Origin of the sequence: Yimella sp. NH-Cas1 (assembly GCF_022359705.1) — a bacterium.
GTDB lineage: Bacteria > Actinomycetota > Actinomycetes > Actinomycetales > Dermatophilaceae > Yimella > Yimella lutea.
In genome coordinates this window covers 1-57,671 of sequence record NZ_JAKSGG010000001.1, presented here as the reverse complement: position 1 = coordinate 57,671, position 57,671 = coordinate 1, and the positions used below count along the sequence as shown (strand labels likewise).

Annotated in this window: 51 protein-coding genes, 2 pseudogenes and 1 riboswitch; of the genes and pseudogenes, 19 read left to right on the top strand and 34 right to left on the bottom strand. The window is 64.1% G+C overall.

The window, feature by feature from the left end; all coding sequences use genetic code 11:
* Positions 1–86: 86 nt before the first annotated feature.
* Complete coding sequence (locus tag MF407_RS00265) at positions 87–1,169, bottom strand: IS110 family transposase (RefSeq protein ID WP_192912052.1); 1,083 nt, start codon at positions 1,167–1,169, stop codon at positions 87–89.
* Between the two features lie 529 nt (positions 1,170–1,698).
* Here MF407_RS00265 and MF407_RS00260 point away from each other — a divergent pair.
* Positions 1,699–2,439, top strand: a complete 741-nt coding sequence (locus MF407_RS00260) for an FCD domain-containing protein (RefSeq protein ID WP_192912069.1) — start codon at positions 1,699–1,701, stop codon at positions 2,437–2,439.
* Positions 2,440–2,509: 70 nt separating this feature from the next.
* Here the strand turns inward: MF407_RS00260 and MF407_RS00255 are convergent, their stop codons facing one another.
* From MF407_RS00255 to MF407_RS00195, 13 genes are all read right to left on the bottom strand, one after another.
* On the bottom strand, positions 2,510–3,883 hold the full coding sequence (locus MF407_RS00255; RefSeq protein ID WP_192912068.1) for an L-serine ammonia-lyase: 1,374 nt from the start codon (positions 3,881–3,883) through the stop codon (positions 2,510–2,512).
* Complete coding sequence (gene lipA / locus MF407_RS00250) at positions 3,880–4,809, bottom strand: lipoyl synthase (RefSeq protein WP_192912067.1); 930 nt, start codon at positions 4,807–4,809, stop codon at positions 3,880–3,882. The genes MF407_RS00255 and lipA overlap by 4 nt, the downstream gene beginning before the upstream one ends.
* Before the next feature lie 16 nt (positions 4,810–4,825).
* The gene (glyA, locus tag MF407_RS00245; RefSeq protein ID WP_192912066.1) at positions 4,826–6,097 is read right to left on the bottom strand and encodes a serine hydroxymethyltransferase; all 1,272 of its coding nucleotides are present in this window, start codon (positions 6,095–6,097) and stop codon (positions 4,826–4,828) included.
* 1 nt (position 6,098) lies between these two features.
* The gene (gcvH, locus tag MF407_RS00240) at positions 6,099–6,473 is read right to left on the bottom strand and encodes a glycine cleavage system protein GcvH (protein WP_192912065.1); all 375 of its coding nucleotides are present in this window, start codon (positions 6,471–6,473) and stop codon (positions 6,099–6,101) included.
* A 60-nt stretch (positions 6,474–6,533) separates the two neighbouring features.
* Positions 6,534–7,649, bottom strand: a complete 1,116-nt coding sequence (gcvT, locus tag MF407_RS00235; RefSeq protein ID WP_192912064.1) for a glycine cleavage system aminomethyltransferase GcvT — start codon at positions 7,647–7,649, stop codon at positions 6,534–6,536.
* Positions 7,646–10,528: an aminomethyl-transferring glycine dehydrogenase gene (gcvP, locus tag MF407_RS00230; RefSeq protein WP_192912063.1), complete on the bottom strand. Its 2,883-nt coding sequence runs from the start codon at positions 10,526–10,528 to the stop codon at positions 7,646–7,648. The genes gcvT and gcvP overlap by 4 nt, the downstream gene beginning before the upstream one ends.
* Before the next feature lie 148 nt (positions 10,529–10,676).
* Positions 10,677–10,773: riboswitch (glycine riboswitch) on the bottom strand.
* Positions 10,774–10,912: 139 nt separating this feature from the next.
* Positions 10,913–11,716: a GntR family transcriptional regulator gene (locus MF407_RS00225; RefSeq protein WP_239700637.1), complete on the bottom strand. Its 804-nt coding sequence runs from the start codon at positions 11,714–11,716 to the stop codon at positions 10,913–10,915.
* Between the two features lie 219 nt (positions 11,717–11,935).
* Positions 11,936–12,634, bottom strand: coding sequence for a gamma-glutamyl-gamma-aminobutyrate hydrolase family protein (locus MF407_RS00220; protein WP_048702002.1), 699 nt, complete (start codon positions 12,632–12,634; stop codon positions 11,936–11,938).
* A complete protein-coding gene (locus tag MF407_RS00215; protein WP_048702000.1) occupies positions 12,634–13,401 on the bottom strand; it encodes a 3-oxoacyl-ACP reductase in 768 nt (255 codons plus the stop codon). The genes MF407_RS00220 and MF407_RS00215 overlap by 1 nt, the downstream gene beginning before the upstream one ends.
* A 91-nt stretch (positions 13,402–13,492) precedes the next feature.
* A complete protein-coding gene (locus tag MF407_RS00210; protein ID WP_201329313.1) occupies positions 13,493–14,854 on the bottom strand; it encodes an aldehyde dehydrogenase family protein in 1,362 nt (453 codons plus the stop codon).
* 10 nt (positions 14,855–14,864) lie between these two features.
* Positions 14,865–16,271: a glutamine synthetase family protein gene (locus MF407_RS00205; RefSeq protein ID WP_275578133.1), complete on the bottom strand. Its 1,407-nt coding sequence runs from the start codon at positions 16,269–16,271 to the stop codon at positions 14,865–14,867.
* Between the two features lie 511 nt (positions 16,272–16,782).
* Entirely contained in the window at positions 16,783–18,144 is a 1,362-nt protein-coding gene (locus MF407_RS00200; RefSeq protein WP_201329313.1) for an aldehyde dehydrogenase family protein, read from the bottom strand.
* Between the two features lie 10 nt (positions 18,145–18,154).
* The gene (locus tag MF407_RS00195) at positions 18,155–19,561 is read right to left on the bottom strand and encodes a glutamine synthetase family protein (protein WP_275578133.1); all 1,407 of its coding nucleotides are present in this window, start codon (positions 19,559–19,561) and stop codon (positions 18,155–18,157) included.
* A 499-nt stretch (positions 19,562–20,060) separates the two neighbouring features.
* Here MF407_RS00195 and MF407_RS00190 point away from each other — a divergent pair, with 499 nt between their 5' ends.
* Positions 20,061–20,864 carry an amino acid permease gene (locus tag MF407_RS00190; protein ID WP_318843262.1) on the top strand — a complete coding sequence of 268 codons (804 nt, stop codon included), beginning with the start codon at positions 20,061–20,063 and terminating at the stop codon, positions 20,862–20,864.
* A 354-nt stretch (positions 20,865–21,218) separates the two neighbouring features.
* Here the strand turns inward: MF407_RS00190 and MF407_RS00185 are convergent, their stop codons facing one another.
* Positions 21,219–22,637 (bottom strand): IS1380 family transposase, encoded by a 1,419-nt coding sequence (locus MF407_RS00185; protein ID WP_239700650.1) that lies wholly within the window; start codon positions 22,635–22,637, stop codon positions 21,219–21,221.
* Between the two features lie 125 nt (positions 22,638–22,762).
* Here MF407_RS00185 and MF407_RS00180 point away from each other — a divergent pair.
* Positions 22,763–23,095, top strand: a pseudogene (locus MF407_RS00180) (ethanolamine permease); the annotation flags it as partial.
* Positions 23,096–23,485: 390 nt separating this feature from the next.
* On the opposite strand, the gene MF407_RS00175 reads toward MF407_RS00180, so the two are convergent.
* From MF407_RS00175 to MF407_RS00125, 11 genes are all read right to left on the bottom strand, one after another.
* Positions 23,486–24,808: a transaldolase family protein gene (locus MF407_RS00175; RefSeq protein ID WP_053084051.1), complete on the bottom strand. Its 1,323-nt coding sequence runs from the start codon at positions 24,806–24,808 to the stop codon at positions 23,486–23,488.
* A complete protein-coding gene (locus MF407_RS00170; protein WP_192912060.1) occupies positions 24,783–25,778 on the bottom strand; it encodes a phosphotransferase in 996 nt (331 codons plus the stop codon). The genes MF407_RS00175 and MF407_RS00170 overlap by 26 nt, the downstream gene beginning before the upstream one ends.
* Positions 25,775–27,049: an ethanolamine utilization protein EutH gene (gene eutH / locus MF407_RS00165; protein WP_048697000.1), complete on the bottom strand. Its 1,275-nt coding sequence runs from the start codon at positions 27,047–27,049 to the stop codon at positions 25,775–25,777. The genes MF407_RS00170 and eutH overlap by 4 nt, the downstream gene beginning before the upstream one ends.
* Positions 27,040–27,858 (bottom strand): HAD-IA family hydrolase, encoded by an 819-nt coding sequence (locus MF407_RS00160; protein WP_053084050.1) that lies wholly within the window; start codon positions 27,856–27,858, stop codon positions 27,040–27,042. Before MF407_RS00160 ends, eutH begins: the two co-directional genes overlap by 10 nt.
* Positions 27,855–28,709 carry a class II fructose-bisphosphate aldolase gene (locus tag MF407_RS00155; RefSeq protein ID WP_048696998.1) on the bottom strand — a complete coding sequence of 285 codons (855 nt, stop codon included), beginning with the start codon at positions 28,707–28,709 and terminating at the stop codon, positions 27,855–27,857. The genes MF407_RS00160 and MF407_RS00155 overlap by 4 nt, the downstream gene beginning before the upstream one ends.
* Positions 28,706–28,939 carry a hypothetical protein gene (locus tag MF407_RS00150; protein ID WP_048696996.1) on the bottom strand — a complete coding sequence of 78 codons (234 nt, stop codon included), beginning with the start codon at positions 28,937–28,939 and terminating at the stop codon, positions 28,706–28,708. The genes MF407_RS00155 and MF407_RS00150 overlap by 4 nt, the downstream gene beginning before the upstream one ends.
* A gap of 30 nt (positions 28,940–28,969) precedes the next feature.
* Positions 28,970–29,749, bottom strand: a complete 780-nt coding sequence (locus MF407_RS00145; protein ID WP_048696992.1) for an FAD-dependent oxidoreductase — start codon at positions 29,747–29,749, stop codon at positions 28,970–28,972.
* A gap of 1 nt (position 29,750) precedes the next feature.
* On the bottom strand, positions 29,751–31,205 hold the full coding sequence (locus tag MF407_RS00140; protein ID WP_083433649.1) for an NAD(P)/FAD-dependent oxidoreductase: 1,455 nt from the start codon (positions 31,203–31,205) through the stop codon (positions 29,751–29,753).
* A gap of 161 nt (positions 31,206–31,366) precedes the next feature.
* Positions 31,367–32,293: a LysR substrate-binding domain-containing protein gene (locus MF407_RS00135; RefSeq protein WP_048696987.1), complete on the bottom strand. Its 927-nt coding sequence runs from the start codon at positions 32,291–32,293 to the stop codon at positions 31,367–31,369.
* Between the two features lie 128 nt (positions 32,294–32,421).
* On the bottom strand, positions 32,422–32,745 hold the full coding sequence (locus MF407_RS00130) for a TOBE domain-containing protein (RefSeq protein ID WP_239700646.1): 324 nt from the start codon (positions 32,743–32,745) through the stop codon (positions 32,422–32,424).
* A gap of 543 nt (positions 32,746–33,288) precedes the next feature.
* Positions 33,289–34,203, bottom strand: coding sequence for a hypothetical protein (locus tag MF407_RS00125; protein ID WP_239700632.1), 915 nt, complete (start codon positions 34,201–34,203; stop codon positions 33,289–33,291).
* A 521-nt stretch (positions 34,204–34,724) separates the two neighbouring features.
* Here MF407_RS00125 and mobC point away from each other — a divergent pair.
* The 4 genes from mobC (at position 34,725) to MF407_RS00105 (ending at position 39,056) form a co-directional block, all read left to right on the top strand.
* Positions 34,725–35,165 carry a plasmid mobilization relaxosome protein MobC gene (gene mobC / locus MF407_RS15745; protein WP_239700629.1) on the top strand — a complete coding sequence of 147 codons (441 nt, stop codon included), beginning with the start codon at positions 34,725–34,727 and terminating at the stop codon, positions 35,163–35,165.
* Positions 35,166–35,176: 11 nt separating this feature from the next.
* On the top strand, positions 35,177–36,847 hold the full coding sequence (locus tag MF407_RS00115) for a relaxase/mobilization nuclease domain-containing protein (RefSeq protein WP_239700626.1): 1,671 nt from the start codon (positions 35,177–35,179) through the stop codon (positions 36,845–36,847).
* Positions 36,848–37,074: 227 nt separating this feature from the next.
* Positions 37,075–37,575, top strand: coding sequence for a hypothetical protein (locus MF407_RS00110; RefSeq protein WP_115924569.1), 501 nt, complete (start codon positions 37,075–37,077; stop codon positions 37,573–37,575).
* Between the two features lie 314 nt (positions 37,576–37,889).
* Entirely contained in the window at positions 37,890–39,056 is a 1,167-nt protein-coding gene (locus MF407_RS00105) for a DUF4158 domain-containing protein (protein ID WP_239700622.1), read from the top strand.
* Positions 39,057–39,133: 77 nt separating this feature from the next.
* Here MF407_RS00105 and MF407_RS00100 read toward each other — a convergent pair whose 3' ends face one another.
* Both MF407_RS00100 and MF407_RS00095 read right to left on the bottom strand, forming a co-directional pair.
* A complete protein-coding gene (locus tag MF407_RS00100; RefSeq protein ID WP_239700619.1) occupies positions 39,134–39,661 on the bottom strand; it encodes a vitamin K epoxide reductase family protein in 528 nt (175 codons plus the stop codon).
* 73 nt (positions 39,662–39,734) lie between these two features.
* Positions 39,735–40,400 (bottom strand): thioredoxin domain-containing protein, encoded by a 666-nt coding sequence (locus tag MF407_RS00095; RefSeq protein WP_115924561.1) that lies wholly within the window; start codon positions 40,398–40,400, stop codon positions 39,735–39,737.
* Between the two features lie 157 nt (positions 40,401–40,557).
* Between MF407_RS00095 and MF407_RS00090 the strand changes: the two genes are divergently transcribed.
* Genes MF407_RS00090 through MF407_RS00080 form a run of 3 tightly spaced genes read left to right on the top strand, consistent with a single transcriptional unit; the run spans position 40,558 to position 42,553 of the window.
* Entirely contained in the window at positions 40,558–40,896 is a 339-nt protein-coding gene (locus MF407_RS00090) for a metalloregulator ArsR/SmtB family transcription factor (RefSeq protein WP_255407472.1), read from the top strand.
* The gene (locus MF407_RS00085) at positions 40,893–41,645 is read left to right on the top strand and encodes a cation transporter (protein WP_239700616.1); all 753 of its coding nucleotides are present in this window, start codon (positions 40,893–40,895) and stop codon (positions 41,643–41,645) included. Before MF407_RS00090 ends, MF407_RS00085 begins: the two co-directional genes overlap by 4 nt.
* Positions 41,645–42,553 carry a cation diffusion facilitator family transporter gene (locus MF407_RS00080; RefSeq protein WP_129627768.1) on the top strand — a complete coding sequence of 303 codons (909 nt, stop codon included), beginning with the start codon at positions 41,645–41,647 and terminating at the stop codon, positions 42,551–42,553. Before MF407_RS00085 ends, MF407_RS00080 begins: the two co-directional genes overlap by 1 nt.
* Before the next feature lie 1,103 nt (positions 42,554–43,656).
* Here MF407_RS00080 and MF407_RS00075 read toward each other — a convergent pair.
* Entirely contained in the window at positions 43,657–44,997 is a 1,341-nt protein-coding gene (locus MF407_RS00075) for a hypothetical protein (protein WP_239700614.1), read from the bottom strand.
* 776 nt (positions 44,998–45,773) lie between these two features.
* Between MF407_RS00075 and MF407_RS00070 the strand changes: the two genes are divergently transcribed.
* Positions 45,774–47,624, top strand: coding sequence for a hypothetical protein (locus MF407_RS00070; protein WP_239700612.1), 1,851 nt, complete (start codon positions 45,774–45,776; stop codon positions 47,622–47,624).
* 101 nt (positions 47,625–47,725) lie between these two features.
* Here the strand turns inward: MF407_RS00070 and MF407_RS00065 are convergent, their stop codons facing one another.
* The 3 genes from MF407_RS00065 to MF407_RS00055 all read right to left on the bottom strand — a co-directional run bounded on the left by MF407_RS00065 (position 47,726) and on the right by MF407_RS00055 (position 50,487).
* The gene (locus MF407_RS00065; RefSeq protein ID WP_239700610.1) at positions 47,726–48,061 is read right to left on the bottom strand and encodes a hypothetical protein; all 336 of its coding nucleotides are present in this window, start codon (positions 48,059–48,061) and stop codon (positions 47,726–47,728) included.
* Positions 48,062–48,195: 134 nt separating this feature from the next.
* Positions 48,196–48,870 carry a ParA family protein gene (locus tag MF407_RS00060; RefSeq protein WP_239700609.1) on the bottom strand — a complete coding sequence of 225 codons (675 nt, stop codon included), beginning with the start codon at positions 48,868–48,870 and terminating at the stop codon, positions 48,196–48,198.
* Between the two features lie 555 nt (positions 48,871–49,425).
* Entirely contained in the window at positions 49,426–50,487 is a 1,062-nt protein-coding gene (locus MF407_RS00055; RefSeq protein WP_239700607.1) for a site-specific integrase, read from the bottom strand.
* Between the two features lie 171 nt (positions 50,488–50,658).
* Between MF407_RS00055 and MF407_RS00050 the strand changes: the two genes are divergently transcribed.
* The 3 genes from MF407_RS00050 (at position 50,659) to MF407_RS00040 (ending at position 52,643) form a co-directional block, all read left to right on the top strand.
* Positions 50,659–51,174 carry a helix-turn-helix domain-containing protein gene (locus MF407_RS00050; RefSeq protein WP_239700605.1) on the top strand — a complete coding sequence of 172 codons (516 nt, stop codon included), beginning with the start codon at positions 50,659–50,661 and terminating at the stop codon, positions 51,172–51,174.
* Between the two features lie 34 nt (positions 51,175–51,208).
* Positions 51,209–51,808: a PIN domain-containing protein gene (locus tag MF407_RS00045; RefSeq protein WP_239700603.1), complete on the top strand. Its 600-nt coding sequence runs from the start codon at positions 51,209–51,211 to the stop codon at positions 51,806–51,808.
* A gap of 238 nt (positions 51,809–52,046) precedes the next feature.
* Complete coding sequence (locus MF407_RS00040) at positions 52,047–52,643, top strand: hypothetical protein (protein WP_239700601.1); 597 nt, start codon at positions 52,047–52,049, stop codon at positions 52,641–52,643.
* 253 nt (positions 52,644–52,896) lie between these two features.
* Here MF407_RS00040 and MF407_RS00035 read toward each other — a convergent pair whose 3' ends face one another.
* Positions 52,897–53,499 carry a cadmium resistance transporter gene (locus MF407_RS00035; protein WP_239700599.1) on the bottom strand — a complete coding sequence of 201 codons (603 nt, stop codon included), beginning with the start codon at positions 53,497–53,499 and terminating at the stop codon, positions 52,897–52,899.
* Positions 53,496–53,855, bottom strand: a complete 360-nt coding sequence (locus tag MF407_RS00030) for a metalloregulator ArsR/SmtB family transcription factor (RefSeq protein ID WP_006590980.1) — start codon at positions 53,853–53,855, stop codon at positions 53,496–53,498. The genes MF407_RS00035 and MF407_RS00030 overlap by 4 nt, the downstream gene beginning before the upstream one ends.
* A 57-nt stretch (positions 53,856–53,912) precedes the next feature.
* Here MF407_RS00030 and MF407_RS00025 point away from each other — a divergent pair.
* The 5 genes and pseudogenes from MF407_RS00025 to MF407_RS00005 form a co-directional block, all read left to right on the top strand.
* Positions 53,913–54,239, top strand: a pseudogene (locus MF407_RS00025) (ATP-binding protein); the annotation flags it as partial.
* A 209-nt stretch (positions 54,240–54,448) separates the two neighbouring features.
* A complete protein-coding gene (locus MF407_RS00020; protein WP_239700598.1) occupies positions 54,449–55,081 on the top strand; it encodes a recombinase family protein in 633 nt (210 codons plus the stop codon).
* Complete coding sequence (locus tag MF407_RS00015; RefSeq protein ID WP_239700596.1) at positions 55,078–56,007, top strand: hypothetical protein; 930 nt, start codon at positions 55,078–55,080, stop codon at positions 56,005–56,007. The genes MF407_RS00020 and MF407_RS00015 overlap by 4 nt, the downstream gene beginning before the upstream one ends.
* 91 nt (positions 56,008–56,098) lie before the next feature.
* Complete coding sequence (locus MF407_RS00010) at positions 56,099–56,611, top strand: hypothetical protein (protein ID WP_239700594.1); 513 nt, start codon at positions 56,099–56,101, stop codon at positions 56,609–56,611.
* A 106-nt stretch (positions 56,612–56,717) separates the two neighbouring features.
* Positions 56,718–57,209, top strand: a complete 492-nt coding sequence (locus MF407_RS00005) for a hypothetical protein (protein WP_239700592.1) — start codon at positions 56,718–56,720, stop codon at positions 57,207–57,209.
* The last annotated feature ends 462 nt before the right edge of the window (positions 57,210–57,671 follow it).

Genomic DNA, 57,671 nt, shown 5'->3' with positions numbered 1-57,671 from the left:
GCCCGGCCTGAGAAGTCCACGGCTACGCGGTCTAGCCTCATTGGGGTAGACCGCCGACGGCCTCCGAGGGATGCTTCTATGTCGTGTCAAGCAGCTGGCGCGAGCACTTCTGGTCCTGGGTGGGTCGCGGCGAGGGTGCGGAAGATCTGCCGTCCGACGTAGCGCTTGAGGCAGCGTCGGATTTCCTTGCTGGTCTTGCCCTCGGCCAGGCGCCGTTGGACGTAGGCCCGGGTGTCTGGGTCAGTTCGCATGCGGGTCAGCACGATGGTGTTCAGTGCCCGGTTGAGCCGGCGGTCGCCGCCGCGGTTGAGGCGGTGACGCACGGTGTTGCCGGACGAGGCGGGGATTGGTGCAGTGCCGGCGATCGCGGCGAAGGCCGCTTCGCTACGGATGCGTCCAGGGTGGGACCAGACGGTCAGGATGATGGCTGCGGTGACGGCGCCTACGCCGCGCAATTCGAGGAGCTCGGGCGCCTCGGCGGTGACGATCTCGGTCAGTCGCTGACGGTTCTCGAACAGCTCCTCATCGAGCACGAGCACGCGCTTGGCCAGTCGGACTGCCTCAGCGCGGGCGGTCGCCGTCCCGATCCCTTCCTCGCGACGTCGCCATCCAGCGATGGTGGTGACCTGCTGGGAAGTCAGAGACTTTCGGGCATCGACGCCGAGGTCGTGACTGCGCAGCATCGAGGTCAGTGCGTTGATGCACCTGGTCCGCTCGACGTTGAGGTGCTCACGGGCGACGGTGAGGACCCGCAGCGCGGTGTGCGCTTGACCGGCGCGGCGATCACGTAGCGAGGCCAGCGGCATGACCAAGCTGGCACGGGCAGCGAGGACAGCGTCAAGAGCGTCGGTCTTCCCGCGGCCACGTTCGCGCCGAGGGGTTGGTGCTTCGACCACGCGGTAGCCCGCATCAGACAGGACGTCGCTGAGAACAGCCCCGTAGGAGCCAGTTCCTTCGGCGGCGATCAGCACCGAGTCGAGATCACCTTGGGTGCGGCGACCGATCCAGTCCCTCGCGCGACGCAGCCCGGCCGGGGAGGTCGGGAAGGTGGCTTGGTCGAGCAGTGCCCCGCGGTCATCGACGACGGCGTAGCTGTGGGTTGCGGCGTGGGTGTCGACCCCTACGACGTAGCGGTAGGTCTCAGCCACCGTGACCGGCAGACTGGGCATGCGATGTTCTCCTCACTTGTTCGGGTTGGACGTCGTTGCCGGCGTCAGCCCGGGTGAGAAGTCACGACGAGGCGGGCCTGTAATGAGTCACACCACCGGGACGGCAATCCCGTTGGTGGACATGCTTCTGATCAAGCCATCGTTGTGGGCCAGGGTCGGCGCCGGCACCCAGCGCACGCTGGACAGATCCCAGGCATGACACCCCCAAGGGGGGTCAGGCGATTCAGGAGTCACAACGCGCACCGGGTGACCGACGCCAACCCTGCCAGCCAGCCCCAGGCCAGCCGAGACGAAGACTTACAGGCTATTCAGATCCCGACGCGGCCTGGAAGGCGACTGCACTTCGTCGAGTCCCTATAACGGATAGCCAACGAGCAAATAGTGGCGGTACGTGCCACAGGTCCTAAGCGGCGCCGCTCGAGGAATGGCCCCGGACTCGACGCCAACGTGTCAGCGGGATCAGCCCGGCTTCCTTGGTGCGGTTTGCATACCAAGGGACCTTAGGGGTCGGACGAGTATGGTGCAAGCGATGTCACATGACGATTTCCTCGTGGCCCCGCTTCACACGCCGCCCGCATACGCGGCCGTCGTGGAGCGGATCCAGCGCGCCTTGACCCTGGGGCTGCTTGTTCCAGGAGATCGGCTTCCAGCCGAACGAGCTCTTTCTCAGGGTATGGGCGTGTCCCGGGTGACAGTCCGAGAAGCGCTGCGAGTCCTGCAGGGCGAGGGCTTGTTGGTGACTAGACGTGGCAGCGGCGGGACAACCGTGGCACCCAACATCGACGGTCTGCGAGGCGCAGATTCCGGACATGAAGAAAGGGTCCGTGAGGTCTTCGAGTTGCGATTGGCGCTGGAGTCCACGGCCGCACGACTAGCCGCCGAACGACACCTTGAAGTGGACCTCGACGAGCTGACCGCTTGTCAGGCTGCTATGGCCAGAAGCACTGACGTACACAGTTTCCGCCGGGCAGACTCGAAATTTCACCTGACCGTCGCGCGAATGAGCGGCAATCACCTCCTCCGACAAGCCATCGAAGACGCCCGAGCGGTAGCCTTCTCCACGCTTGATCGGCGCTCATTTACACCGCTGCAGCGATCGTCCATCCATGACCACGCCGCCGTACTGCAGGCTATCGAGCGACGCGAACCACCAGCTGCAGCTGACGCGATGATGCTTCATATCGTGCGGGCTCGTGCTGAGGTGGAATCGATCCTGAGCCACACTGAGCAGGAACGTGCTCTGCATCGCAGGGGAGAGCGCACCCCCTAGTTCCGATTCCGCAGGCAGGTCGACGCAACCGTTGGTGGCCTCAAGCGCCGTCGGTGTTCACTGAGGCTTGTTAGCATTCGATCAGGTTGACGGCGAGGCCGCCACGCGAGGTCTCCTTGTACTTAGAGAGCATGTCGCGGCCGGTGTCGCGCATCGTCCGGATTGCCTTGTCGAGGCTCACCTTGTGCGAACCGTCTCCGCCCAAAGCTAGCCGTGCCGCGTTGATGGCCTTGACCGAGGCGATCGCATTGCGCTCAATGCACGGGATCTGCACCAGGCCGCCGATGGGGTCACAAGTCAGTCCTAGATTGTGCTCGATGCCGATTTCGGCGGCATTTTCTACTTGTTCAGGAGTTCCGCCCAGCGCTTCACACAGGGCCCCAGCAGCCATGGAGCAGGCCGATCCGACCTCGCCCTGGCAGCCGACCTCGGCCCCTGATATAGACGCATTCTCTTTGAAAAGGATGCCGACGGCCGCAGCTGTGAGCAGGAAACGCACGATCCCATCGTCGTCCGCGCCGGGCACGAACCGCACGTAATAGTGCAGCACAGCCGGGACAATCCCCGCCGCGCCGTTAGTCGGTGCGGTGACAATGCGTCCGCCGGATGCGTTTTCTTCGTTCACGGCCAACGCGAATAAGTTCACCCAATCCATGACCCTCAAGGGGTCATCGGATCCCCGCCCGCTCGTGAGGTCGCGGTATAGTTCTGGTGCTCTCCGGGGCACGTTGAGCCCGCCGGGGAGGACGCCCTCTCGGCGGCACCCTGTCTCCACACAAGCCGCCATTACCGACCACAAATGAAGTAGACCCTGTCGGATCTGCGCCTCGGTGCGCCACGCCAGCTCGTTGGCCAGCATCACGTCGCTGATGCTCAGACCCTCACGGGCGCAGATGGACAGGAGCTCCCGGCCGGTGGTGAAGGGAAAGCGGACAGGGGTCGAATCTGGCACCAGGCGGTCGGCGCCTGTTGCGCTTTCGTCGACGACGAAGCCGCCGCCCACGGAGTAGTACGAGCGTTCGGCCACGATGAACCCGCCAGCGTCGTAGGCCTCGAAGGTCATTCCGTTGGGATGCGCAGGCAGTGACTTGCGTCGGTGCAGCACCAAATCTGTCTTGGAATTGAACCCGACCTTGTGCGTGCCGGCAAGCGTGATCACCCCGTCGGCGTTGTTGCGGGCGACTCGGGCATCAACGGTATCTGTGTCCACCTCGGCCGGGTCTTCACCCTCCAAACCCAGGATGACGGCCTTAGGCGAGCCGTGGCCGCGACCAGTGGCCCCGAGAGAACCAAACAACTGGGCCCGTACTCGCCTGACGTCACCCAACGTCCCCGTGGCCACAAGATCATCGACGAAACGTTTGGCGGCGCGCATAGGGCCGACCGTGTGTGAGGACGAAGGTCCGATTCCGATGGAGAAGAGGTCGAACGCACTGAGTGTCATCGATGGTTCCTCCGGTTCATGGCCAAGTTGTACAGGCGACCCGCACGGTAGGACGAGCGGACCAGCGGACCGGACAGGGCGCCGGAGAACCCGATCTGGTCGGCCTCGTCCTTGAGCTCCACGAACTCCTGGGGCTTGACCCACCGCTCGACGGGGTGGTGGCGCAGCGAGGGGCGGAGGTACTGGGTGATGGTGATCAGCTCGCACCCCGCCTCGTGGAGGTCGCGCAACGCCTGGCTGACCTCCTCGCGGGTCTCGCCCATGCCGAGGATGAGGTTGGACTTGGTCACCAGTCCGAAGTCGCGTGCCTGGGTGATGACGTCGAGGGAGCGCTCGTAGCGGAACGCCGGACGGATGCGCTTGAAGATGCGGGGGACGGTCTCGACGTTGTGCGCGAGCACCTCGGGACGGGACTCGAAGACCTCGCGCAGGAGGTGCGGCTCACCGTTGAAGTCGGGGATGAGGTTCTCCACGCCGGTGCCAGGGTTGAGCTCGTGGATCGCGCGGACCGTCTCGGCGTAGAGCCAGGCGCCACCGTCGGGCAGATCGTCGCGCGCGACCCCGGTGATGGTGGCGTACTTCAGCTCCATCTTCTGCACCGACTCGGCGACGCGGCGGGGCTCGTCACGGTCGAGGGGCTGCGGCTTGCCGGTGTCGATCTGGCAGAAGTCGCAGCGGCGGGTGCACTGGTCGCCACCGATGAGGAAGGTGGCTTCCTTGTCCTCCCAGCACTCGAAGATGTTGGGACAGCCCGCGGACTGGCACACCGTGTGCAGGCCCTCGGACTTCACCAGGCTCTGCAGCGCGGTGTATTCCGGTCCCATCTTCGCCCGGGTCTTGATCCACTCCGGCTTGCGCTCGATCGGGGTCTCGGAGTTGCGTACCTCGAGCCGCAGCAACTTACGCCCCTCCGGCGGGAGGTTCATAGTTGCGCTAGTCATCCTAGAGCTCCGGGTACAGCGGTCGAGCGGCCGCTAGGTTGATTACGCGGTCACGTAACCGGTTCGCCACCTTGTCGTCGAACGCTGGCACCAGCGACTCGGCGATGATGTCACCGACCTCCGCGAAGTCCTGCTCCGTGAACCCCCGCGTAGCGAGCGCCGGGGTGCCGATACGCAACCCCGAGGTGACCATCGGCGGGCGGGGATCGAATGGCACGGCGTTCCGGTTCACAGTGAGTCCAATTGAATGGAGCCGGTTCTCGGCCTCCTGACCGTTGAGCTCCGACTCACGAAGGTCTACCAGCACCAGGTGGACCTCGGTGCCTCCTGTGAGCACCGATACCCCGGCCTCTGCCATGCCTGGAGCAGCCAGCCGATCGGCAATGATGCTTGCCCCCAGCAGGGTGCGGATCTGTCGGTCGCGGAACTCTGGCGACGCGGCCATTCTGAAACCCACGGCCTTCGCCGCGATCACGTGCTCAAGAGGCCCACCTTGTTGGCCGGGGAATACGGCGCTGTTGAGTTTCTTTGCCAGATCCGCACGATTCGTGAGAATGACACCACCGCGGGGCCCGCCGAGCGTCTTGTGGGTGGTGGTGGTCACGACATCAGCAAAAGGCGTGGGGTTGGGATGCTGGCCAGCCGCGACGAGGCCGGCGAAGTGGGCCATGTCGACCATGAGGTACGCGTCCACCTCATCGGCGATCTTGCGGAAATGGGCGAAGTCCAGGTGGCGCGGGTAGGCCGACCAACCGGCTACGATCAGTTTCGGCCGATGTTCGACCGCCAATCGCTGTACTTCCTCCATGTCCACGCGGTAGGTGGTGTCGTCGACGTGATAGGCCGCGACGTTGTACAGCTTGCCTGAGAAGTTGAGGCGCATGCCGTGAGTGAGGTGTCCGCCATGTGCCAGGTCCAGACCGAGGATGGTGTCACCCGGCTGGAGCAGGGCGGCCATGGTGGCGGCGTTAGCCTGGGCGCCAGAATGGGGCTGAACGTTGGCGTGCTCCGCGCCGAACAGCTCCTTTACTCTCGAGATGGCGAGCTGCTCGATGGTGTCGACGTGCTCGCATCCCCCGTAGTAACGCCGTCCGGGGTAGCCTTCCGCGTACTTGTTCGTCAGGACCGACCCCTGAGCCTCCATCACCGCAACGGGTGCGAAATTCTCGCTTGCGATGAGTTCCAGGGTGGACTGCTGACGGTCTAGTTCCGCTCGGATCGCGGCGTGAACTTCCGGGTCGTAGGACGCCAAAGACTCGTTAAGCATGGTCATCTCAGCCCTCGGTCGTAAGTTTGGCGTAGGCCGTAGCATCCAGCAGCGGGGCTTCGCCCTCTAAGCGCATGACGAAAAGCCATCCGGTACCAAACGGGTCGTCGTTGAGCAGTTGCGGGTTGTCCACGACCGCCTGGTTGATCTCGACAACTTCTCCGTTAGCAGGAGAAAAGAGATCGCTGACGGACTTTGTGGATTCAAGCTCGCCGCAGGGCTCGCCAGCAGAAAGTTTGCTGCCGATGGCCGGGAGCTCGATGAACACGACGTCGCCGAGGGCTTCGGATGCGTAAGCGGTCACTCCGACGCGCGCGTTGTCGCCGTCGACCTTGAGCCACTCGTGCTGGTCGGTGTAGCTGAGGTCAGTTGGGATGGTCATAGGAATCTCCTGCAAGCTAGTAGTTGTCTGCCCGGGTGGGTTCGTGCCACGACCCGCGCATCAGCGGTGGCGTCGGTAGAACGGAAGCTTGACTACTTCGACCTGCTCGGTCCGCCCGCGGACGTCGATTTCAAGTTTGGTGCCTGGTTCTACGTCGTCTGCGTCGACGATTGCCATGGCGACCGCATGCCCGAGGGTCGGGGACGGGACACCGCTGGTAACGGTCCCAATTCGCTCACCGGTGCCGGGCCGGAGCACGGCATGTCCGGTTCGCGGTGCGCGCCTCCCGACACTAGCCAGACCGATCAGACGGCGAGCGCGGTCGACGTCACGGGCTTCTAAGAGCGCCGCAGCACCGACACTGCCGGCGGGCTTGTCGTGCACGACCACCTTGCCGAGACCGACGTCAAACGGAGTTAATTGAGAGGTCAGCTCCTGACCATAAAGTGGCATACCCGCCTCGAGCCGAAGGGAGTCACGGCAGGCAAGTCCAGCGGGGACCAGCCCATGCGGGCTGCCCAGAACGGCGAACTCCGACCAGACCTCAACGGCGGCGTCCGCCGCGCAGTACACCTCGAAGCCGTCCTCGCCGGTATACCCGGTACGGGCCAGCAGCACATCATGCTTGCCCACCCTGGCTCCAGCGACCGAGTAATAGGTGAGACCCGACACGTCATCCCCGGTCGCCTCGGCGACAATCAGCGCCGACGAGGGCCCCTGGACCGCGATCAGGCCCCACTCCGCGGAGGCGTCGCGAACCTCGCTCGTGTAACCGCTTGCCCGTGCCACCAGTTCCTCGTACACCCTTCGCACATTGGCGGCATTGGCCACAACCATGAACTTCTCTTGAGTGAGTCGGTACACGATGAGGTCGTCGAGGATGCCGCCGTTGGCGGAAACCAGCATGGAGTAGCGGGCCTGACCAACCTGCATCCGTGACGGCATACTGACCAAGGCGTAGTCGAGGGCGGCTCCGGCCTCGGGGCCACTCAACTCGAGTTCACCCATGTGGGACAGATCGAACATCCCCGCCGCGCGTCTGACCGCGTGGTGTTCTGCGACTTCAGACGTGTACTTCAGCGGCATAGACCAGCCGGCGAAGTCTGTAAGCGTCGCGCCGAGTTGCCGATGAATGTCATGCAGCGGTGTGGTCCTTGCCGCTAGAGGCGACGTCATGCCGAAGCTCCCTGTGGTCCCACAGCGGCAAACGCTTCAGGGGGCGGGCAAGAGCAGACGAGGTTCCTGTCACCATGCGCGTTCTCGATGCGCCCCACGGGAGGCCAGTACTTGTCGGGATCCACACCGGCCGGGAACGCGCCGACTGTTCTCGGGTACGAGCGCCCCCATTGACCCACGAGATCCGCCAAGGTGTGGGGCGCGTGGCGCAGCGGACTCTCCTCCACCGACCAAGTGCCCGCGGCTACCTGCTTTATCTCGGCTGCAATTGCGATCATCGCATCACAGAACCGGTCGATCTCCGCGAGGCTCTCAGACTCGGTCGGCTCGATCATCAGCGTGCCCGCGACCGGGAAAGACATCGTGGGGGCGTGGAAGCCGTAGTCGATCAGCCGTTTGGCGACATCCTCGACGGTGACCCCGGTCTTCGCAGTGGCTGGTCGGATGTCGACGATGCACTCGTGTGCGACCAACCCATCTTCGCCGGTGAACAGAATTGGGAAGTGTGACGCCAGTCGATGGGCGACATAGTTCGCGTTCAGCACGGCAACGTGACTGCACTCGGTTAAGCCGGAGCCACCCATCATCCGGATGTACGCCCACGGGATGGGAAGGATCCCGGCTGACCCGTAGGGAGCAGCGCTGATGCTTCCGTGGTTCCCGCGACGATCGGCGTCTGGATGTAAGGGGTGGGTCGGCATATACGGAACTAGGTGTTCCGCTACCGCGACCGGCCCGACCCCGGGTCCACCTCCACCATGGGGGATGCAAAAAGTCTTATGCAGGTTCAGGTGGGAGACGTCGCCTCCGAACTCGCCGGGCTTGGCGATACCAAGTAGGGCGTTGAGATTTGCCCCATCCACGTACACCTGTCCCCCATGCGCGTGCACGACGTCGCAGAGCTGGGTGATGCTGTCCTCGTAGACACCATGCGTCGACGGGTAGGTCACCATGATGGCGGCCAGGTTGTCAGTGTGCTCAATACACTTTTTTTCCAGCTCCCCCAAGTCGATCGTGCCATCGTCGTGAGAACCCACAACAACGACTCGCATCCCCGCCAAGACCGCGGACGCAGCATTCGTCCCGTGCGCGCTAGAAGGGATCAAGCAGACATCTCGCTGCTCGTCTCCGCGATCCCGGTGCCAACCCCTAATGGCCAAAAGTCCCGCTAACTCCCCCTGCGAGCCGGCGTTGGGCTGAATTGACACCGCGGCATAACCGGTAATTTCGGCCAACCACCCCTCCAATTGGCGCACAAGCTCGGTGTATCCGGAGGCGTCCTCGGCGGGGGCGAACGGATGCAAGTTCGCGAAGCCGGGCAAGCTTATCGGCTCCATCTCGGTCGTCGCATTCAGTTTCATAGTGCATGAACCCAGCGGAATCATGCCTCGGTCCAGCGCAAAGTCGCGAGCCGAAAGGCGACGTAGGTACCGCAGCATCTCGGTCTCTGAACGATAGCTGTGGAAAACCTGATGCGTGAGGAACGGACTCTCGCGCCGCAGCGTCGAGGGCATGGCATCGGGTTTCCGCTGATCCATCACGTCGACCTGCTCAAGGGTGCTGAACGCCTCAAGTACCAGGTCCACGTGTGAGCTGGTGGTGATCTCGGAGCAACTGACTCCGACGTGGTCGGAATCCACCCCCCGCAGCCGCAGGCCCTTAGCGGCCGCGGCCGCGAGCACCTCGTCGGCATGGCCCGGGACGCGCACCAGCAAGGTATCGAAGTAAGCGCCATGTACGACCGGTATACCAACTTCTCGGAGCCCGCTTTCGATGGCGTTGGCATGGGCGTGGACCCGTTCCGCGATTCGTCTCAGCCCGACAGGGCCGTGGTAGACCGCGTACATGGAAGCTACGACGGCCAGCAGCACTTGGGCGGTGCAGATGTTGGAGGTCGCCTTGTCGCGACGGATGTGCTGCTCTCGCGTTTGCAGCGACAGGCGGTACGCGGGCTTCCCGTCGCTGTCCCGAGAGACACCTACCAATCGTCCGGGAAGGTGACGTTGCAGCCCGTCACGCACCGCGATGTAACCGGCGTGAGGGCCACCGTAGAACAACGGCACCCCGAAGCGCTGGGTTGATCCGACCGCAATATCGGCGCCGCACTCTCCCGGCGAGAGAAACATGGTCAGGGCCAGAAGGTCGGCGGCGATGGTGACTAGGGCGCCGCGGTCCTGCGCGCTGCGCACGAGGTGCCGGTGGTCACGGACCGCTCCGGAGGCGCCGGGGTAGGAGACAACTAGGCCGAAGAAGTCATCCTTCGGCAGCGGCTGGGTAACGTCGACTTCGACGACCTCCACTCCAACTGCCGTGGCGCGTGTCCGAAGAATGTCGAGGGTTTGCGGCAACGTGTCCGTGTCGACCAGCACCTTGCTGGACTTTGACGTCGATCCGCGGCGCATGACCATAACGGCCTCCGCCACTGCAGTGGACTCGTCCAAAAGGGAGGCATTGGACATGGGCAGACCCGTCAGATCGCCGACCATCGTCTGGAAGTTCAGCAGCGCCTCAAGTCGGCCTTGGCTGACTTCGGGTTGGTAAGGGGTGTAGGCCGTGTACCAGGCCGGATCCTCAAGCACGTTGCGCCGGATCACCGCTGGGGTAAGCGATGGGTAATAGCCGAGACCGATCATTGGCACCGAAACGACATTGCTTCCCGCAAGGGTCGCCAGTTCTCCGGCCGCTTCGGCCTCCGTGGCCGGTTCCGGCAGACGAAGACCGCTGGTGGTGCGGATCTTCCCAGGGACAGCCGTGTCGATCAAGCTGTCCAGATCCGGAAAACCGATCTCGGCGAGCATTTTGGCGCGACTTTCGGCGTCAATACCGATGTGACGACCAACAAAACCGCGGTCGTAGTCGTCTGCACTCAACGATGTCATAGCAGAGGCTCCTGGTCCTAGGGCCGCGAATGCGACACCTGGTGGGTGGCCTCCCCGCTCTGTCATCGGAAAACCTGAGAGCTTCGCTGCCGAGTGGGCAACTTGCACCGTGGGTGCAGGACACTAGTCCTGACTTTCCAGAGTTCGCCTCACGACAGCGGTAACGGGGCCTGAGAGATTCTCGGGGAGAGTTGCTCCTTCGGCGCCCCCCTCGAGTAGAGGAAGGACTCTCCCGCTGTGGTTCAAGCGGCGAATAGTCTTCAGTTATCTAAGTCTAGAACGTAGTCGTGGCACCGAGTGATGTCAACGGACCACGGGATGGAGCTCAGCGAAAGTATCGCGACCCTGGTGGGTCAAGCTGTAAGGACACGTCGACAGGGTGCGTTAGGAGGGGAGCCCGGGCGGCCCATGGGGACCGGTCTCAACAAGATCGGTCGCGTCGCGATCCTCGTTGCCCTGGCGCGTCGGCGCCCCGTCCAGGAACCCATGGAGAAGGGCCGCCGTCCCCGACAGGTGTTCTTGCATTGCTCCGGCTGCGCCTGACTCGTCGCCTGTCAGCACGGCCATCGCGGCGGCACGGTGCTGGTGGTTGGAGTGCGCAATGTTGGGGCCGAGCAGCGGTATCTGATCGAGCAGTTCGTTGAGCGCCATACGGTTGTCGGCTAACAGTGGGGTCAACGTTCGTACCCCTGCCAGTTCTGCAAAAGTCAGGTGCAGGCGAGAGTCCAGCCTTCGATAATCGTCCGGTCCGGCCTGCTCAACCTCACTGAGACGCATCCACAGCACGTCGCGCTCCACAGCCGTCAGGGTTCGCCTCGAAGCCAACCGGATGGCCCCAACCTCGAGGACTTCACGCATGCCGAGCAGGTCAGCAATGTCCGCTGGCGTCCACACACGTCTCGACACCGTCGAGTGGCGCCTCGGCACCGTGTCTGCGAAAAACGTCCCTCCGTACCGTCCGCGCTTGGTGGTGAAGTATTCCGCGTCCGATAGTGACTTGATCGCCTGCCGGACGGTGTCCCTGCCCACTCCCAGTTTACTTGCGAGTTCCCGCTCGGGCGGCAGGGCGTCACCGGGCTCGTACACGCCAAGCCACACCAGCTGCAATAGCCGGTTGACGGTCTCTTCAAAGACATTGCCCGACCGCACCGGTCGGAGCAGGGCCTCGTTGGCGGACTCGTCATTCATTTCGGTCACCATAGTCGCGACCTTGGTGCCATCGCTCGCTAATGCTCCCGGAAATACTTAACGCAGGTCTCACGTGGCAGGGCGGCGCTCCCGCAGCATCGTCCATCGTCTGAGCCGCACACCGAACGTCTACCAGCCGAGCCGTGGAGCGAGGAGGGCGCGTGGGGCCCGTCAAGCTGGTTCGCTGGACGAGTGAACGCACCGCGACCAGGACGCCGATCAAGGAGCCGCCGCCGCGGCTGCGACCAATGCCCTGAACAAGCCCGCGTCCTCCTGGGTCTCCGGGTGCCATTGCACTGCAAGCCGGAACGGGTGTTGCGGGTCCTCCATCGCCTCCAGGGTTCCGTCGGCGGCCCAGGCGACTGGTTCGAAGCCCGGATGGGCGCTGACCGCTTGATGGTGGTGACACCTCACGGCGCCCCGCGCCCCTATAGCTCGAGCCAGTCGGCTGGCGACAACGATGTCAACCGCGATGTCGCCGTACGAGTTCCCACCCGGCGAGTGCTGCTGTGAGCCGACGCGGTCAGGCACATGCTGTTCAAGCACTCCCCCAGCGTGCACCGCCATGAGTTGCATGCCTCGGCAGATGCCTAGCACGGGCAGGTTGATCCTGGCGGCTTCGTCGAGGAGGGCGAGCTCCCACGCGTCACGGTCCTCGCGCCAGCCCATAGTCCGCTCGTGCGGCCGTTCCCCGTACCTCATCGGCTGCACGTCGGGGCCCCCGGCGATCACGAGCCCGTCCAGCCGACGTACCACCGATGCGGCTACCCGCGGGACGCTCGGCGGGAGCAGCACTGGCGCCCCGCCAGCCCGTTCCACAGACTGCGAATAGCTTGCGGGCAGAACGTCCGCTACTTCGTCCCACACCCCCCATTGCGAGGTTTCACGAGCGGCAGATATGCCGATGACCGGGTGCATCACACAGGGGTAACGTAGGCGCCTGAAATGCCGCCGTCCACCAAGAAGGTAGAGGCGGTGATAAAGCTTGACTCGTCGGAGGCCAAGAACAAAACAGCATTGGCCATCTCCGCGGGCTCAGCAAACCGGCCGAGCGGAACGTGTACCAGTCGGCGCTGGGCACGCTCCGGGTCCGTTGCGAACAGTTCCTGCAGCAAGGGCGTGTTGACCGGTCCTGGACACAGCGCGTTAACTCTCACGCCCTCGCGAGCGAATTGCACACCCAATTCGCGCGACATCGACAGCACACCGCCCTTCGACGCCGAGTACGAGATCTGCGACGTAGCCGCACCCATCACGGCGACGAACGAGGCGGTGTTGATGATGGAGCCGCTTTTCTGCTCGAGCATGTAGGGCAGCGCGGCCTTGCAGCACAGGTAAACGCTGGTCAGATTGACCTCCTGGACCCGCTTCCACGCCTCCAGTTCGGTGTCGAGGATCGAGGCGTCCTCCGGCGGCGAGATCCCGGCGTTGTTAAACGCGATGTCCACCGATCCGTAGGTGGTGAACGCCGTCTTGAACAGTGCGTCGACTTGCCGCTTGTCTGTAACGTCCACGTGCACGTAGGTGCCGCCGACCTGCTCAGCGATCGTGGGCCCCTTTACGTCGTCGACGTCGCCGATGACCACCTTCGCGCCCTCTGCAGCGAACCTCTGCACGACCGCAAGGCCGATGCCGGAGCAACCCCCGGTAACGACGGCGACCTTGCCTTCGATGCGTCCTGCCATGACTTCCACTTCCTTTTCGATGATCATCCAATAATGGGGAGACGGTTGCGTGAGGGGCGAACGCCAACTTCCGCTCGCCGGTGGGGTCCAACTACTCGTTACTGATGAAGACGTTCTTGACCTCAGTGAACGAGTGGGGCGCGTCGGGACCGAGCTCGCGGCCCAGACCGGATTGCTTGAACCCGCCGAACGGTGTCCAGTAGCGCACGGCCGAATGAGAGTTGATGCTCAGGTTTCCGGCCTCGACGGCGCGCGATACTCGCAGCGCCCGACCGACGTCCCGCGTGAAAATCGACCCGGACAAACCAAACTCGGTGTCGTTGGCGAGTTGAACTGCCTGCGCCTCGTCGTCAAAGGGCATCACCGCCACGACCGGACCGAACACCTCATCGCGCCAGATGCGCTCGCTTGGATCGTCCGTCAAGACGACCGTCGGTGCGAACCAAAACCCGGGGCCGTCGGGGCGCGAGCCGGAAAAAGCTACCTCAACGTCGTCGACGTAGCCCTGCACGGTGGCCTTCTGTGCCGCCGAAATGAGGGGGCCCATTTCGCTGGAGCGATCAGAGGGGTCGAGTACCTTGACGCCCTGCACGGCCGGTTCGAGCAGCGATACGAACTCGTCGTAGGCGGAGCGCTCCACAAGGATGCGAGAGCGGGCGCAGCAATCCTGCCCAGCATTGTCGAACACTGCGGACGGCGCAGCTGCCGCGGCCTTAGCTAGGTCGGCGTCCGCAAACACGATGTTGGCGCTCTTACCGCCAAGCTCGAGCGTCACGCGCTTCACTTGGTCGGCGCAGCCAGCCATGATGCGTTTACCGACCCCCGTCGAGCCGGTGAAGCATACCTTCCGAACGGTCGGGTGGGTCACGAACCGCTCACCCACAATCGATCCTCGTCCGGGCACGATCGTAAGAACGCCCTCAGGCAGGCCGGCCATCAGCGCCAACTCACCCAGACGGATGGCGGTCAGCGGAGTCAGCTCGGCCGGTTTAAGGACGACGGTGTTGCCGGCCGCCAGCGCAGGACCGAAACCCCAGGCCGCGATAGGCATCGGGAAATTCCACGGCACGATGATGCCGACGACACCAAGCGGCTCGTGGAAAGTTATGTCGACACCACCACCCACGGGAATCTGGTGTCCAGTCAGACGTTCTGGACTCGCCGAGTAGTAGTTGAGCACGTCGCGGACGTTGCCCGCTTCCCACACCGCGTTGCCCCACGTGTGGCCGGAATTGCGTACTTCGAGTTCGGCAAGTTCCTCCACGTGCGCATCGACAACCGAAGCAAATCGACGCAGCAGAGTGGCGCGCTCCCCAGGCGTGATGGCCCGCCAGGCTGGCAGGGCTGCGGCCGCTCGGTCTATTGCGGCATCAACGGCCGCGAGGTCGGCCATTTGCACATCTGCGACGGCCTGTTCAGTCGCAGGGTTCACCACGGTATATGTGTCGCTCACGGGGGCTCCCTTACATGCGTTCGAAGCTGCGACGCAGCTCCCAGTCGGTGACGGACGCTTCAAAGGCCTTGAGTTCGACGTCGGCCATGGTGGTGTAGTGATCGACAACTTCGTCGCCGAGAATCTGCCTGGCGGCCGCCGACGTGGTGAAGGCGTCGCGCGCTTCACGCAGGGTGTTCGGGACCTTTGGCTTGTCGGAGGTGTACGCGTTTCCGGTCAACTCCGGCTCGAGTTCCAACTTGTGCTCGATGCCGTAGAGGCCAGCGCCCAGCATCGCCGCGAGAGCTAGGTATGGGTTCGCGTCACCGCCAGGCACGCGGTTCTCCATCCGCGCCCCCGCTCCCTTCCCCACCAACCGGATCGCGCAGGAGCGGTTGTCGAGTCCCCACGCAACGGTGGTCGGGGCGAAAGAACCGTCGGCGAAACGTTTGTATGAATTGACGTTCGGCGCGTACAGCAACGTAAAGTCTCGCATCATCGTTAGGACCCCCGCGATGAATTGGTCGTAGAGCGGTGTGCGGGCGCCGTCGCGCCAGAACACGATCTCGTCCTCCAAGCCACGCAGCGACAGGTGGATGTGGCAGGAGTTGCCTTCACGCTCGTTATACTTAGCCATAAACGTCAGCGCTTGGCCGTGCTGCGCGGCGATCTCCTTGGCGGCGGTCTTGTATACCGAGTGGTTGTCGGCGGTAGCAACGACATCGTCGTACAAGAAGCCGATCTCATGTTGACCGAAGTTGCATTCCCCCTTCGCGCATTCAACATCCATGCCCGCCGCGTACATCGTGTTACGGATGTCGCGTAGGAGTGGCTCGACGCGAGAAGTGCCGAGGATCGAATAGTCCACGTTGTACTGGTTAGAAGGTGTCAGATCCCGGTAGTTCGACGACCAGGCCTCTTCGTAGGTTGTATCGAAGACGATGAACTCCAGCTCGGTACCCGCTTTGGCGACGTAGCCGGCTTGCGTTGCCTTCTCAACCTGCGCTTTGAGGATCGTGCGTGGCGACTGGATCACGGGACTCTCGTCGAGCCACGTTAGGTCGCACTGGATGATCGCGGTCTTTGGCAGATGCTTAAGAACGCGGATTGTGTCGAAGTCGAGGGCGAACTCCATGTCTCCGTAGCCCTTTTCCCACGAGCTCATGGCGTATCCCTCAACCGTGTTCATATCAACGTCTACACTGAGTAGGTAGTTACACCCCTCGGTGCCATGCTTTGCAACCACATCCACGAAGTACCGACCGTGGAAGCGTTTGCCCAGGAGCCGTCCCTGCATGTCCGTGAACGCCACGATCACCGTGTCGATCAGGTCCGCCTCAATACGGGCTACGAGTTCGTCTGCGCTTAAGAGCCGCGCGTTTCGCCGTGTCACTAAGCCATCCCTTTCGTAAGCAGGCCTGCGTCGCTTGTCCGTCAAGCAATGGCCGTGTAACACACCATTGAGGGGTCCGAACGCGGCGCGTTCCCATCGTGTTCGATCCAACAGTGTTTCAGGTACAAGAACGAGCGTCAACGACTAATGGTCGGTAAGCGCGCCAATGGTGAGTCCTAGCAAACCGAGTTCAGCTCCAGATTTAGTCTCAGGACACGAGCTGTGCCAGCCCTCGCAAGATGCCCGAACTACCCCGCCATCCCGGGCTTCGCCTGCGCTGACGTGCCCGCCTCGCCGTGTTGCAGTCGAGGAGGTCCCAAGGACCGCTCGCGGCCGGCTTGGCCTGACTGCGGTCCATTGCGACCATGGAAGCAGTGCGGTCCTCGCCATGTCAACGACCGCAAGGCCGATGCCGGAGCAACCCCCGGTAACGACGGCGACCTTGCCTTCGATGCGTCCTGCCATGACTTCCACTTCCTTTTCGATGATCATCCAATAATGGGGAGACGGTTGCGTGAGGGGCGAACGCCAACTTCCGCTCGCCGGTGGGGTCCAACTACTCGTTACTGATGAAGACGTTCTTGACCTCAGTGAACGAGTGGGGCGCGTCGGGACCGAGCTCGCGGCCCAGACCGGATTGCTTGAACCCGCCGAACGGTGTCCAGTAGCGCACGGCCGAATGAGAGTTGATGCTCAGGTTTCCGGCCTCGACGGCGCGCGATACTCGCAGCGCCCGACCGACGTCCCGCGTGAAAATCGACCCGGACAAACCAAACTCGGTGTCGTTGGCGAGTTGAACTGCCTGCGCCTCGTCGTCAAAGGGCATCACCGCCACGACCGGACCGAACACCTCATCGCGCCAGATGCGCTCGCTTGGATCGTCCGTCAAGACGACCGTCGGTGCGAACCAAAACCCGGGGCCGTCGGGGCGCGAGCCGGAAAAAGCTACCTCAACGTCGTCGACGTAGCCCTGCACGGTGGCCTTCTGTGCCGCCGAAATGAGGGGGCCCATTTCGCTGGAGCGATCAGAGGGGTCGAGTACCTTGACGCCCTGCACGGCCGGTTCGAGCAGCGATACGAACTCGTCGTAGGCGGAGCGCTCCACAAGGATGCGAGAGCGGGCGCAGCAATCCTGCCCAGCATTGTCGAACACTGCGGACGGCGCAGCTGCCGCGGCCTTAGCTAGGTCGGCGTCCGCAAACACGATGTTGGCGCTCTTACCGCCAAGCTCGAGCGTCACGCGCTTCACTTGGTCGGCGCAGCCAGCCATGATGCGTTTACCGACCCCCGTCGAGCCGGTGAAGCATACCTTCCGAACGGTCGGGTGGGTCACGAACCGCTCACCCACAATCGATCCTCGTCCGGGCACGATCGTAAGAACGCCCTCAGGCAGGCCGGCCATCAGCGCCAACTCACCCAGACGGATGGCGGTCAGCGGAGTCAGCTCGGCCGGTTTAAGGACGACGGTGTTGCCGGCCGCCAGCGCAGGACCGAAACCCCAGGCCGCGATAGGCATCGGGAAATTCCACGGCACGATGATGCCGACGACACCAAGCGGCTCGTGGAAAGTTATGTCGACACCACCACCCACGGGAATCTGGTGTCCAGTCAGACGTTCTGGACTCGCCGAGTAGTAGTTGAGCACGTCGCGGACGTTGCCCGCTTCCCACACCGCGTTGCCCCACGTGTGGCCGGAATTGCGTACTTCGAGTTCGGCAAGTTCCTCCACGTGCGCATCGACAACCGAAGCAAATCGACGCAGCAGAGTGGCGCGCTCCCCAGGCGTGATGGCCCGCCAGGCTGGCAGGGCTGCGGCCGCTCGGTCTATTGCGGCATCAACGGCCGCGAGGTCGGCCATTTGCACATCTGCGACGGCCTGTTCAGTCGCAGGGTTCACCACGGTATATGTGTCGCTCACGGGGGCTCCCTTACATGCGTTCGAAGCTGCGACGCAGCTCCCAGTCGGTGACGGACGCTTCAAAGGCCTTGAGTTCGACGTCGGCCATGGTGGTGTAGTGATCGACAACTTCGTCGCCGAGAATCTGCCTGGCGGCCGCCGACGTGGTGAAGGCGTCGCGCGCTTCACGCAGGGTGTTCGGGACCTTTGGCTTGTCGGAGGTGTACGCGTTTCCGGTCAACTCCGGCTCGAGTTCCAACTTGTGCTCGATGCCGTAGAGGCCAGCGCCCAGCATCGCCGCGAGAGCTAGGTATGGGTTCGCGTCACCGCCAGGCACGCGGTTCTCCATCCGCGCCCCCGCTCCCTTCCCCACCAACCGGATCGCGCAGGAGCGGTTGTCGAGTCCCCACGCAACGGTGGTCGGGGCGAAAGAACCGTCGGCGAAACGTTTGTATGAATTGACGTTCGGCGCGTACAGCAACGTAAAGTCTCGCATCATCGTTAGGACCCCCGCGATGAATTGGTCGTAGAGCGGTGTGCGGGCGCCGTCGCGCCAGAACACGATCTCGTCCTCCAAGCCACGCAGCGACAGGTGGATGTGGCAGGAGTTGCCTTCACGCTCGTTATACTTAGCCATAAACGTCAGCGCTTGGCCGTGCTGCGCGGCGATCTCCTTGGCGGCGGTCTTGTATACCGAGTGGTTGTCGGCGGTAGCAACGACATCGTCGTACAAGAAGCCGATCTCATGTTGACCGAAGTTGCATTCCCCCTTCGCGCATTCAACATCCATGCCCGCCGCGTACATCGTGTTACGGATGTCGCGTAGGAGTGGCTCGACGCGAGAAGTGCCGAGGATCGAATAGTCCACGTTGTACTGGTTAGAAGGTGTCAGATCCCGGTAGTTCGACGACCAGGCCTCTTCGTAGGTTGTATCGAAGACGATGAACTCCAGCTCGGTACCCGCTTTGGCGACGTAGCCGGCTTGCGTTGCCTTCTCAACCTGCGCTTTGAGGATCGTGCGTGGCGACTGGATCACGGGACTCTCGTCGAGCCACGTTAGGTCGCACTGGATGATCGCGGTCTTTGGCAGATGCTTAAGAACGCGGATTGTGTCGAAGTCGAGGGCGAACTCCATGTCTCCGTAGCCCTTTTCCCACGAGCTCATGGCGTATCCCTCAACCGTGTTCATATCAACGTCTACACTGAGTAGGTAGTTACACCCCTCGGTGCCATGCTTTGCAACCACATCCACGAAGTACCGACCGTGGAAGCGTTTGCCCAGGAGCCGTCCCTGCATGTCCGTGAACGCCACGATTACCGTGTCGATCAGGTCCGCCTCAATACGGGCTACGAGTTCGTCTGCGCTTAAGAGCCGCGCGTTTCGCCGTGTCACTAAGCCATCCCTTTCGTAAGCAGGCCTGCGTCGCTTGTCCGTCAAGCAATGGCCGTGTAACACACCATTGAGGGGTCCGAACGCGGCGCGTTCCCATCGTGTTCGATCCAACAGTGTTTCAGGTACAAGAACGAGCGTCAACGACTAATGGTCGGTAAGCGCGCCAATGGTGAGTCCTAGCAAACCGAGTTCAGCTCCAGATTTAGTCTCAGGACACGAGCTGTGCCAGCCCTCGCAAGATGCCCGAACTACCCCGCCATCCCGGGCTTCGCCTGCGCTGACGTGCCCGCCTCGCCGTGTTGCAGTCGAGGAGGTCCCAAGGACCGCTCGCGGCCGGCTTGGCCTGACTGCGGTCCATTGCGACCATGGAAGCAGTGCGGTCCTCGCCATGTCAATGGTTTGGTGACAATCCTTTAGGCCCAAGTGCAGGGGCCCTCGGCCGCAAGCCTCCTGGGGGTTGACACGTGCGTGTGGCGCGCGTCACCCTCATCGCCCCTTTGCGCGCGTGGCGCGAGGTGCCGTACCGATGAGGACAGGGAGCCGCATGAGCACTGCACGACGCCGAGCGCGTGGAGTCGACTACGAGCAGGTCAGTTCTGACTACTTGGAGCATCGCCAGTTGCGCCGGGGCGCTGCGGGTTGGGTCCTGCTCGCGGGGCTCGGGGTCGCGTACGTGATCTCGGGGGACTTCGCCGGATGGAACTTTGGGCTGGCAGAGGGCGGGTGGGGTGGTCTATTCATTGCGACGGTCCTAATGGCGACCATGTACACGTGCATGGTCTTCGGTCTGGCCGAGCTTGCGTCCGCTCTGCCGGTGGCGGGCGCTGGCTATGGTTTCGCGCGCCGGGCGTTGGGGCCACTTGGAGGCTTCGCAACGGGAATGGCCATCCTGATCGAGTACGCCATAGCTCCAGCGGCCATCTCGGTGTTCATCGGCGGCTACATTGAGGCTCTTGGCTTGTTCGGCCTGACAAGTGGGTGGCCGATCTACCTGGCGTGCTATGCCGTGTTCGTTGGGATCCATCTGTACGGCGTGGGTGAGGCAATGCGGTTGATGTTTGCCATCACCGTGGCGACGCTCGGGGTTGTCGGGCCCTACGGCGGGAGGGCCGCGGACCAGAGAGCCGTAGCCGTCGAGGCCGTGGCCCTCGTTGCGCTGGTGGTCTTTGTGATCGCAATGGCTCCGAAGTTTGAGTTCGCTAACCTGTTTGACATCGAGCCGACAGGCGCGGCCGGCGCGAACAGTTTCATTCCGTTCGGGTATGCCGGCGTTCTAGGCGAACTGGTGTACGGAATTTGGTTCTTCCTTTGCGGTCGAGGGAGTCCCGTTGGCAGCAGAAGAGGCTAACGACCCGGAGCGGGACATGCCACGCGGGATCATCACTGCGATGACGATTCTGCTCGTGACCGGCTGCACTGATGCTGTTCATTGCGCCCGGCGGTGCCGGGTCCTCGGCGATTGCGGACTCGGACAACCCTCTTCCGGAGGCCATCCGATCCGCCTTTGGCGGGGACACCTGGGTAGCCGACTTCGTCAACTACGTGGGCTTAGCGGGCCTAGCCCCGGTCTTTCATGGGGAAGCTGATCACGGCTGTGCTGGGTGAGGTGGCTCGATGGCGGTGGGTGGGTATGACGTCGTGCCGGCTGGCGCTGCCGGTCTGCGGTTCTCCGGGTGCTGATGTCGCGGGCGGACGGGTTGGGTCAGGCTGACCACGGGATGGCGGCGATGTTCGCGAAGACCGCGACGATCGCGGCCGCCCAGGGCCACGTTTCAGGGATCTTCAACCGTCGTCGTCGCTGACCGTGGATGAGCCGGGCGGGGACGTGAAGAAGCCTGTACCGCATCGCTTTCGGTTCGCATGTAGCCAGGACCTCGGCGTCGGCGGTGAACGCGAGCAGGCGGGTCCAGGCGACCAGATCCGCCGCGATCATGGTCAACGTCAACCACGCGCTGTTGATGCCGAACTCACGCGAGGGGAACCGACCCAGGCCCGTGTCCTTGGCGTGCCGGATCCGGTCCTCGACCCGGGCATGAGCCCGGTGCCGCGCTTCGAGGAAGGCGAGCTGCCCGGTGCTGGTGTTGGTGACGAAGGCTTGGTAGCGCCACCCGTCGGTCTCCTCGAACAGCGACAGCTGCGCACCGGGATGCGGCCATTCACGGCGCACGATCACCCGCATCCCGGCCGGCCAACCGCTCAGGTCCAGCAGACTGGTCAGCTCGGCGACGTCACCACCCTCGCGCACCCCGCCGTCCGCGTTCGTCGCGGGCGACCACACCTGCTGCGGGACCAGCCTGATCGCCTCGCGGATCTTCTCGGTGACCGCGAACCCGATCGAGTACTCCAGGCTGCGGCCACGGATCTGACCTTGTTCGGTGAGCCAGTCCAGCAGCCCATGGGATGCGCCCGCACCATCGGAACGGATCAACAGCTTCTTACGGTGGGTGCCGGGAATCTGGGCCATCGCCTCGGTCAGGACCTCGATGTGATCGGTGGTGGTGTTCGACCCGGCGTTCCCGGCCCGTAGTTTCGCCGCGAGGAACTCGCTGGTGTTGTCACACCACACCCCGATCGGGTGGAACCCGAAGGTCCGTTTGAACGTGGCCGCAGCGTTCTGTTTCTCGGAGTGGGTGATCACGATCGTGGCGTCCACGTCGAGCACGACGGTGGCACCGAGATCGGTCCCGGCGACCTGGCTTGCGGGCACCCCACCAGGCAGGTGGGCCCACACGTGGCGGCGGGTGCGGGCCCTCGCGACCGCGATCTTCTTCAACCGGCCCGGGGTGACCTCGTCCAGGGCGCGCCACACCGTCGGCGGCGAGGCAACCGGACCGAGCACGCACGACTGGTGACGCAACACGTCGATGTCGGCGATCGCCTCACCACCATCAGCGATCATCACCGCGACATCGACCAGCACCCGGCCACGGTCGTGACCAGGTGTGAAGCCACCACGGGACATCGCCGTCGACAACTCGCCGGTCAGCCCAACCCGGTCGGCCAGCAGCCGCAGTCCGACACTGCCCGCGTGGGCCACTACTCCGACACCATCACCGGTCACGGACAACCCTGCCGACCACGCGTTACGCTTCACCTGCGAAGTGCCTTCCGAAACGACGATCTGAACCGTTGAGAAGTCCAGTATCTCGTTACGCGACAGGCACTTTCGCGCTTTCAAGACCCGCGTCAGATCACGACACGTGAACGATCGGGGCTAGTCGCCAGCTTTTTCTCGATCGTGTTCGCGGCGCCTTGTTGATCAACATCGCTGTGTTCGGTGCGACCGTGTCGTACGTGCTCATGATGGTCTCGCATATCGTGCTCAGGATCCGTGAGCCCGAGCTCGAGCGGCCCTACCGCACTCCCGGCGGAGTGGTCACGACCGCCGTTGCGCTAACCCTCGCGCTGACGGCAGTGATTGCGACGTTCTTCGTGGATGAGAAGGCGGCCGGAATCACGGCGCTCATCTTCGTTGTTGCGCTGGCCTACTTCTGGTTCTACAGCCGACACCGCCTCGTCGCAAGCGCCCCCGAGGAGGAGTTCGCGGCCATTCAGCAGGCTGAGTCCGAGTTGTCCTGAGCCGTCTCAACGGTCGGCTAGTCTCATTGGGAGATGCTGCAAAGCTCGTGTCAGGGACGGAACTGGGTGAACTCAATACCACGGGCAAATGGCGGCACCGAACGGTGAGGCGGACGTCTTGGGGCTGGCCCGATCACGCGTATCTGGCCCGGTTTCCCGAAGGGACCGGTAGCCACGCTCGGGTCCCTCGTGGCGGCTCGGAATGGTGCCGTCGCCCGGTTGGCGGGGGCCGCCCATCGCGGACCCCGCCACGGGGACCCGAGCTGCCGTCCGCGGTGATGCCCGGCGTTCTGCCACTCCGGGACCCATAGCCCGCACCACGGGGCATAGGGCCAGGAGACGGCCGAGGGGTGGATGGCCTTGTGTGGTGCTAACACGATTGGTGGACGATCAGGACCTGGATGACGATGTGCCGGCGCTGAGTGCGTCCGGTGCCGAACGGACGGCGGACAGGAATCGACGCTGGTAGGTCACTACGTGTGGGCTGGTAGTCCACCGAGCCAGGTAGGCCGGATCGGCCGTAACGAGCACCCGCCGGTGTAGTGGTAAGAACTCGGGTTCACTGAGCATGGTCATGAGATCCGGAAACATCTGCTCGCCGTCCATCGAACAGACGATCAGACGGGTCTCCGGCAGGTGTGTGGTGGATAGCCAGCGCAGCGACCTGCGGACACTGTCCATACCGTCGTCGGGGCCATCGTCTCGCTGACGCAGAAGTGTGCGAGTCAACCGCAGGACCGTCAGGAGGTCCAAGGCCTTGTCGTCGGTACCGAGGTAGTCCATGCGAACGAGGTAGTCCCTGAGGTCCGCGACGAACTGCTCGTCTGAAGTCGCGTCGTAGGCAGCGACGAATCCACGCATCCGCCTCGTGGCGTCAGCTCGGTGCCGCACAAAGGCGTTGATGAAGTAGGGGCGTGCCTGCAGCGCCAACGGCGTTTGGTGCGGCTCGAACATCAAAGTGAAGTTCACCCGGTGCCCAAGGTCGTGCAGTTGCCGAGCGAGCGCGTGGCCCCGCAGCATGTCGCGCGGGGCACCAGAGTTGTAGCGTTTGCGAAGCAATCCGTTGCCCTTGAGAAGGTCGCCAGCCGTGTCTGCGGAGAGCGGGCCGGTATGTGGAACCTTCACCACCAGCCGGTGCCGGGTCAGGATCTCCTCGTAGCGCGCTACCTCCTCCAGGATCTCGTTGATGTCGCCATAAGGGTTCGCGATCTCGACTGAGACATCGCATCCTGGTCCGGCCGCCTTGCTCAACTCCACAAGGACTTCGTCGAGGGTCGTGAAGTGTCCACCGATGTTTGCGTCCGGGTTATTGATGAAGAGGTCGTAGACGATCCCAGGGTTGCAGGTGACGTTGGCGATCAGGGGCGCGCAGTCCGAGACCTCGTAGGGGTTGGCGGAGTCGGCCGAGAACAGCAGCGGCGTTGGCCGGGGCGTGCCGCCCCGTTCGTATCCGATGTCTCGGACGAGGTCGACGCTGGTGACCGAACCGTGGGTAGCCATCTCGATGCGGAACCCTGCGGGGGTCTCCTGGTGGTCCTCGCCGAACAGGTCTACTACCTCCCGGAACCGGTCGGTGACCTCCAATTTGCTGGCGGTGATGGTGCGGGTGACTCGCTCCGGGAGCCGCCGGACGTAGCCCTCGTGTCCGATTCTGGTTTCGAACCGTGTCGCATCCAGGCCTACGGGGTCAGCTGTGCCGTTGGCGTAAGTCATTCATTTCTCCTTGATTGGTGTTCTCGAGTAGGTGCAAGCTGTCAGCGAATTCCGAGGACTGCGAAATTTCTCTCATCCTTGCTAGGCATGCACGGGCGTAATTGGCGTAGTCGAACTCTGTGAAGCCCGTCGTACCTGCTCGGACGGACCACAATGCCTCGCGCAGCATGCTGACAAACCGGTACAAGCGCGCCATAGCCAACGAAGTGGGCACTAGGACGCCGTCGTAGGCGCACAGAAGTGCCTCCTCCTCCGAGCTGGAGAGCTTCACTTTCTCAGCGAAGTCCCCTACGTCGTAGTAGGGGTCGCCCGCTCCGACGTACTCCCAATCGATGAGCACCGCCCGGTCGGGAAGGATGATCACGTTGCCCTCGGAGACATCCGAGTGGAGCAGACTGGGCGTGTACGGCCCGCACGCAGCCTGAATGCGGGCGAGAATGTCCATCGTCCACGCGAACGTCTCCGCCGTGGCCGGGGCCTCGCTCTTGACCTGATTCAGGATCCACGCGGTGCCGCTGTATGGGTCGGAAATAGGACCCGTCATTACCACGCCCTGCGTGTGCTTGTGCAGCTTCGCCAGGGCTTGACCCACCAGCGCGGTCGCATGAACCCGATCCGGGACCGCGGACAGCAACGCGCCTTCTACGAACTCGGAGACTAGAACCCGGGGTTCTGTCCACTGTCCGAGCACTTCGGGTGCCAAACCCAAGTCCAGCACCATGGCCATGGCGCGAACTTGGTTCTCACGATGAATACCGACCCGTGCTGCGAGCGCGTCAGGCAGTTGCTCCTGAACGACCACCGTACGTTGCTCTCGGTCGGTTATCTGTACCTCGACCTTGAAGTTTCGATTCGTCATGCCGCCGTCAAGCGGCTCCGCGGACCAGGTGGCTCCTGGCCACAGCCGGGCTACCGCCTGTCGGACGCACGGCGGGTCACAAGCCGCGACGTTGTTCAGGGATTGGGTCATTCGTCAGACCCCCGCGTCTCTGTCCCGGTCGCGCCAAGCCCCGCAACTGGGGGGCTTGAGGCGAGGCCAGGCTCGAGGTCGGCTGCCTCCAGCCGGCGGGCGGTTGGCACAGCGATTTTGTAGGCCAGCGCCATGGCGAGAAGGGCAGCCGTCAACTTGCCGATCAGGACGGGGACAATCAGATTCGGTTGAAAGTTCGCTGTGAACGACAGGTGGTCGCCGAGCAGGAATCCCCCCGTCGTGGCGAAGGCTACGGCCAGCACCTTGTCCTTCGGGGGCATCTCCTTGATCAGGTGGAACAAAGCCAGCACGTTGGCCGATCCACCTAGAATTCCAGCCATACCTGGCTGGCTGATGCCGAACTTTGAACCCACTGCGTTCAGCGGACGCGACATGTACTTCTGAATTGCGTAAACCATCGGGAACGCCCCGGCAAGCATAATTCCAACGTATCCAGCGACTTCCAGCGCTCGGAACGTATTATCCTCAGTGGCAATGATGGCGTCGAAGCCCCAGGAACCAAAAACACGCGAAAAGACCCCGGTGAAGTACTCGACGATTGACAGGGCCAGAATGATTTTGACCGCCGCGTCAATGAATCGGCCGAAGACCATGAAAAGTTTGATCATCAGGTCGGGCAAGAATTTAAGACCGGCGGCGATCAAAAGCACGACGATCACAAGGGGCACCAGATTGCCGACGAGGGCGCCCACATCAAGCCCGGAGATCGGCGTGTCCGCTGGCCCGGTGGTGCTTGATTCGGACCGGATATCGGCCCCGGTCGCCAAGACGATAAGCATAGTCACCGCGACACCAATCGGGATCGTAAGAATCCCGGACATGATGCCAAGTGCCATATACTTGTGGTCTGCCTTCTGCAACATCGCCAAGCCCACCGGAATCGTGAACACAATTGTCGCTCCGGCCATGTAGCCGGTGACCATGGCGGTGATCCATGCGCCGTCACTTTGGGCCGTTGCCTCTGCCAGCTGATAGCCACCCATATCGGACGCAATGAACGTCGTGGCGGCTATGGCCGGATCGGCTCCTAGAGCCGACCAAATTGGCCCTAGGACCTTCTCGACGAAGATGCTCAGGTATGGAAGCGAAGCCATCACTCCGGCGACGGGGATGAACAGATAGCCGATCGAGTGCAGGCCTTGCATGAACTCTTTGCCAATGCCCCCCTGATCGTCTCTGATAGCCGCCACCGCGCCGATCAGGACGAACGCCATCATAATGTAGATGACCGTGTCGCTAATTATTTCCATGAGTCCACCTTCGGCAGGGCCGCTCCACGCATAGCCCCTGATTGACCCAACAACGAGGCGACGTGCTCCAAAGCGACATGAGTTTTGATCTCTGTTTTTGTGTCGTTCTTGTACACCGCGATTGCAGCACCGTCGGGCTCCCCGAGGCCGTCGACAACGATGTCGGCTGCAGTCAAGTCCTCATCTGCCGTGTAATGACTGACTGTTGCTACTACGCGCATGCCGGCGGCCACGGCGGCCGACACCCCGACATGCGAGTCCTCCACGGCCACGGCGTCGTATGCGTCGATCCCCAGCAGACGTGCCGCATGGAGGTAGATGTCCGGCGCGGGTTTCTTGTTCTCCACCATGTCACCAGCAGCGATCACGCACTCACCCAGCAACTCTCGGCCCAGCACCTGTTCAGCGATTGCCTCCACCGACACGACAGCGGACGTGGACGCCACGGCTAAACGCCACCCAGCGGCGCGCGCCTCAGAAGCGAGGCGTCGGACGCCGGCGCGAGATGGCATCCGCCCCTCGGCGACGAGGTCCAAGAAAATCTGCGTCTTGCGTCGATGCCACAACGCCACGAGCTCATCAAGTGCTGCCTGCTCGGTCGGTAGCCCGTGTCGCTCCACGAACGCGTCGGTGCATAACCGGCGCAGTCGCTCCTTGCCGCCTGCGACGCTCAGCACCGAGGCGTAGTCGTCTTCAGTCCACTCGAAGTCGAGACCCTCCGCGGCGAACATCCGGTTGAAGGCCGCCCGGTGTCCGTCGCGCTCAGTTTCTGCGAGTACGCCGTCGCAATCGAAGATGAGCGCCCTCATGCGACACGCCCTTCGCTGCCGAATACCTTGATGAGCCCCTGCGCGACCATGCTCACGCGGCTCGACACAAACGCCATCAACGTCAAGGGTTCATGGCAGTCCGGGTTCTCCGCCAGGAAATCCCGGTGCGCGTCGATGTATGCCTGCTTGAGTGCGGTGGAGATGTTCACCTTGGCGCAGCCACGGGAAATCAGGTCCCGAAACTGGTCGTCGCTCAGCCCGCTCCCGCCATGCAACGCCATAGGGAGCCCGGTCGCGTCCACCAGCGAGTCCACCCGGTCGACGTCAAGGTTGGGAAGCTGGGGGTAGTCACCGTGTGCGTTGCCAATGGCTGGCGCGAAGCAGTCGATCCCTGTCTCGCGTATGAAGCGCACTGCGTCATCCAGGGGGTAAAGCTCCGATTTGTCGTCGCTGCCGACCCCGTCCTCGACACCCGTTATCCCCTCGATCTCACCCTCGACGTCCGCCCCAAAGCTCCGAGCCTCCCTCACTACCTGCTTGGTTTGCTCGGTCGCCTCCTCGAGCGTGCGACCCGAACAGTCGAAAAGCACAGAACCCCAGCCAGCCTTCAGGCAGTCGAGGAGCACATTTCGATCGGTGCAGTGGTCTAGATGGAGCACCACCGGCACGGTCGCGCGCTCGGCGGCGTGGCGATACATGGACATGGTCTCGGGAATACCTTGCGACAGGACCGTCTTGACGGACGTCTGAACTATCACCGGTGCGCGTAGTTCTTCGGCCGCATCAACCACCGCCCTGAGCGTCAGCCCGTTCACGATGTTGACCGCCAGGACGCCATAGCCGCCCGCCGTGGCGGCCTCAAGGACGGGCACCAACTTAGCCACAGTCATCGTGAGCCCAACTCTCGGGCCTTGAGGGCGATTTTTACTGACTGACGACCCATATAGAACGTGCCGAAGAGCAAGCTCGCGGCGACACCAACGTAGGGCAGGTCACCACGCTCGAGCGTGGCCTCGGAGCGCCAGGCGCCCATGGACATGTGAACAACCAGCCGGCCGTCACGGATACGTACGCCGTCGACGGCGACTTTGAACTCTCCAACTGGTGAAAGCACTTGCATTGGGGTCTCCTGATCAGGCGTTTTTGACGGTCAGCGCAACGTGAGCATGGTTTGTTCGCAGGCTTGCATCGCCGCTGCTTCGGCGTTGTCGAACGTCTTGGGTTCGGCGAGGCTGAAGCATTCGACGACGTGGGGTCCTCCGAAGACAGCCCCCTCGATGTTGCGCATCGCAACCCGACTGGCAGCCAAGATCACCGCGTCCGCGTGCACATGGGTCAGGCGATCGCCCTGGGACACCACTGCCCGGTTCACCCGGGGAAAACCGTGCACGCTCAGAACCCGGGCATCGGTGAAGGTGTTCGTGCCAGGCCATGGATCAACCCCGTCCGACCCGGCTCGAACCGACGTCACCGTGATGGCGCCGGCAGAGCCTAAGGCCGAGCAGAGCTCCTCAGCCAAATGACCGTCTCCGATCACCAGCGGGTGACGGCCCAAAAGCACACCCGAGTCCAGGAGGTGCCGGGTCGCGGACCCGGGCATGACCCCGGCACCGCGCTCCCCTGCGATGCCAAGCTCGGCACGCGTTTGCGGCCGAGATCCCGTAGCCACGACGAGTGCATCGGCCGACAGCGTGACTGCACCCTCTACCCCCAGGGTATGGACCTGACCCTGGCGGAACTCGGCCGCGAGAGTGCCAAGCATCATCCGCACGCCGGCGCGCGACGCGGCCCGAGCAAGCTGAGCGGCATCGGTCTCCGGCTCCTGGCCCCCCGGAGCCGGCAATCGCTCGACGAGCGTTACACCGATTCCACGCTCCGCGAGCATCCGCGACACCAAGATGCCGGTACGTCCAGCACCCGCAACGACCACGTCACTCACCGGTCGTCACCCCCGCGCCAAGCGTTGATCCCGGCTCATGCATCGGCGTTTCCCACGCCTCTCCTGGGGTATAGAGCGAGGTGATGAACGAGACTCCGGACAGGCACGCCGAACCTTGGCAACGCCCCCACGTCGCATGGGTCCGTCTGGCCACTCCCCCGATGGATGTCGCCGGCAACGGCTCCCGCAGGGCTTGATGGATGTCGGCAGCGGTGACCTTCTCGCAGGCACACACCACCGTGCGGCCCAACGGGTCCTTAGCAACCCGCGCGTAGTCGCCGTCCGCCCATAGCGGCGGCGTGTACTCGAGGTCGTTACGAGCTCCCGCGTCCAGCCGATCGCTGAGCCCCGCTCCGACGAGCAAATCACGGATGTGGTCTCCCATCGCCAGCGATGAGGAGACCCCTGTCGAGCGAATGCCCGCGGCTTGGAGGAGGTTCCCTGCAGTCTCAGACCAGCCGACGCGGTACGTCTTGTCGCTGTGGGGTCGCAGACCCGCGAAGGTCTTGATAGCGAACTTCGTGTCAATGTCCGGCATCAAGACACGACACCGATCCACCACGTCGTCAAGACCTGCTCCGGTCGTAGACTTATCTGTCTTGTCTTCGAGGTCCTCTGCGTCCGGACCGATGAGCACCGACCCGTGGGCGGTCGGGATAACCATCGGACCGTGACCGAGCTTCCCCGGCATTCCGGTGAGGATCGACGGAACTCGTTTCCCGAACTCCCTATCGAGCAGAACCCACTGCCCTCGGCGCGGAGTGATGGAGAATTCGTCGCCGCCTAGAGACTTCGAAACGAAGTCCGCCCCCAGGCCAGCGGCGTTCACGACAAACCGCGGCCGGAAGCGACGTTTTGTCGTCAGCACCTCTTCGACCTGTCCATTGCCTAAAGAGGCTGAGACCACCGACTCCCCCAGATAGAAGCGCACCCCGTTAACGGAGGCGAGCTCGGCGAATGCGACTGGCAACCGCACTGAGTCGACGACCCCCTCATCGGGGACATAGATGCCGGCTACCGCCCGACCAGAGGCGTGCGGAGCAACTTCAGCGAGTTCATCACCGCGCACCTCTCGGACTGTGACGCCGTTCTCCGTGGCTCGTTCGCACAACGCCGAGATCCCGGATGCCTCCTCCTCCGAGAAGGCCAAAAGGGTCAGGCCCACCCGGCGAAACGTGACACCTAGCCTCGAGGCAATGTCCTCCCACCGCGGACTCGAGGCACAAACCAACTGCGCCTCAAGGCTGCCCGGCGCAAGAGACCAGCCGCAATTAGCGATACCGCTGTTGGCGCGGGACGTCTCCTCGCCGACGTCGTGTCGCCGCTCAACGACCGCAACGTCCACGTCAAGATGGGAGAGGGCCATAGCAATCGACGTACCAATGACACCCGCCCCCACGATCAGGACATCTGGAGTCTCCACAAGTGGGAGGCCGCTTGATTGCATCCGCCGCTCCTAAAGTCGTCTGGGATCAACTAACGATCGTTGAACGATAGGAGCGGACTATAAGTCGAGTCAATGAATCCTCGGCACTCGCGCCTGCCACATCGGCAGATGGGAGTTCCAGCCGGCTATGTATCGGATTACCCGATACGTCCGGTTAACGACTACACCCCACCCGCGCGGGAGAGGTGCGACCGCAGCATCGACTCGAAGTACGTTTCGGCGGGACTGACAGACGCCCGCGTCAGCCGGACCCAACACACTCGCCGCGCTGGCGAAGGCAAATCCGTCACCCGGAAAGCGACGACCTCCCCCCGCCGTTGCTCGTCCGCAATGGTGTGAGTGGACAGGAAGCCGACTCCACGGCCTCGACGCGCCGCCCGCTTGACCGCGTCCACCGAACCCAGTTCCCATACGTTGCGGAACGAGTAGTCAGTGCCGGACAAAAGTCCCAAGGCGTACTCGCGGGTGCTTGAGCCCGTTTCTTGAACCAGAAGCGTGAAATCATCGAGGGCGGCGGCGTCCACATAGCCGTCCGAGGACAGGTCAAGGAAGCGGGGTCTGGCTACACCGACGATCTCATCAGGGCCAAGGGCGGTCACTGTCAGGCGCTCGTCGCGCATATCACCACACGTGACAGCGCACGTGACTCGACCCGAACTTAGCCATTGACGAACTTCTGCGGTCGATCCCACCGACACGTGCACGTTGACATCGGGACATTCCTGCTGGAACTGCTCGATGATGTCTGGAACCAAATAAGTTCCAGGCACCGAAGACGCGCCGAGCTCGAGCGTGCCGGTGCGCAGTCCCGCGCGGGCGGCAAGGGCGGACTCGCCGGCAGTGAGGTTCGAGAGTGCTTGGGAGGCGTAGACGGCTAACACGCGACCCGCGTGGGTGAGCCGTAGCGACCGTCCGTAGCGCTCAACAATCGGTTCTCCCGCGGCAGCGTTCAACAAGCGAATATGCTCGCTGGCGCTAGGTTGGCTGACACCAACCGCCTCGGCCGCCTGCGACAAGCTGCTGCACTTCTCCAGCTCTACAAGCAACCTCAGACGAGTGACGTTCCAGACATCCTGCAGTGACGGCACTTCGTATCCCCTTGTGACGCATCGTTCTAGCCCAACCGCTCGGCGGGGGCAGGGTCTTGACCTCCCAGGCTGTCACGGCACCCCAAGGCAGACCCCGGGCCACCGGAAGGCCGTGGCCCCGGTTGGCACTAACCGGCCGACCGTCCCGGGGCCACGTGCCCTTCCTGGAAGGCGGGCGATGCGCTGACCGCTTCCGCCGCAGGGTCTGCAACTAGGAGGACGCCGTCATTCACAGGCCATCGAAGAACGGCACGGTCTCCGGCGCGAACTGCAGAGGCCGTACTAGCTGGCTCCCTGACCAGGCCAGTGGTCCCGTCAGGCAATCGGACGCCAAGCCTGCGCGAGGAACCCAAGTACATCTCGTTCAGTACCGTAACCTCGACTGCGTTTTGCTCCGCGGTGGCCGAGACCGCTCCCGCAGCTTCCAGTCGGAGCCGCTCCGGCCGCACCATAACGACACCTGCTGACCCATCAGGCAAAGAGCCGTTCACGCGGACCTTCGCCGCACCTTCGACGAAAGAACCCCGACCATCGCTTCTTACCTTCCCCGCAATCAACGTGGACTCCCCGAGGAACGTTGCGATAAAGATGGAAGCCGGAGATTCATACAACTCCCTACCGGTGCCGATCTGTTCGATTCTGCCGTCACGAAAAACCGCAATGCGATCGGAAAGAGCCAGTGCCTCTTCCTGATCGTGGGTCACGAAGATAACAGTGCTTCCAACCTCACGATGGATCCGGCGCACCTCTAATTGCATGCTGTCTCGAAGTTTGCGATCCAGCCCCAAGGGGTGATCGCGTCCACGACGGGCCTGTCTCGTGCTGTGGTGGGTCGCGTTATCCGTGGGGAGATCGCTTCCCTCGCACGCTTCGATGGCGGGGTCGACCGAGACGAGAGCCTTCCGTTGTACGGGGCGCTCCCGTAGGGCCAGTGTGTTGGGTGCGTCGACTGGAGCGATGGTCGGCTGACGGGACCCAGCATGGCAAGAGGGCGGTTACGCAGAGGGCGCTTCGTCCTCATAGGTGAAGTCCTGCTGTGAGCCCTGCAGCACTGTCCTGAACCACGGATACTTGCCCGTTTCATCAAACTCGGTGCGGATGCGGGGCTCCCGCCTCGGGTCGCATTCCCACTCCTGGCCGAACACGTCGTCGTACTCAAGAGCTAGACCTACGGTAGCCGGGTCAATCTGGGTCGGTACGTCGACCTGGAACGTGAGCCGGGCAGCAGCCGGCAGCACCGGCTTCAAGAATCGGCCACCGTCAAAGACCTTGACCCAAGTAGTGCGCTCTATAACCGGTCCTGGGCTTAGCCAGTTGAAGGCCAGCTTGCCCATCGAGGTCTGTGCTGGCCTGAGTAGAAAGTGTCCTTCGCGAACCGGGTCGTCGGCTCCTGTGGCGAGTGACGCAGTGAACCACAGGTTCGTGACCGTGACGGCGTGTTCGCCGTGGTTCGCCAAAGTGACCTGGACCGCGCGCCGAGCTGAGCGCTCCGATGACACCGACTGCTCTGCTGGTCTGGCGCTGAAATGCACGAGTTTCGCGCGGGTGATCGCGGCCCGCTGTTCCTGTCGCTCAGACTCACGCTGTTGTGCAGCTTCTCGCTCGGCGGTCTCCTCGCGTTGTCTCTGCTCGCGGTCGAGAGCGATGCGGTTGTCCACCCGCCGGCCTACGCTGTTCGAGACCGCAACCATGAGTGCTGCCGATGTGCCGACGCTCGTGAGTAGTGCTCCCCAGGCTGCAACCCTCAATCCAGTAGGGGCCGACCACAGGATCGCCGCAGAAAATACGAGAAGCGCTAACCCAGCCACTCCGAGGAGTACGTGGAACGTCTTCTCCTTGAGCGAAGTAACAGTCCGCCAAGAGTGATCGGCAAGCTCTGCGCTCCTTGCCTCGGCGCCGCCATCGGCCATCAACTATTGCCGGATTCTGACTCGCGTCGCCGCGTGGTACTACGCGGTCGACCACCTCGACGCGTGGCTGGCTGGCTGAACCCAAGACGCTTCAGTTCTGCGGAAGTCCAGCCAGCGCTGGTCGCTGCACTCCAAGCGTCCGCCTCGGCCCGTTCAGCGGTTGCAAGTTGATCGCGTGCCGCGCGGACCTGCGCCGCGTGCTGTTCCAGGGACCGCACGCTGTCCAGGCGCCCGTTCAGGAGTTCTTGTGCTTTGTCGGTGACCTCGCTCATGCGCTAATCGTACGTCGGCATTCGACCCGTCGGCCGGCGGAGACCGCCCCCTAGGGGCTTCGGCTCCCGGCTGGGGCATTAGCGCGGAAGCGCCACCGCCGTCGGCGGGAGCAAGTCGGAGGTTTAGGTGCCTCAAGTCGCTCCTTGGGCTTCGCCTGGCGGATCGACTGTGAGAGAGTGAGGAGCACAAGCGGTAGTTTTCGACGGCGGCGCAGCCGCTCGTCGCCGAGTCTGGCGGGAGGTATCGCGGTGGCCGACCAGGGCTCCGAGTCGCCTGATTCGTCGTCGCGTCCCGCCAAGGTGTTCCGGGGTCGTCGCCGGTCGAACTCCGCTGCGGGTGCCCGTGACTTCCGCACGGTCATTCGCCATTCCGAACAGGAGTGGGTGCGGGTTCAGGCGTTGGCTGCCGCACAACGCATTTCGGTTCCGCGGTTGTATGAACGCGCGTTGACGACGGGTGGTGTTGTCGCGTCGGCGAAGCTATCGCGGATCCATGACGAGCTGTACGGAGTGCGCCGTTTGCTCGCGATCGACTCCAACAACTTGAATCAGTTGGCGCGGGTCGCGAACACGACGGATCGGTTGGAGGCCGAGCAGGAACTGTTGGCCACGATCGAGCACCTGTCGAAGGTTGCGGACCGGATCACCGCACTCATCGAGCAGCTTCCTGAGTCGGAGCGCACGCAGTGAGGATCAGCGTCTTGAAGTCCGGCTCTGATGCTGCGGGCCTGACCCGCTACCTGTACGGGACAGGTAAAGCGAACGAGCATTCCAACCCGCACCTGGTCGCTGGATCGGCCGGGTTAGAGATGGAGTGGTCCGGGGAGTTGTCCCTCAAAGAGGCGACCATTCTTGGGCGCGTCGTCGAAGGTGCATGGCGCGAGAACTACGTGGAGCAGCTGGCTCTAGCGGGTTCTTCGCAGGGTGGAATCAGCCGCGCTCAGCTGCACCGCGACGGCGTTGAAGCGACCGGTCGGACGCACATGTTCCACGCGTCAATGGCACTGCCTCCCGACCACGAGAAGCTGACCGACGAGCAATGGCACACCCTTGCTCACGAGTACGTGAAGCGCATGGGGTTCGTCGACGAGAACGGCCACGGATCGTCGTGGGTCGCGGTTCGTCACGGTCTGTCCGCGAAGGGAAACGATCACGTTCACGTCATGGTGAACCTTGTTCGCAACGACGGCAGTTGGGCGTCGGAACACAAGTCCAAGCTCGCAGCCGACCGCATCGGGCGAGAGCTTGAGCAGGAGTTCTCCGCCTTCCTCTCCCCCACCTACGAACAACCTGCCGTCGAGAGTGAACGGCAGCCCGGTTTCAGCGCTTACTCCCAGGCTGAGTTGCGTCGCGCGGAGGAGCGAGAACTATCCGGGCGCGGTCCGATCGACCCGGACAGGGTGCACTTGCAGCGGGTCGTTCGTGGCATCGCGATGGGATCTCGGACCGAGGCCGAATGGTTGAACAATCTCGCGAACCAGGACCTGGAGATCGTGCCCCGGTGGGCACCCGGTGGGCGGGAGAAGGTCACCGGGTACAGCGTGCGTTTCGCCGATCAGGACTCGGTCCGGATCGCGGCCTCGAAACTCGCACCGGACCTCACCCTCACCTCGTTGCGCCGGTCGTTGTGGGAGATGAACGAGACCCCTGAGTCGCGGGCTCAAGCGTTGGCTTTGTGGCGGGACGAAGCGCCCGTCACCGATCCTGAACCTGTTGACGCGCCGGCGGAGTTGGAGCAGGCAAACCGTCATTTGGCTGATTGGGAATCCGATGTGCGGCAGACCGACCCGCACGACGTCGACCAGTGGCGATCGCACGCGGCAACGGCCGCGAGCCTGCTCGCGTTGGCGGCGATTCATCACCCCGACCGCGAAACGGGTTCCCAGCTCGGCACCGTCTCCGACGAAGCCGCGCGGGTCTCGTTCGAGCCACAGCATCCACGGCACCGCAGCTACGGTCACGGCAGCCTGCAACCACGCACCAGCAGTGCCGGTCTCGCGCTGGTGCATTTCAACCTTGCGCTGCGCGCGTCGTCGACCAACTCCACCCGGGGCTGGTACGCGGTCATGAAGCAGATGCAACGCACCATGCGCGCGGTGCATGACGCCCAGGTGGCGCGAGGCGAACTGCTCGATGCCACGCGCAACAATGAACTTGTAGCGGCCCACCTGGATCCGTACACCGATGTCCCCGCCAATGCCGACGCCCCGGTCACGCCGCCAGCCACGAGGGACCCTGCGGTCCGCGACTCCACCCGCCAGACCGGGGTCCCGGTGCAGCTGCCGCACCGCGGTATCGACCTGGGCGAACGACCGGGCTTGCCCGGCCGCCACGGTCCAAGCACGGACCTCCGACGTGGCCACGAGCGTTAGATGGCCGGATCGGGCGGCGGAAACGGCCCGGTCAGCAGGTAGATCCGGTCAGCGACCGAGTACTTCGACCGCTTCAGGTTCTGTTTCCAGGACTCTGGGGACGTGCTCGTCTCGACTGCCTGCTCCGAGGGCAGCGGTGAACCGATGATCGCCTCAAGCCGCGTCCTCGCGGCCGGCCAATCCGGCTCCTGCGCTAACAACCGCCCAAACGTCGCACCGTGCTTCCCATGACTCTCGCACCGTTGCTTCTCACCGGAGGTCCCGCCGCTGGCAAGAGCAGCACTGCGCTCGCGCTGGCCGCAACGACCGTACGTACCGCGTTCATCGACGTGGACGACATCCGCCAGCTGGTCAAGAACGGCGGCGCCGCACCATGGGACGGTCCCGAGGGGACGGCCCAACAACAGCTCGGGGTCCGGAACGCCGCAAACCTCGCGACGAACTTCCTCGCTGCAGGGATCAACGTGACCATCGCTGACGTGGTCAATTCGACAACGCTGGCGCTCTATCGCGAACTCCTGCCCAGCCTCAGGGTCATCCGCCTAGCCCTGGGTCTGGAAGAAGCCCGCCGTCGTGCCACGCAGCGTCCGGTGTTCCTGACGGACGTCGAATTCGATGAACTTCACCACCAGCAGGCGGCGTCCTTGAAGGTGGATCACGAGCTTCCGGTGGCCGGCTTGTCCCGCGAGGCGCAGGTCGAAGCGGCGCGGAGGTTGTGGATCGCTTGAGGCAAAGCCACCAGTACCCCCTCTTCGGGATGGGTTGGAGGCCGCACCGATTTCGCCTGTCTGGTTGCAAGGCCAGGCCGAGGCAGAACTCCGCATCTGCCGCTGTTCGCAGCGGGGGCATCTCCAATGAGACTCGACAAGGGCGGAGGGGGTGGAGATGGGTGGCGTGGTGGGGGAGGCGCTCGAGAGCCTTCGACCCTGCGGCCACTCGCCGCGAGCGTAGCCACCCCCGCAACGCGGGGTGCCGGTAAGGAACGTGTCATCAGGGGCAAACCGGCTCCGTCGCCCCCTCAGGTGCGGAAGCATCTCCGATCGTGGATCGGACGCTTGAGCTCGATGAGCTGGTGGAGCACTGGACGTTGCTGGATGACGAGCTTGAGTTGGTCGCGGGCAAGCGAGGCGCGACCAGGCTCGGATTCGTTCTGCTGCTGAAGTTCTACATCCACCACGGCCACTTTCCGGAGCGCGAGGACGTGCTGCCGCCCGAGGCGGTCAGGTTCGTCGCGGACCAGGTGAAGGTGCCGGCCTCTGAACTCACGCGTTACGAGTGGTCGGGCCGGTCGATCAAGTACCACCGTGCGCAGATCCGCAGCCATCTGGGCTTTCGAGAGTGCTCAGTTGAGGACGCCGACAAGCTGACGTCCTGGCTGGCCACCGAGGTGTGCGAGACAGAACGGTCCCCGGACCGGGTGCGTGAGCAACTGCTCGGTCGTTGCCGGCAGGAGCAGGTCGAGCCGCCCACCGACGGTCGGATTGACCGGATGGTCCGCTCGGCGCTGCATCAGGGCGAAGCCACGTTGTCGTCCCGGATCGCGGCCCGGCTACCCGCCTCAACGGCGGCACGGTTGGAGGAGCTGGTCTCGGTCGATGTGGAAGTCGAGGACGGCGCGGCAGCGGATGAGTCGGTGCTGGCGTTGGTGAAGTCGGTGCCAGGGAACGTGTCGCTGGAGACGATGCTGACCGAGATCCGCAAGCTGCGCGCCGTCCGAGCGGTCGACCTGCCGCCAGGCCTGTTCGCCGATGTCGCGCCAAAGGTGTTGGCAGCATGGCGTTCTCGGGCCGCGGTGGAATCGCCGTCACATCTGCGGGCGCACCCGACCGGTCTGCGGCTGACGTTGTTGGCGGTGTTGCTGCATACCCGGGAGCGGGAGATCACCGACACCTTGGTTGACCTGTTGATCTCCACGGTGCACCGGATCAACGCCCGCGCGGACCGGCCGGGTGACCCAAGAGCTGGTGAACGCGTTCAAGAAGGTGACGGGCAAGGAGAACATCCTGTTCGCGATCGCCAACGCTGGCTTCGCCGATGTCCAGCTCGAGTCCTTGGTCTGTCCGGAGTTTCAAGGCCAGGACATCCCGGACGCGGTCGACTTCCTGCAGCGCTCGGATTTCGGCAGCGTCTTGTTCGCGAAAGCCAGCAGGGAGCAAGCAGCAGCGGGCTGGGCTGCCGTCGCTGCTGCGCTCCGGCCGCATCAGCGTGAGGACGGCGTCTACCTTGACGGCGCTGCGTGGCTGGTCACAGCACGCGCATGACTGCCCCGACCCGGAGGTGGTCGGGTTACACCAGCGTGCTCCAGTAATCCCAGAAGCGCACGGCGATCAACGCCGCGACCACCAGAGTCCATGCCACGAGCAGGCTCGGCGCGTACTGGATGATCGAGGGTGGCACGCGGAGTGCCCGCCGCAAGGAGGTCACGGCGGCCACGAAGATCGTCATCGTGACGACCCACACCACCATGCAGTAAGGGCACAACGCGCCGATGCGGTACAGGGACTGCAAGATCAACCAGTGCACCAGCAGCACGCCCGCGGCCGCGCCGATCAGCAGGCCCCACCAGTACCAGCCGCGCAGCACGGCGCCGGCCAGCAGCGACGCCCCGGTCGTGGTCACCACGGCGAATCCGACCACTCCGATGACCGGGTTCGGGAAGCCCAACAGCTCGGCTTGCCAGGTCTTCATGATGGACCCGCAGCTCAGGACCGGGTTGATGCTGCACGTCGGCGTGTAGCCAGGGTCCTTCAGCAGCTCGACCTTCTCGATGAGCAGGGTCGCGGACGCGACCAACCCGATCAGTCCCGCGACCAAAAGCGACCACGCGGTCGATCGGCCAGGTGCATGTCGCCCGCCCGGGTCGGCCCCGGTCTCGCCTGCGGCTGGGTCAGTTCTTGACAGCATCATCGATGCTGGCGCGGAAGTCGTCGAGGGAGGTCGGGTTCAGCTGTTTGCCGTTGAGGAAGAACGTGGGTGTGCCCTGGACCCCGAGGTACTGGCCGTCGCCGCGGTCCAGCTCGACCCGCGCCTTGGTGGCGGGGTCCTTGACCGCCTTGTCGTAAGCGGTCAGGTCGAGTCCGAGCTGCTGAGCGAAGCCGCGGAACGCCGGGGCCTGGGAGACCTGCTTCTCGCCCCACTGCGACTGCGTCTCATACATCTTCTTGTACATCGGCTCAAGCTTTCCCTGCTGCGCCGCGGCCTCGACCGCGATCGCTGCGTTCATCGCGTTCTTGTGGCTCGGGATCGGGTAGTAGCGCAGCACGAAGGTGACCTTGCCGGCGTACTGCTTGCGCAGGTCTTCGACCACGGGGTACGCCGCGCGGCACGACTCGCACTCGAAATCGAGAAACTCCACCAACGTGACCTTGCCGTCCAGTGCTGGGGAACCCAGCCGGTGACTGTTGTCGCGTACTAGGCGCGAGGACGAGGAGGACGTCTTGCCCGGTTCTGCGGCATCGGCGCCGCTGTCGCGAGAGGCCAGGAGGACGACCCCAAGGACCACGACGAATGCCGCGATCAGGACGGCAGAGATGAGCGAGTTGCGGCGGGTCACGTGAGAGGCTCCAGGGCTGATGGCGGGTTGGGCTTGACCGGGCCAACGCCGCGGGCGGCGCTCAGGTTCCACCGGCGGTTGACGATCACGAGAAGAACGTTAACATCGCCATATGGCGATAACAACGACACGTGATGCACTGGCGGTTGAGGATCCCGTGGACGAGACGACTGCTGCGGTCGCGGCCGCGTGCCTGTTCCATGGAATGGGTGATCCATCGAGGGTCGCGATCTTGCAGCACCTGCTGCTGGGTGAGCACAAGGTCGTGGAGCTGACTGCGCACCTGGGTTTAGCGCAGTCGACGGTGTCCAAGCACCTGGCATGCCTGCGCGACTGCGGCTTGGTGGCGTCTCGGCCCGTGGGTCGGGCCTCGGTGTTCTCACTCGCTCATCCGGGCGCTGTGGCCCGAGTGTTCGCCGCGGCTGAAGAACTCCTGGCCGCGACCGGCGACGCCGTGGTCTTGTGCCCGACATCCGGGGTAGGAGCACAGTCATGACCGGTGTCCCGCTCATCGGCCGCATCGCGCTGAGCCCGGAGGCCAGGCGTCGCCTCAGCCTGCGTGCCCAGCTGCTCGCGGGCGCGATCGTCGCCTACAACCTGCTCGAGGCCATCATTGCCATCGCAGCAGGTCGGGCCGCGAACTCCGCGGCGCTGGTGGGTTTCGGGCTGGACTCCCTGGTCGAGGTCTCCTCGGGTCTGATCATCTTGTGGCAGTTCCGTCACGCGGTGCCCGAGTCGCGTGAACGGTTAGCGCTGCGGCTGATGGCCATCGCATTCTTCGCCCTGGCCATCTACGTCTCCCTCGATGCTGCCCGCACCCTTCTGGGGTCAACCGAACCGGACCCATCCTCGATCGGTGTGATCCTCGGTGCCGTCTCGCTGGCCGTCATGCCATTCCTGTCCTGGGCGCAGCGGCGCACCGGACGCGCACTGGCCTCGGGGTCGGTGGTGGCCGACTCCAAGCAGACCCTGCTGTGCACCTATCTGTCGGCGGTGCTCCTGGCCGGCCTCCTCGTCAACGCCTGGTGGGGCTGGTGGTGGGCCGACCCGATCGCAGGCCTGGTCATCGCAGCCGTGGCGGTCCGGGAGGGACTGCAGGCATGGCGAGGCGATGCCTGCTCCTGCACGCCGCTTCCCCTGAATGAAGCCGACACGGAGGATGGCTCGTGTACCTGCGGTCCCGGATGCACGGACGCCTGCTGCGAGCCTGAGTCGACCGTGTCAACCGGGATGGGGGCTCGCTGATGGGCGGCGATCACTCCCACGGCACCGAGCACGCTGGCGGCCGTCATCGGTGGCGCCTGGGCGTCGCGTTCACGCTGGTCGCTTCCTACTTCGTCGTCGAGCTCTGCTTCGGCCTGTGGTCGGGGTCCCTGGCGCTTCTCTCTGACGCCGGGCACATGGCCGCCGACGTGGTTGCCCTCGGCGCGGCGCTCACCGCGACCAGGATCGCCAGCCGCCCGGACACGACCGGCCGACGTACATTCGGCTCCTACCGAGCAGAGGTCTTCGCCTCCGGCCTCACCGTCCTGCTCATGCTGGGCGCCGCCGTCTACGTGACGGTCGAGGCGGTCAGCCGGATCGGCGAAACCGTCGAGGTCGACACCGGACCCATGCTCATCGTCGGCGGTATAGGCCTCCTGGTAAACGTGATCGCCATGGTGCTGCTGCGCGGTGGCGCGGCCGAGAGCCTGAACGTCAAGGGCGCCTACCTTGAAGTGGTTGCTGACACCGTGGGATCCGTCGGGGTCATCGTCGCCGGGATCCTGGTCGCCCGCACCGGAAGCCCGTGGTGGGACACCATCGTCGCTCTCGCGATCGCGGTGTTCGTCGCTGTCCGCGCGATCATGCTTGGCCGGGAGGTGCTGGCCGTGCTAGGGCAGCACGCCCCCGCCGGCGTGGACCCCGAAGCCATCGATGCGCAACTGCGTGCGGTGCCCGGCGTCCTCCAGGTGCACGACCTGCACCTATGGACCCTGACCTCTGGGATGAACGTGGCCACCGCCCACCTGGTCGCCGAACCCAACACCGACGCCAACACCGTCCTGACCGCAGCCCGAAAAGTTCTGCGCGGACACGCCCAGATCGAGCACGCCACCCTGCAAATCGAATCAGGGGCCGCAGCCCGCGGATGCGCCGAAATGTCTTGGTAGGTCGTCAACGCGCATCCCATCCCGCCATCAGTGTCGATCAGCGAACGAGGCGGCCGCGCATCGTGGAGGACTCCTTGCTTCAATGAACGGAAACGCACCCTGGCTGCGACCAGATCCAAGCCTGACTACGCGGCCACTTCTGCGTCGAGCACTCCACCTGACCGGCCTCCGGACCGCAGCACGAGCACAAACCCGTGACCTGGCGCAGAAGCACGGGCAACGACGCGCGCGAGCTAGGTCGGCAGCGTTCCGCGCAGCCGGGTCATCTGGGTGATCTCCGCCTCCTGCGAGGTCTCGATCGCGCCAGCCAAGGTAATCGACCGCAGGGTTCTCCGTCATCGGCTGGATGGCCCGGGCCATGCCGATCCCGCCACGGTGATGGGCGATCATCAGGGTCAGGAACAGTCGATCTGCCGCCGGCCCGGTCGCTGCGCGTAGCTGTGCCAGCTGAGCCGGGGTCGCCATCCCCGGCATCGTGCTACCCGTACTGGCAGGCGACCCCATGTGGTGCCCGCTGCCCATCCACGCCATTGGCGGTTCAGATCCGGTCTGGTGCAGCCGCCACTGGGCCAGCCAGCCGTACATCTGCCCGGCCTGCTGCTGCTGGGTGGTAATGATGTCGTAGGCGATGGTGCGGATCGTTGAGTTGGTGGTCTTGTCCCGGATGATGAAGGCCATCTCGACTGCTTGGCGATGATGGGTCTGCATGTCCCTGGCAAAGCCCGCCTCTGCACTGGTGTCACCCGGCCCGCTGCCGCCCGAGCGCGACCCCACCAGACCCCCGAGCGCCCCTGGTGACACGTTCCTTACCGACACCCCAACGCGCTAGCAATGATGCCCTCGTGGATACACCTGGGTGTCATAGCAAATATTCACGAAACCCCAGTGCACATCCGGCCCGCTCGGAGCTTGCCCCGGTTTACGGACGGTTTGTACCATGACTGTTTTTCCTTCTTGGGGAACTTATTTCCGGCTCTGACGGACCCGGAGAGAACCGAATGACCCTCACTTTTATTATCGGCCGCTCGTCGACATCACCCAGAGAAAGCCGGGCCCCGCTGGTCTGCGGGGCCCGGCCTTCTCTGTGGATGGTGGTGTGCGGTTCAGCGTCCCCGGCTGCGGTCTGCGCTTCGCTCTGCTGTACGCGCCGTCGCGGTCTTGCGTGCTTTGCGGTTCTTGGGTGTGCGGCCAGCTTTGGCGACCATGGTCGCTGTAGGCGCGGAGAACCCGTGGGAGGAGTCGACGACTGCTTCGCGCGCGTCGGGTGTGACCCCTTCTGCTCTCAGGTCGGATTCATTGGCGCGGTCGTAGGCGACGTCCTCACCCTGCGCGGCCTGCTCTTGGGCTTGTTGTTCGTCGTTGTGCCACAGTTCAGCCGTTGCTTCTTCGGCGTAAGCCGTGCGGCGTTCGACGTCGGATCGGTACTCTCCCCGTGCCGCGATGTCCGGGTCGGTGTGGGTCGCGTCGACCTCGCCGGTTCTGGCTGCGGCGCGGGCATTCGCCGCGTCGATCCGGTCGCCGTACTCGGCTGCCTGGTCGGCCAGCACGTCGACCAGCAACCAGTCCCGACCTCGGCCGGGTGCCGCGTTCTGTTGCTCACTGGCCCACTGGCCGGGGTCAGTGCCGAACCGTGCAACGAACTGGCGATGCAGCTGCTCGGCCGCGGCCTGGTCACCGGGGTTGCTGGTCGCGGGAACGCTCGCGGCCTGCCAGGACCGCGCCAAGTCCTCTTGCGAGATCTCCCGAGCCACTTCGGGGTCGAGGTGTTGTGCGTACGCGGCACGCAGCTGTTCGTCCATGGTCGTGGTCTTCTCCGAGACCCCGGAGATCTCCTGCGCCTGGCGGAGTTGTTCGAGTTCGAGCGCTCCGCGTTCGTCGACGCCGGCCGCCCATGCTTCCACCAGGCGGGCTGTCCGTTCCGCGTCCTCGAGGCCGGCCAGGTTCTCCCCCGACCAGCGCGCCCACTCTTCTTGTCGGCTGCGCAACGGGATCGCGCCGTGGTCGCGTAGCGCCGTCATGTCTGTCAGGAGTTCTGTTCTTGCGTCTGACCCGTGCAGCCGCTCGTCGACGTGCCGACGGTAGTACGGCGGTGCGTGCTCGGCCGCGAACTCCTGAGCCTTACCCACGGTCAACTTCGCGACCGGCGCGGCCTTGATCTTCCACGTCCTTTCGAGCTCACGCAGTTGCGCGGCAGTGGGGTGTTCCCCGGCAGGCGGGTCCAACTCGGCGCGGCCCAGGTGCCGAGCCCATTCACGCACCGCTGTTTCGTGGCTCAGCTTCCCGGTCCGGGTCCACTCATCATGGTCGTCAACCAGTTGGCCGGCGACGGCGAGGTTCAGCGTCCCATCGGCCGCGAGGAGCCGATCGTCAACGTGACGGGTGTAGTACAGCGGGGCGTCTCTTTCGGCCCATTCCACCGCGCGGTGCACTCGCTCGTCGGTCACCTCAGCGACCGCTGAAGAGGAGGTGGGGCCCGCAGCGTGTGCGGCGGCTGCCCGGGCCCGCTCAAAGTCGAAGACCCCGTTACCGACGTAGATCCCGTATGCGCAAGATGGTTATCGCCCTGCTGAGCGCGGTCACCATGTTCACGGTGGCTGCTCCGACGGCACACGCAGCACCTGCAACCAAGATGTCCGCGTATCGCGGCTGCGGCTGGTGCTGACACCCTCAGTCCTTCTCTTTCGTGTCCAGTGTTAGCGGACACGCCGCATTTCGAGGGTCCGGGAATCTTTAACAGTTACACGCAAGGATGGGGGCATGGCACAGCCGCACAAGGGACAGCGTCTTCTAATCGCTAGTCGTCCCCCCCAGCGCGTCGCCGAAGTGATCCAGGCCCGAGCAGCAGAGTGTGACGTTTCGGTGAGTGAGTACGTGGCCTCAGTACTCGCAGCCCATGTGGGTCTTCCTGACGTTGCGCCTATGCCGAAGCCCCAAACGCCACAGGAAGGACTCCCACTGACCGGTACCTGAAGACGGTAAAGGCCGTTGACATGACGAAGGCCGGTGTTACCAGCACCGGCCCGCCATTTGAAAGCTGTTGAGAACGAGTTACCAGCTCGATCTCGATATAACCCTCCGTCAGAGAGGTGGCTTTGTGCTACCCAGCGTAGCTCCTACGCACCCTGTTTTCCAGCTATCGCCGCGTGTCCAGTTGGATGCTCGGTTGTTTGTGGCTGGGTCTTGGTGGTGCCTGGATGCACAGAACCGGCGAGTTCCGGGCGTGGTCGCTGCATCGTTGGATGCAGCGCTTGGGCTGATCGGTCAGGGTGCGGTGGCCACGGTGGTGGGTCGGTTGGTGCCCGGGGTGGTTGTTGTTGACGTTGATGTCGACGGCGTTGCTGGGTGGGCGATCGCTGAGCACGTGTGTGCGTGGGCTGACCGAAACGCGGTGTGGCGTCTTCTGCGGCCGAGTGGGGGTGCGGATGGCCGTGCGCATGTGTTTCTCGCTGGCGGCAATCTGGAGGATCTTCCGGATTTCGTCGCGTCTCTGCGTGATTCGTATGGCGTTCCGTCGTCGATGGTGGATGTGCGCCGTGAAGTGCGCCCGTTGTCGGCGCCGCACCGTACCGGGGTGGATACAGCCCCGTTGGGGGATGTGAGGGCCGCTCAGCAGGCCCTGGTCGCCACCTTGATGGATGCGGCGATCGCCGCGCCGTCGCCCTTGCCGGTCGACGACCGGGCTGATGTGGCGCTGATGCCGGTGCGGCGGCGGACGCGTCGTGACCTTCCTCGCGAGTGGTCTACCTACCTGCTCACTGGGGTTGCGCCGGCCTTTCAGGAGGGCGCGGATTCTTCCCGTTCCGCGGTGGAGCATGTGGCCACGGTGCGGATGGTGCAGGCGGGGTGGACCGCCCCGGAGGCGTGGGCGACGATCCAGGCAGCTCATCCAGAAGCGATGCAGCGCGCCCGCGAGTCATACCGGCGGTGGGTCCGCACTGCCTGGAACACCGCGGTCCGGCGCGATGACGCGCACCAGCCAGTCCCCACCCCAGACGACCCTGTCGCCGAGGCGGTTCTCGCGGCCAGGTGTGCCCTGCTCGAGGTGGCTTGGACGCTGCCGCCCAAGGCGCGCCCCGGCCTACTGACCGTGGGGCACGCGGTCTTGGACCGGATGGAGCGCACGAACTGTCTGCGGGTCCCGGTGCCTGAACGAAACCTGGTGCTGGACACGGGGGTAGCCGACCGCCGCACTATCCGCACCCAGCTGCGACGGCTTCATGCCGGCGGCGTCGGGCGACTGCACAAGGACTCCTTCGTCCCCGCGAGGCACTCCTCGTCGTACGAGTTCGAAATCCTGCCCTTGGCTGACGGGGTGTCGATTATTGACCCACCTAGTTTTCACACCCCCTACGCCCACATCCACCCCTCTAGCCTGCATGGACCCCGGCATACCTGGACCACCCTGCGCCACCTCCCTGCAACGCCCACTCCGCCCACCGAGCTCGCTCAGCTTTGCCTGCTCACGGACTCCCCCACCAGCACGGCTACCCCCCGCCAACTGCGCACGCTGCTCCAGGGTCTACACACGCTGCAGCGAGAAGGCCTCGCAGCGTGCACCGCTGACGGGCTCTGGCACAGGACGCTAGCGCCCATCCCGCGGGAACTACTCCTGCTCGACCAGCAGCAACGGGCACCGCTGCGTGCAACGGTGCAGGCTGAGCGTGCAGCCTGGCGATCTGGAAGCTCCTGGAGCAGCGCTCGTGCTGCAGCGGTGAAGGCTAACCGTGCTCGACAACGCCAGTGGTGGGGTTCGCTGTCGGAGACTGAACGTGCACACCGTCGTCAGGAGTGGTCGGAGAAGTTCGCCGGTTTGTCGCTGGTGGATCAAGAACGGGTGAAAGCGCACCTGGCTCAACGGGACCAGATCAGTGGGGTCGCCCCGGATGATCGTCGTCGAGCATGGCTTGCCAGCTTGGCTGAGGGTGAGTTTGCCGCTCGGTCTCAGCAGCGTGCGGCATGGTTCGAGGGGCTTCCAGATCCGTTGAAGATCGCGCACGCCACTGCATGGGCTCGCGATCGTGCTCGCGTCGCGCAGTCAAGGTTGGCGACCACGTCGGTTCGTCGGCAGTGAGTTCAGCACTCCGCCGTAGTCGAGTAGAAGGCGAATGTGTTTGTGCCTCAACGGGTTCCAAACGCCTTATTAGAACCCTCAAACACGCCACCCCACGCGCCCTAGAGCCGTTTCCTGCCGATCGCCTGCTCAGGAACTTGCTCCGCGCGCCCACGCAGCTCATCGATGACCTGCTGCGGCGTCATGCTCTCCATCAACCGCTGAACCGCCAACCGAACAACCGCGCTCCGCGAGGCATCAACCTTCGGCTTAGCGCGCCGTCCATCGATCGCGATGTCTTCCAACCACTCATTCGCCGACTCATCCAGGTAGATCGTCGACCGCACCAACGGAGCCAGCGGCGCACTCTGAGCCGGCGACACCGCCTTCACCACCGGCTTAGCCACCTTCTGACGCGGCGCAGACACGACCTCGGCCGCGGGCGCATCCTCCACCACAGCCGCTGGGGCTGGTTCCGGCTTCTGCTTTGCAGGATTGCGCGGCGGAGGCGCGTGACGCGCAGAGTTCCTCTTCTTCGCCTTCTCCGACGCCTCATCACGGGACCGCTTCATCGCGGCGAGACCATCAATCGTCATTTCACGTACTCCTTCACGTAGTCAGCCAGCTCCAGGTAGGCATCAACAGCGCCCTGGAACGCCTTCGGTGTCGGATCCTCAGCACTCATCGCCATCCGCCGCTTCCGCGTGCCGATCTTGCTGACGTAGGGAATCGGGGGACCGACCCGCACCGGGGTCTGATCCACGATCGCGCCCAACCGCTTCACCTCGGCTGCAGGCGGGATACGAGGCACCATGTTCGGCACCAGCACCAACGGGTAATCAGCCATCTCCCGCACCAACTGCTCAGTGCCGTTCAGGTCATTGGTACGCAGCCCGGTCGGCGACAAGATCACGTTCGCGATCGACATCGCACCGTGAGTCGGAGCTGACGCACCCGGGTGAGTGTCCACCACAACCCACTCACTGCCCCACTCCCCCGCCCACCGATCAATGAGATCAGCCCAATCCTCTGAACTGAGACCAACATCGACCAGGTCCGGGCTACCAGGAACCAAGTGCGGCTTACGAAAACCCTTGAGAACACGAGGAGTTCGATCCCGCTCAATCGCCGAAAGCAGAGCATCTGTCGCGCGTCCCTCATGCCGATAACCCCAGGTGGAGCTCACTCCCCCACCGTCCCACTCAAGGTCCAGCAGCACCGCATCCAAGACCGCAGCCAACTCATAAGCCACGGTGCTCTTACCCACGCCACCCTTACGCGAGGCCACAACACAAATGTTCACCATGCCCACAACGTTAGCACGCTACAACGTCACAGCGTTCTAACGTTAAAATAGGCTAGGGAGAGAAGGCGCTGGAAAGCGCGGACTTCATCGACCTCCCATGGGGGACCCCGCGAGAACTCGCCAACCACAGACCGTTTAGACGCCCCGAAGGCGTAGGAACATAAGGACGTCATAACGCTTAAACGTCTAATTGTTAAAACGTTAAGACGTTCTCACGATCCACGATGGAAACGTCGAGAGGCGCGAACTTCATCGGGCCTCTACCAGTGGGGGACCACTGCCGGACCTCTGCCAAACACAACGTTTAAACGCTGTGGGGTTGGAACGTGAAAGCGCCAAGTAGCTAGAACGTCACAGCGTTACGACGTTGTAGCGTTTGAATACCAGAGGGTAAGTCCGAGTAGCCGCTAAAACCGCTACATCGTTCCAGCGTTATAACGTTAAAACGTTGTGGTGGTAGACGCTCGGCGAACGCCGCGCGGCTGGTCGGCTGGAGCCGGGCCACTCTCTACCGGCTTATAGGCCGAGGCTGGTGGCGGCGTTGTCGGTCCAGGCGTTGTGGATGCGGACGTAGCCGCCGAGGGTCGCGAGGGAGCGGTGTCGGGATTGGTGGGCGATCGCCCGGTCGGTTGCTCCGCGCAGGTGGGCGTAGGTGATGAACCCAGCCCGGAGGGAGTGCGCGGAGTAGGGGAGTGGGTCGATCCCGGCGCGGGCGATCGCCTGCTGGACGAGGGTGTTGATCGACTCGGGGTGCAGTGGCCGGCCGGTGGCCTTGTTTCCCTTGGTCACTCCTTGGAAGACGGGGCCGGTGGTGATCTGGGCGAGTTCGAGCCAGGCGCGCAGGGCGGTGACGGGGCACCTGTCGGGGTTGCCGGAGCGGGGGAGGACCACGAGTTCGGCTTCTGTGCCGTGCTGGTTGGTCTTGGACCGGGGTAGTGAGAGGACGAGCCCGTTGGGGTGCTCGTCGACGTGCTCGACTTGGAGTGCAGCGAGTTCGCTGCGGCGTAGAGCGCCGACGAACCCGACGAGCAGCAGGGCTTTGTCGCGTTGGCCGGCGAGATCGGGTTCGGGGGAGCGACCCCTTGTTTTCCAGGTCTTGGTGGTGGGGCAGGCGGCGAGGACGTCGAACAACTCCGGCGGCATGAGCGGAGCGGATTGGTCTGGTGGTGCGCCGTGGGTGCGGCGGATCCCTTCCCAGACCGCGACCACCCGGGCGTTCGCGGTGGGGTCGGGCAGGTCCTGCAACTGGTGGACGAACTTCAGCGCGGACAAGCGCCGGCTCATCGTGCCGACCTTCGCGCCGGCCTTGGCCAGGTCGGACAGGTATCCGGTGATCGTGGATGCGGCCGCCGGCAACGGGTCTCGGCCGTGCTGGACGCACCAGGTGGTGAATTCGGTCCAGTCCGAGCGGTACCCGCGCAGTGTGTTCGCTGCCCGGGCGGCCTCGACGTACTCGGTCTCGGTCTCGGTGAGCGGCACGTCGTCGAGCAGTTGCACTGCATCCGTTGTTGTTGATGCCCGTGCGACCGTGCCCGCGGTCGAGGGCGTTGTTGCGGGTGGGTCGGTCGGCGTGGTCATGGCGGACACCCTACGACTTATTACACGGGATTCCGTACATTATCCCGGGTAATAATCGTCCTTCGTTGGGACTAGTCCCGGACGGTCCGGTCCGCCGCAGCTGCGTGAATCACTTTCGTAAGTTTCGCAACTGCCGTACAGTGGGGGGACCCGCCACCAAAGGAGACACCCGTGAGTACCCCGGCGCTCGACCTCAAGCCCGATGTCGTCAACCCTGCACCAGCTGAGGCGGCCGATTTGGCGCAGGTTCTCAACTTCCTCGAGGCGCACGAAGCGCGCCACGGCGCCTCCCCTGCGTCGTCGTTCTACTTGTCCGGCGCTGAGCAGCACGACCGAGTCGAGCTGACAGAGCAATTGCACACCATCCTCAAACAGGTCGTGGCGGCACTCAGCAAGGGCCAGTCGATCAGCATCATGACCCGTGATCAGGAGATCACCACGCAGCAAGCAGCCGAGCTCCTCGGCCTCTCGCGGCCAACCGTCGTGCGACTGATTGACGCCGGAGAGCTATCTGCGCATGTCCCGGGCAGGCAGCGGCGCAAGTTGCGACTGGCCGACGTGCTGAACTACCGCGAGGAGCTGCGGCGCCGGCGCAACCGGTTCATCACCGAATCTTCGGCCGATTACGACGACGTCGACCCGGACGAGACGGCCGCGCTGCTGGCGGAGTCCCGCAGGGCACACTAACGATCGCGCTGGCGGGTCTGTCAGACTCGCCAGCGTGTATCGCGCCGTCCTCGACACTTGTGCCCTGGTGCCGGGACAGCAACGCGATTTCCTACTGCAGTTGGCAACCGAGCGCGCCTACGCGCCGCTGTGGAGCACTGGAACCCTGGACGAGCTGGACTACGTACTGGCGCGGCTGGACGAGCGGAGGGGCCGGGCGGACAGGGCTGCGTACCGGAAACGGCTGCTCGCCCAGATGGCCTCAGTTTTTCCGGGGGCGACCATCGAAGCAGCCAGGGACCGCGCCTACCAGTACCGATTGGCCGACCCCGGCGACGGGCACGTCGCGCATGCCGCGATCGTCGGCAAGGCAGACGCGATCGTCACCAACGACAGCCGCGCAGGCTTTGCGACGGCACCGTCTCTCATCGAGGCTGAAATTCAGAGCATCACCCCGGCGCAGTTCGCCGCTAACACCGTCGCCGCCCACCCCGAGTCCGGCGTGCGCGCCGTTCAAGCGATGTCGGCACGTATGACCACGCCGCCACGCACCCCCGCGCAGGTGCTCGACGAACTGCGGCAACGGTATGGAATGACCGAGGTCCACCACATCCTCGCCCCGCTGTTGGCCGAGGACGACGTCACACCCAGTTGAGGGGAACGCATCACCGCCTGCTGCTCTCGAAGCACGCCCCACAGGACACCATTCGCGTTCCGCGTGCCCCGATTAGCACGCGACCACGGGTTCTCGTGTCGCACGATTCACGACGTCGTTCTACGCACCTGCGTTCGTTACAAGGACGCCGATGGCCGGCGGCGCACAAGAGGAGGGACTCTCCCTAGGATTCCGTAGGAACTGGGTCCTTCATTGTCGCGACGGAACGAGTCAAGTTATGCCTGACGCCGCAACCTGGAGTGTTATTGGCTCAAGCACAGTCGCGGTTGCATCGCTAGCCACCGCCGCGATTGGTGCACGCTCCCAGCGCCAACACGAGGTTAAGCAGGCCCGCGAAGAGCGGATGTGGGCAGCAAAGACGAGCGCGCTGCACAACCTGATCGGTGCGGCCTGGCCAGTCGCCGCTCTTGAGCCGCTAGTTGACTCGGCGCCCCATTGGGACGAAGTCGCGCAACTCGCAGAGGCGATCCTTCGCCTTCGCACGGTTATGCGGGACGAGGCGCCGGGGATTGAGGCCTATGCCAGCGCGAAGTGCCGCGACGAGCTGATCAGGACCAATGTGCTTCTTATCGAAACGTTTCCTGATGGCGGGCTGCTGGATGACTGTGCGGCGTTGCCGTACGAGCGGCGCCACAAAGAGGAAGCAATCGACGCGAGAGATTTTGAGGCGGCCGCACGCTACCGGGACCACGAGAGGGAAACGCTTGCTCGAATCGCCACAGCCAGTCGAGACACCGACTGGAAGGCTGTTGTCGCCCGCTGCGGCAGCCTCATGGCAGCCGCGCGAGCGAGCATTCAGGGTGGCGAGAGCTGAATAGAGGCTAAGTGGCGAAGGCCCCGACCTGGACTAGCTCGTCCCGGTGCCCAGTACATCTGAGGTACACCCCAGGTGGACACGCTGGAGCAGTGCTTAGGTGTGTGGCTTCGTTCGCTTGGTGGCGGGGTTTTTGCAGCGCTCCGTGGCGGTCTTGTTGCCGCGATCACGCAGGACTGGCTGCAGGTAGGTGTCGCGGTCTGAACCGAGAGGGGTGCGCCCGGTCGGGGCCGTTTGGATCGCTGCCGCTACGTCAGAGTCCGAAGGCTCCGCCGCTGACGAGGATCACGATGCCGAGGCCGATGAGAACGATGGGGAAGAGGATGTGCTCCCAGCGTTCGAGCACTTCGGCGATCGGGGGGCGGGTGGCGACGAACTTTGCCAGGGCCACCAGGACCGCGACGAGCGCGAGGAAGACGATGCAGTAGGCGACTACTGCGAGAGGTTCCACGCTGAGGAAGACAGGGGTGTAGACGCCGATGTTGTCGCCGCCGTTGGCAAGGGTGACGCCTGCGACTGTCCACACGCCGACCTTCTTGCCGGCAACCTTGGCCTCGTCGTCATCGTCGTCATCGTCTCCGCGCCAGGCCTGCCATGCGGCCCAGAGGCCGAGGCCCAGAGGGATGAGACCGAAGTACGGGATGGCTGCCGAGGGCAGGAATGCTCCGGCACCGATGGTCACCAGGACCGCGGCACCGAGGATGCCGGCGAATCCGAGGTACTGGCCGGCCAGAATGCGGGCGGTAGTGCCGCGCTGGCCTGCCCCTCGCGCGAAGAAGAGGGAGAGCACGATGATGTCGTCGATGTTGGTCGCTGCGAACAGGCCCATCGCCCGCAAGACCGAGGTGAGGATCATGCGCCCTCCCCAGCTGCGTCGCATCCGGGAAGCGAGCAGGCGGGATCGATGCACGGGGCGTCTTCGTCCACTGCCAGGGTGGCATCGACCAGTGCCGTCAGCGCCTGCGCCAGGTGCGAATCGGCGATCTCATATCGTGTCCGACGACCCTCGGGCTCGGAGACGACGATCCCGCAATCGCGCAGGCATGCCAGGTGGTTGGACACGTTCGGGCGTGTCAGGTCCAGATCTCGGGCCAGTTCCGCCGGGTAAGCGGGATGGTCGAGCAGGGTCAAGATGATCCGGGATCGAGTGGGGTCGGCCAGTGCACGACCCAGGCGGTTCATCACGTCGAGACGCGAAGCAATAGTCAGCATGGACTGAACTATACAGCGCGCACTGAACACTCGGTCACAGGCGTCAGCCCAGATCGCATGCCCGGCCTGGAGAAGCAGTTCAGCCACTACCCCCAGTTCTACAGCCGAGTCGGCTTCGCCCACCAGTACCGGCCCCTGGGGCAAGACGAACTGCTGTTCGTCCTCGAGCGACACTCGCGATCCCTCGGCAAGACCCTCGACCCCGACGACTTCACCGACGCCCAAGCCATCGCAGCCATCGCACGGATCACCCGCGGCAACTTCCGGCTCCTCGAACGCCTCTTCCCCCAGATCCAGCGGGTCCTGAAGATCAACGAACTCGACACCATCACCAACGACGTCATCGAAGCCGCACAGAGCACCCTGGTCATCGGTGTCACCTGACCCCGCCACGAAGCGACCGAAGAACCCCGCCATTCAGCAGACGAAGTCACACCCTGCTGAGGGCTCCGCTAGACCATGTGCGGTGACGATCGTCAAACGCGACACCGCAGACCACTTGACCGCTCAGCGCAGCGACGCAACCAGGGCTGTCTCATTTGACCTGCACGGTCTAGAATCGCGGTAACGACCGTCAAATGAACCAAACGAGGGTGCTGGACGTGCTGATTGGGTACGCACGGGTCTCGACGGAGCGGCAGGACCTCGCGGCGCAGCTGAAGGGTCTGGCTGACCTGGGTGTGGACCGGGCGCGGATCTATACAGACAAGCGCACGGGTCGGTCGATGAAGAACCGGCCAGGCCTAACTCAAGCGATCGCCGCTCTTCGTCCCGGTGACGTGCTCGTGGTGACCAAGCTCGACCGGCTCGCCCGATCGGTGCCTGATGCGCGCGACCTCGTCGGCCAGGTCTACGAGAAGGGCGCGGCCCTCCAGCTCGGACCGTCGCTGCACGACCCGGAGGACCCTGTCGGGAAGTTCCTCTTCAACGCGCTGGCGATGGTGGCCGAGTTCGAGTCAGACCTGAACCGGCAGCGCACGATGGAGGGCTTGGCGATCGCGCGGGCGCAGGGCCGGCTCAATGGGAAGCCGCCGAAGCTGAACGAGCGACGGACGAGGAAGCTGCTCCAGGACTACGAGGCCGGCACCGCGACGGTCGGCCAGCTCGCCGAGGACTACAACGTGTCCCGAGCAACTGTGTACCGCACGATCAAGCGCGCCAAGGCGCAGTTAGATGGGGAGCGCGTGACCTGCACGCCGCTGATATCTGGGATTGAGGCTCCATGAGCACTGTTCTGGCCCAGGCCGTCGAAGAACTGAGCGGGTCGACCACCGAGCTGCCTTCCGCGCTCCGGAGGCTCCTGGTCATCGCTTCGCGAATCAAGGCCCCTCACCTCGCCGAGTGGGTCAGGAACGAGTTGAACGGCTACTTCGGCGAGACACCCGTTCCTGAGTACCGGCAGGGCCCCGTGGTCGTGAGTCTGCGCTACTTGGGGTCCTACGGGAGTGAGCGCACGCTGCGCCAGGGCACGTGGGACTTGCCTGAGAAGTTGAGGTTAGGAGACGACTGGGGCTGGCTTCGCCAGTCAGTGGCGGCCTTGGCTGAACTGAGCAAGGGTGAGAGTGACCCAGGGGTCTCCCTCCCTGGGTGGTGGATCGCGACGGCCCGCGACCTGATTGATAAGGGGGAAATGAGCACCGTGGCGATGATGGTCTTGGATTCGGCCCGCATCGTTTTCCCCCGAACCCAGATCTCCGGGGTCCTCGACCGGATCCAAACAGAGGCTCTAAGCCTCGTCCTCGCGCTGGAAAGCGTGTCGCCAGAGATTGGCAACGTTGGCGGGCCCACCGTGGAAGAGCCCGCTGTGGCGGACGTGCTTCGTGGCCTAACGATCAACACCGGTGATGGGTCCTCGATCGTGTTCGGCTCGGGCAACGCGGTGGCAACGGGTGCGGGCGCCGAGGCTCGTGTTGCCCCGGGTGATGTTGAAGCGCTACTCCGAGAAGTTAAGAGCGCGCTCGACGACGAGGCCGCAACTGCCCTCCGGGACGCGATCGCTAGCGACGACGGTCGGGCTGGGTCGGCAGTTCAGTCGTGGCTACAGCGTGTACGGGCGGGGGCCTTCAGCATCGCTGGCGGGATGACCAGCAATGGAGCGTACGACCTCGCCGTCATGTTGGTGGATCAGACTTTCCCCGGATGGGGAGGGTGATCGCGGTGCCTCTCCTCGCAGGGCCTCAACGAGTGCTCGCCTTCTGTTGCCACGCATGGGTGTCTCACTGACCACGACGAAGGGGTCCACGATGACCAAGGTTTCAGGGCTCAGTAGAGAGGCCCGGCAGATCATCAAGTCGCGCGGCTACACGGCCGCGCAGTACGTCGAGGCGCACTGCCCGGGTGCCGCGTGGAGTGGCGACACTTGCGGGTGCCCCGACGATCGGTGCCGAGACGGGTTTCACCACGAGCCCGGTGAGGAGTGCGGATGCCTGTCTGTGCAGCTTGACGACCTGGACCACTGGCGCCGCGCTGCTGACATCTGGCGTCGTCATCATGACGGCGTGGACGTCCAGCGCGATCTGGCTGAGTGGGCCCGGTTCTTCGGTCACGGGATCTATGCAGGACGTGTCAGCGGGCGAGGGATCGACCTTGCGCGGTCAGGACCGAATCCGGGGTGGGTCGGCAGCCACGACCACGAAGGGGGCGGCTACTGGCTTAGGTATTGGAGCGTGACCGACCCGCCGGGCTGGAACCGGCCACAGATCAGTGACGGCGAAGTTGCCGCCCTCCAAGACGGCGAGTGGATGGGTCTCACATGACCACCGCGGGGGAAGCGAGCTCCACCCCACGGCGGTCACCGAATTGTCTGGGGACGAACAGCTCACAGGGATTGACGCCACGGTTCTCGATTTCTGGCGGTGGGCGATGTCTGACCTGCGGATGAACAACGTCCGTGGGTACCTCGCGGAGTTCGTGGTCGCTCGAGCGGTGGGAGCCACCGGCCGACGCGTGGAGTGGGACGCATATGACCTCGTCACGTCGTCGGGCGTGAAGGTCGAGGTCAAGGCGAGCGGTTATCTTCAAGCGTGGCGGCAGCCCAACGGGGTGTCGAGACCGACCTTTCGGGTCCCGCAGACCAATGGCTGGGATCACGCCCAAGGCACCACGGTGGGCAAAGGCTGGCATGCCGACGTCTACGTCTTCTGCCTGCACACGGCCCAAGAGCACGACAACTACGACGTCCTGGACACGCGACAGTGGGACTTCTATGTGCTGCCACGTCGCGCCATCATCGAGCAAGACGGACGCTCGATTTCCTTGACTTGGCTGGCTCAGCACGCACAGGGCCCCGTCACGGTTGCTGAGCTTCCTGCAGTGATCGAAGCGAATGCGGAGAGCAGTGAGGTGTCTCAGTGACCACGCTAAGGCACCCCGAGGAGGCGAGGTGACTTTGGACCGGGCTTCTGCGGCTGCTCAAATGCCCATCGTCGAGGCCGCGTGGAGATTCCTTCGGCCGCTGTACGGCAGGCGTGACCTTCGCGGAGCGTGGCCGCTTGTACATCCGACGTTGCGTCTCTGCTGGGTTCAATGGTGGCTCAGCGCGAACCGTGCAGCGATTGAGGACAAGGGACTCGATGTCGAGGAGGTTGCACACGCGCTGACCGAGCGCGAGCCCGAACATTGGCTGTGGACACACTTCCAGCGAGTCCTGACGCGCGATCTCGCTACAGCATTCCCAATCGACGTCGAGGTCGCGGGCATTGGCGCAGCGGCCAGACCCATGGGAGTCGATCTCGAACTGCTGTACGTGCATGCTCAAGTGCCCCCCGAGCGGGGTGTGGGAGGACGGTGCCGAAGCTGAGGTGCTGCCACTCCTCA

What these genes read in the sequence shown, in the direction of transcription:
- MF407_RS00265 (WP_192912052.1), bottom strand. Translation starts at nt 1,169, where the DNA reads ATGCCCAGTCTGCCGGTCACGGTGGCTGAGACCTACCGCTACGTCGTA.
- MF407_RS00260 (WP_192912069.1), top strand. Translation starts at nt 1,699, where the DNA reads ATGTCACATGACGATTTCCTCGTGGCCCCGCTTCACACGCCGCCCGCA.
- MF407_RS00255 (WP_192912068.1), bottom strand. Translation starts at nt 3,883, where the DNA reads ATGACACTCAGTGCGTTCGACCTCTTCTCCATCGGAATCGGACCTTCG.
- lipA (WP_192912067.1), bottom strand. Translation starts at nt 4,809, where the DNA reads ATGAACCTCCCGCCGGAGGGGCGTAAGTTGCTGCGGCTCGAGGTACGC.
- glyA (WP_192912066.1), bottom strand. Translation starts at nt 6,097, where the DNA reads ATGACCATGCTTAACGAGTCTTTGGCGTCCTACGACCCGGAAGTTCAC.
- gcvH (WP_192912065.1), bottom strand. Translation starts at nt 6,473, where the DNA reads ATGACCATCCCAACTGACCTCAGCTACACCGACCAGCACGAGTGGCTC.
- gcvT (WP_192912064.1), bottom strand. Translation starts at nt 7,649, where the DNA reads ATGACGTCGCCTCTAGCGGCAAGGACCACACCGCTGCATGACATTCAT.
- gcvP (WP_192912063.1), bottom strand. Translation starts at nt 10,528, where the DNA reads ATGACATCGTTGAGTGCAGACGACTACGACCGCGGTTTTGTTGGTCGT.
- MF407_RS00225 (WP_239700637.1), bottom strand. Translation starts at nt 11,716, where the DNA reads ATGAATGACGAGTCCGCCAACGAGGCCCTGCTCCGACCGGTGCGGTCG.
- MF407_RS00220 (WP_048702002.1), bottom strand. Translation starts at nt 12,634, where the DNA reads ATGCACCCGGTCATCGGCATATCTGCCGCTCGTGAAACCTCGCAATGG.
- MF407_RS00215 (WP_048702000.1), bottom strand. Translation starts at nt 13,401, where the DNA reads ATGGCAGGACGCATCGAAGGCAAGGTCGCCGTCGTTACCGGGGGTTGC.
- MF407_RS00190 (WP_318843262.1), top strand. Translation starts at nt 20,061, where the DNA reads ATGAGCACTGCACGACGCCGAGCGCGTGGAGTCGACTACGAGCAGGTC.
- MF407_RS00175 (WP_053084051.1), bottom strand. Translation starts at nt 24,808, where the DNA reads ATGACTTACGCCAACGGCACAGCTGACCCCGTAGGCCTGGATGCGACA.
- MF407_RS00170 (WP_192912060.1), bottom strand. Translation starts at nt 25,778, where the DNA reads ATGACCCAATCCCTGAACAACGTCGCGGCTTGTGACCCGCCGTGCGTC.
- eutH (WP_048697000.1), bottom strand. Translation starts at nt 27,049, where the DNA reads ATGGAAATAATTAGCGACACGGTCATCTACATTATGATGGCGTTCGTC.
- MF407_RS00160 (WP_053084050.1), bottom strand. Translation starts at nt 27,858, where the DNA reads ATGAGGGCGCTCATCTTCGATTGCGACGGCGTACTCGCAGAAACTGAG.
- MF407_RS00155 (WP_048696998.1), bottom strand. Translation starts at nt 28,709, where the DNA reads ATGACTGTGGCTAAGTTGGTGCCCGTCCTTGAGGCCGCCACGGCGGGC.
- MF407_RS00150 (WP_048696996.1), bottom strand. Translation starts at nt 28,939, where the DNA reads ATGCAAGTGCTTTCACCAGTTGGAGAGTTCAAAGTCGCCGTCGACGGC.
- MF407_RS00140 (WP_083433649.1), bottom strand. Translation starts at nt 31,205, where the DNA reads ATGCAATCAAGCGGCCTCCCACTTGTGGAGACTCCAGATGTCCTGATC.
- MF407_RS00130 (WP_239700646.1), bottom strand. Translation starts at nt 32,745, where the DNA reads ATGGTGCGGCCGGAGCGGCTCCGACTGGAAGCTGCGGGAGCGGTCTCG.
- MF407_RS00125 (WP_239700632.1), bottom strand. Translation starts at nt 34,203, where the DNA reads ATGGCCGATGGCGGCGCCGAGGCAAGGAGCGCAGAGCTTGCCGATCAC.
- MF407_RS00110 (WP_115924569.1), top strand. Translation starts at nt 37,075, where the DNA reads ATGACTCTCGCACCGTTGCTTCTCACCGGAGGTCCCGCCGCTGGCAAG.
- MF407_RS00085 (WP_239700616.1), top strand. Translation starts at nt 40,893, where the DNA reads ATGACCGGTGTCCCGCTCATCGGCCGCATCGCGCTGAGCCCGGAGGCC.
- MF407_RS00080 (WP_129627768.1), top strand. Translation starts at nt 41,645, where the DNA reads ATGGGCGGCGATCACTCCCACGGCACCGAGCACGCTGGCGGCCGTCAT.
- MF407_RS00055 (WP_239700607.1), bottom strand. Translation starts at nt 50,487, where the DNA reads ATGACCACGCCGACCGACCCACCCGCAACAACGCCCTCGACCGCGGGC.
- MF407_RS00040 (WP_239700601.1), top strand. Translation starts at nt 52,047, where the DNA reads ATGCCTGACGCCGCAACCTGGAGTGTTATTGGCTCAAGCACAGTCGCG.
- MF407_RS00035 (WP_239700599.1), bottom strand. Translation starts at nt 53,499, where the DNA reads ATGATCCTCACCTCGGTCTTGCGGGCGATGGGCCTGTTCGCAGCGACC.
- MF407_RS00030 (WP_006590980.1), bottom strand. Translation starts at nt 53,855, where the DNA reads ATGCTGACTATTGCTTCGCGTCTCGACGTGATGAACCGCCTGGGTCGT.
- MF407_RS00015 (WP_239700596.1), top strand. Translation starts at nt 55,078, where the DNA reads ATGAGCACTGTTCTGGCCCAGGCCGTCGAAGAACTGAGCGGGTCGACC.
- MF407_RS00010 (WP_239700594.1), top strand. Translation starts at nt 56,099, where the DNA reads ATGACCAAGGTTTCAGGGCTCAGTAGAGAGGCCCGGCAGATCATCAAG.
- MF407_RS00005 (WP_239700592.1), top strand. Translation starts at nt 56,718, where the DNA reads ATGTCTGACCTGCGGATGAACAACGTCCGTGGGTACCTCGCGGAGTTC.